This is a genomic window from Paenibacillus sp. FSL L8-0435 (assembly GCF_037965655.1).
Classification (GTDB): Bacteria; Bacillota; Bacilli; order Paenibacillales; family Paenibacillaceae; genus Paenibacillus.
Genome location: NZ_CP150185.1, coordinates 2,018,502 through 2,076,172 on the forward strand (window position 1 = coordinate 2,018,502; position 57,671 = coordinate 2,076,172).

49 protein-coding genes and 1 tRNA gene (2 of these 50 cut by a window edge) are annotated in these 57,671 nt (G+C 47.6%); 38 read left to right on the plus strand and 12 right to left on the minus strand.

The genetic code is table 11. The annotated features are described in order from the left end of the window. From NST33_RS09290 to NST33_RS09320, 7 genes are all read left to right on the plus strand, one after another. Positions 1-836, plus strand: partial view of a sugar ABC transporter permease gene (locus NST33_RS09290; protein ID WP_076209116.1) — the 3' portion only. The gene continues 55 nt to the left of window position 1, outside the view; the window shows 836 of its 891 coding nt (coding positions 56-891); its start codon lies off the left edge, out of view; its stop codon occupies positions 834-836. 52 nt (positions 837-888) lie between these two features. After that, positions 889-1,758, plus strand: a complete 870-nt coding sequence (locus tag NST33_RS09295; protein ID WP_339308654.1) for a carbohydrate ABC transporter permease — start codon at positions 889-891, stop codon at positions 1,756-1,758. Positions 1,759-1,862: 104 nt separating this feature from the next. Beyond that, positions 1,863-3,614, plus strand: coding sequence for a sensor histidine kinase (locus tag NST33_RS09300; RefSeq protein WP_339307683.1), 1,752 nt, complete (start codon positions 1,863-1,865; stop codon positions 3,612-3,614). Between the two features lie 11 nt (positions 3,615-3,625). Further along, positions 3,626-5,230, plus strand: coding sequence for a helix-turn-helix domain-containing protein (locus NST33_RS09305; protein WP_339307685.1), 1,605 nt, complete (start codon positions 3,626-3,628; stop codon positions 5,228-5,230). Positions 5,231-5,363: 133 nt separating this feature from the next. Further along, positions 5,364-6,761, plus strand: coding sequence for a sugar ABC transporter substrate-binding protein (locus NST33_RS09310; RefSeq protein WP_339307687.1), 1,398 nt, complete (start codon positions 5,364-5,366; stop codon positions 6,759-6,761). Between the two features lie 68 nt (positions 6,762-6,829). Beyond that, positions 6,830-7,165: a cupin domain-containing protein gene (locus NST33_RS09315; protein ID WP_339183643.1), complete on the plus strand. Its 336-nt coding sequence runs from the start codon at positions 6,830-6,832 to the stop codon at positions 7,163-7,165. Next, positions 7,162-9,084 carry an alginate lyase family protein gene (locus NST33_RS09320; protein ID WP_339307689.1) on the plus strand — a complete coding sequence of 641 codons (1,923 nt, stop codon included), beginning with the start codon at positions 7,162-7,164 and terminating at the stop codon, positions 9,082-9,084. Before NST33_RS09315 ends, NST33_RS09320 begins: the two co-directional genes overlap by 4 nt. 66 nt (positions 9,085-9,150) lie before the next feature. On the opposite strand, the gene NST33_RS09325 is transcribed toward NST33_RS09320, so the two are convergent. The 5 genes from NST33_RS09325 to NST33_RS09345 are packed head-to-tail and all read right to left on the minus strand — an operon-like array spanning position 9,151 to position 15,513. Beyond that, complete coding sequence (locus NST33_RS09325) at positions 9,151-10,329, minus strand: YheC/YheD family protein (protein WP_339183647.1); 1,179 nt, start codon at positions 10,327-10,329, stop codon at positions 9,151-9,153. 35 nt (positions 10,330-10,364) lie between these two features. Further along, positions 10,365-11,471, minus strand: coding sequence for a YheC/YheD family protein (locus NST33_RS09330; RefSeq protein ID WP_221823121.1), 1,107 nt, complete (start codon positions 11,469-11,471; stop codon positions 10,365-10,367). After that, entirely contained in the window at positions 11,471-12,844 is a 1,374-nt protein-coding gene (locus NST33_RS09335) for a YheC/YheD family protein (RefSeq protein WP_310334037.1), read from the minus strand. The genes NST33_RS09330 and NST33_RS09335 overlap by 1 nt, the downstream gene beginning before the upstream one ends. 60 nt (positions 12,845-12,904) lie before the next feature. Further along, entirely contained in the window at positions 12,905-14,095 is a 1,191-nt protein-coding gene (locus NST33_RS09340) for a YheC/YheD family protein (protein ID WP_339307692.1), read from the minus strand. Between the two features lie 50 nt (positions 14,096-14,145). Beyond that, positions 14,146-15,513: a YheC/YheD family protein gene (locus NST33_RS09345; RefSeq protein WP_221823125.1), complete on the minus strand. Its 1,368-nt coding sequence runs from the start codon at positions 15,511-15,513 to the stop codon at positions 14,146-14,148. A gap of 237 nt (positions 15,514-15,750) precedes the next feature. Between NST33_RS09345 and NST33_RS09350 the strand changes: the two genes are divergently transcribed. The 3 genes from NST33_RS09350 (at position 15,751) to NST33_RS09360 (ending at position 18,077) form a co-directional block, all read left to right on the plus strand. Then, the gene (locus NST33_RS09350) at positions 15,751-16,098 is read left to right on the plus strand and encodes a YlbF family regulator (RefSeq protein WP_036609862.1); all 348 of its coding nucleotides are present in this window, start codon (positions 15,751-15,753) and stop codon (positions 16,096-16,098) included. Between the two features lie 114 nt (positions 16,099-16,212). Continuing rightward, positions 16,213-16,497, plus strand: a complete 285-nt coding sequence (locus NST33_RS09355) for a hypothetical protein (RefSeq protein WP_085981456.1) — start codon at positions 16,213-16,215, stop codon at positions 16,495-16,497. A 245-nt stretch (positions 16,498-16,742) separates the two neighbouring features. Next, complete coding sequence (locus NST33_RS09360; RefSeq protein WP_076209105.1) at positions 16,743-18,077, plus strand: DRTGG domain-containing protein; 1,335 nt, start codon at positions 16,743-16,745, stop codon at positions 18,075-18,077. 145 nt (positions 18,078-18,222) lie between these two features. Here the strand turns inward: NST33_RS09360 and NST33_RS09365 are convergent, their stop codons facing one another. The 3 genes from NST33_RS09365 to NST33_RS09375 all read right to left on the minus strand — a co-directional run bounded on the left by NST33_RS09365 (position 18,223) and on the right by NST33_RS09375 (position 19,486). Then, positions 18,223-18,564 carry a YtpI family protein gene (locus NST33_RS09365; RefSeq protein ID WP_339307695.1) on the minus strand — a complete coding sequence of 114 codons (342 nt, stop codon included), beginning with the start codon at positions 18,562-18,564 and terminating at the stop codon, positions 18,223-18,225. Positions 18,565-18,646: 82 nt separating this feature from the next. Beyond that, positions 18,647-19,135 carry a hypothetical protein gene (locus NST33_RS09370; protein WP_017689500.1) on the minus strand — a complete coding sequence of 163 codons (489 nt, stop codon included), beginning with the start codon at positions 19,133-19,135 and terminating at the stop codon, positions 18,647-18,649. Between the two features lie 21 nt (positions 19,136-19,156). Next, positions 19,157-19,486: a YtrH family sporulation protein gene (locus NST33_RS09375; RefSeq protein WP_026081169.1), complete on the minus strand. Its 330-nt coding sequence runs from the start codon at positions 19,484-19,486 to the stop codon at positions 19,157-19,159. Between the two features lie 270 nt (positions 19,487-19,756). Here NST33_RS09375 and NST33_RS09380 point away from each other — a divergent pair, with 270 nt between their 5' ends. The 9 genes from NST33_RS09380 to NST33_RS09420 all read left to right on the plus strand — a co-directional run bounded on the left by NST33_RS09380 (position 19,757) and on the right by NST33_RS09420 (position 30,073). Continuing rightward, the gene (locus tag NST33_RS09380; RefSeq protein WP_339307697.1) at positions 19,757-23,896 is read left to right on the plus strand and encodes a DNA polymerase III subunit alpha; all 4,140 of its coding nucleotides are present in this window, start codon (positions 19,757-19,759) and stop codon (positions 23,894-23,896) included. A gap of 304 nt (positions 23,897-24,200) precedes the next feature. Continuing rightward, positions 24,201-24,692 (plus strand): phosphatidylglycerophosphatase A, encoded by a 492-nt coding sequence (locus NST33_RS09385; RefSeq protein WP_076209104.1) that lies wholly within the window; start codon positions 24,201-24,203, stop codon positions 24,690-24,692. Between the two features lie 284 nt (positions 24,693-24,976). Next, complete coding sequence (locus tag NST33_RS09390; protein WP_017689496.1) at positions 24,977-25,165, plus strand: hypothetical protein; 189 nt, start codon at positions 24,977-24,979, stop codon at positions 25,163-25,165. A gap of 207 nt (positions 25,166-25,372) precedes the next feature. Then, positions 25,373-25,507, plus strand: coding sequence for a hypothetical protein (locus NST33_RS09395; RefSeq protein ID WP_260632893.1), 135 nt, complete (start codon positions 25,373-25,375; stop codon positions 25,505-25,507). A gap of 63 nt (positions 25,508-25,570) precedes the next feature. Continuing rightward, positions 25,571-26,464, plus strand: a complete 894-nt coding sequence (gene accD / locus NST33_RS09400) for an acetyl-CoA carboxylase, carboxyltransferase subunit beta (protein WP_221823132.1) — start codon at positions 25,571-25,573, stop codon at positions 26,462-26,464. After that, positions 26,465-27,496: an acetyl-CoA carboxylase carboxyltransferase subunit alpha gene (locus NST33_RS09405; RefSeq protein WP_339307701.1), complete on the plus strand. Its 1,032-nt coding sequence runs from the start codon at positions 26,465-26,467 to the stop codon at positions 27,494-27,496. A 105-nt stretch (positions 27,497-27,601) separates the two neighbouring features. Beyond that, positions 27,602-29,029 carry a pyruvate kinase gene (pyk, locus tag NST33_RS09410; protein ID WP_062833547.1) on the plus strand — a complete coding sequence of 476 codons (1,428 nt, stop codon included), beginning with the start codon at positions 27,602-27,604 and terminating at the stop codon, positions 29,027-29,029. A 101-nt stretch (positions 29,030-29,130) separates the two neighbouring features. Continuing rightward, positions 29,131-29,667 carry a thioesterase family protein gene (locus NST33_RS09415; protein WP_237176130.1) on the plus strand — a complete coding sequence of 179 codons (537 nt, stop codon included), beginning with the start codon at positions 29,131-29,133 and terminating at the stop codon, positions 29,665-29,667. Positions 29,668-29,674: 7 nt separating this feature from the next. Further along, positions 29,675-30,073: an FxsA family protein gene (locus NST33_RS09420; protein ID WP_076209101.1), complete on the plus strand. Its 399-nt coding sequence runs from the start codon at positions 29,675-29,677 to the stop codon at positions 30,071-30,073. A 98-nt stretch (positions 30,074-30,171) separates the two neighbouring features. On the opposite strand, the gene ytvI is transcribed toward NST33_RS09420, so the two are convergent. Further along, positions 30,172-31,290, minus strand: coding sequence for a sporulation integral membrane protein YtvI (ytvI, locus tag NST33_RS09425; protein ID WP_221823142.1), 1,119 nt, complete (start codon positions 31,288-31,290; stop codon positions 30,172-30,174). A gap of 531 nt (positions 31,291-31,821) precedes the next feature. Here ytvI and citZ point away from each other — a divergent pair. The 4 genes from citZ to NST33_RS09445 all read left to right on the plus strand — a co-directional run bounded on the left by citZ (position 31,822) and on the right by NST33_RS09445 (position 35,892). After that, on the plus strand, positions 31,822-32,934 hold the full coding sequence (gene citZ / locus NST33_RS09430; protein WP_017689488.1) for a citrate synthase: 1,113 nt from the start codon (positions 31,822-31,824) through the stop codon (positions 32,932-32,934). Positions 32,935-33,081: 147 nt separating this feature from the next. Further along, positions 33,082-34,374: an NADP-dependent isocitrate dehydrogenase gene (gene icd, locus NST33_RS09435; protein WP_036609828.1), complete on the plus strand. Its 1,293-nt coding sequence runs from the start codon at positions 33,082-33,084 to the stop codon at positions 34,372-34,374. Positions 34,375-34,389: 15 nt separating this feature from the next. Then, positions 34,390-35,331 (plus strand): malate dehydrogenase, encoded by a 942-nt coding sequence (gene mdh / locus NST33_RS09440; protein WP_076318370.1) that lies wholly within the window; start codon positions 34,390-34,392, stop codon positions 35,329-35,331. Between the two features lie 141 nt (positions 35,332-35,472). Further along, the gene (locus NST33_RS09445; RefSeq protein WP_036610969.1) at positions 35,473-35,892 is read left to right on the plus strand and encodes a hypothetical protein; all 420 of its coding nucleotides are present in this window, start codon (positions 35,473-35,475) and stop codon (positions 35,890-35,892) included. A gap of 262 nt (positions 35,893-36,154) precedes the next feature. On the opposite strand, the gene NST33_RS09450 is transcribed toward NST33_RS09445, so the two are convergent. Continuing rightward, positions 36,155-37,714 carry a histidine kinase N-terminal 7TM domain-containing protein gene (locus NST33_RS09450; RefSeq protein WP_339183669.1) on the minus strand — a complete coding sequence of 520 codons (1,560 nt, stop codon included), beginning with the start codon at positions 37,712-37,714 and terminating at the stop codon, positions 36,155-36,157. A gap of 389 nt (positions 37,715-38,103) precedes the next feature. Here NST33_RS09450 and NST33_RS09455 point away from each other — a divergent pair, with 389 nt between their 5' ends. The 12 genes from NST33_RS09455 (at position 38,104) to NST33_RS09510 (ending at position 51,285) form a co-directional block, all read left to right on the plus strand. Next, positions 38,104-38,973: an SDR family oxidoreductase gene (locus tag NST33_RS09455; RefSeq protein ID WP_339307705.1), complete on the plus strand. Its 870-nt coding sequence runs from the start codon at positions 38,104-38,106 to the stop codon at positions 38,971-38,973. A 293-nt stretch (positions 38,974-39,266) separates the two neighbouring features. Continuing rightward, complete coding sequence (locus tag NST33_RS09460; RefSeq protein ID WP_221823147.1) at positions 39,267-39,614, plus strand: cupin domain-containing protein; 348 nt, start codon at positions 39,267-39,269, stop codon at positions 39,612-39,614. A 43-nt stretch (positions 39,615-39,657) separates the two neighbouring features. Beyond that, positions 39,658-41,478, plus strand: a complete 1,821-nt coding sequence (locus NST33_RS09465) for an ATP-binding protein (RefSeq protein ID WP_237176125.1) — start codon at positions 39,658-39,660, stop codon at positions 41,476-41,478. Positions 41,479-41,594: 116 nt separating this feature from the next. Next, positions 41,595-42,323, plus strand: coding sequence for a response regulator transcription factor (locus NST33_RS09470; RefSeq protein ID WP_036609823.1), 729 nt, complete (start codon positions 41,595-41,597; stop codon positions 42,321-42,323). A 152-nt stretch (positions 42,324-42,475) separates the two neighbouring features. Next, on the plus strand, positions 42,476-43,654 hold the full coding sequence (locus NST33_RS09475) for a methyl-accepting chemotaxis protein (protein ID WP_339307708.1): 1,179 nt from the start codon (positions 42,476-42,478) through the stop codon (positions 43,652-43,654). A 233-nt stretch (positions 43,655-43,887) separates the two neighbouring features. After that, complete coding sequence (pstB, locus tag NST33_RS09480; RefSeq protein ID WP_221823161.1) at positions 43,888-44,643, plus strand: phosphate ABC transporter ATP-binding protein PstB; 756 nt, start codon at positions 43,888-43,890, stop codon at positions 44,641-44,643. Between the two features lie 63 nt (positions 44,644-44,706). Further along, on the plus strand, positions 44,707-45,366 hold the full coding sequence (gene phoU / locus NST33_RS09485; RefSeq protein WP_101313351.1) for a phosphate signaling complex protein PhoU: 660 nt from the start codon (positions 44,707-44,709) through the stop codon (positions 45,364-45,366). 236 nt (positions 45,367-45,602) lie between these two features. Next, positions 45,603-48,257: a DNA polymerase I gene (gene polA / locus NST33_RS09490; RefSeq protein WP_339307711.1), complete on the plus strand. Its 2,655-nt coding sequence runs from the start codon at positions 45,603-45,605 to the stop codon at positions 48,255-48,257. A 118-nt stretch (positions 48,258-48,375) separates the two neighbouring features. Continuing rightward, the gene (mutM, locus tag NST33_RS09495; protein WP_339307713.1) at positions 48,376-49,203 is read left to right on the plus strand and encodes a DNA-formamidopyrimidine glycosylase; all 828 of its coding nucleotides are present in this window, start codon (positions 48,376-48,378) and stop codon (positions 49,201-49,203) included. 100 nt (positions 49,204-49,303) lie between these two features. After that, positions 49,304-50,119 carry an MntP/YtaF family protein gene (locus NST33_RS09500; protein ID WP_339308656.1) on the plus strand — a complete coding sequence of 272 codons (816 nt, stop codon included), beginning with the start codon at positions 49,304-49,306 and terminating at the stop codon, positions 50,117-50,119. A 9-nt stretch (positions 50,120-50,128) separates the two neighbouring features. Beyond that, a complete protein-coding gene (gene coaE / locus NST33_RS09505; protein ID WP_339307715.1) occupies positions 50,129-50,725 on the plus strand; it encodes a dephospho-CoA kinase in 597 nt (198 codons plus the stop codon). Further along, positions 50,722-51,285, plus strand: a complete 564-nt coding sequence (locus NST33_RS09510) for a lytic transglycosylase domain-containing protein (protein ID WP_036609809.1) — start codon at positions 50,722-50,724, stop codon at positions 51,283-51,285. The genes coaE and NST33_RS09510 overlap by 4 nt, the downstream gene beginning before the upstream one ends. Positions 51,286-51,367: 82 nt before the next feature. On the opposite strand, the gene NST33_RS09515 is transcribed toward NST33_RS09510, so the two are convergent. Next, positions 51,368-51,589: an alpha/beta-type small acid-soluble spore protein gene (locus NST33_RS09515; protein ID WP_017689472.1), complete on the minus strand. Its 222-nt coding sequence runs from the start codon at positions 51,587-51,589 to the stop codon at positions 51,368-51,370. Positions 51,590-51,705: 116 nt separating this feature from the next. Here NST33_RS09515 and nrdR point away from each other — a divergent pair, with 116 nt between their 5' ends. Then, complete coding sequence (nrdR, locus tag NST33_RS09520) at positions 51,706-52,173, plus strand: transcriptional regulator NrdR (RefSeq protein WP_036609807.1); 468 nt, start codon at positions 51,706-51,708, stop codon at positions 52,171-52,173. Between the two features lie 184 nt (positions 52,174-52,357). Then, positions 52,358-52,430, plus strand: a tRNA-Ala gene (locus NST33_RS09525). Between the two features lie 235 nt (positions 52,431-52,665). Here NST33_RS09525 and NST33_RS09530 read toward each other — a convergent pair. Then, positions 52,666-56,286 (minus strand): S-layer homology domain-containing protein, encoded by a 3,621-nt coding sequence (locus NST33_RS09530; protein WP_339307717.1) that lies wholly within the window; start codon positions 56,284-56,286, stop codon positions 52,666-52,668. Positions 56,287-56,706: 420 nt separating this feature from the next. Here NST33_RS09530 and NST33_RS09535 point away from each other — a divergent pair, with 420 nt between their 5' ends. Beyond that, positions 56,707-57,671 carry the start of an immunoglobulin-like domain-containing protein gene (locus NST33_RS09535; RefSeq protein ID WP_339307719.1) on the plus strand. The gene runs 7,060 nt beyond the window's last position, so the window shows 965 of its 8,025 coding nt (coding positions 1-965); the start codon lies at positions 56,707-56,709; its stop codon lies beyond the right edge, outside the window.

Below are 57,671 nucleotides of genomic sequence, written 5' to 3' on the forward strand. Positions count from 1 at the left end.
CCCTTGTATTTGGGATCTATCCGCTGTTATGGGCGCTGCGTTACATGTTCTATGATTATCAAGGCATCGGGACGCCTGTCTTTATCGGGCTTGATAATTTTGGACGCATTTTGCGTGACGGGCAATTCTGGGATTCTGTAGGCAACACGGGTGTGTACGCCCTGGGCAAACTCGTTGTTACAATTCCACTGTCGTTAACTCTGGCGATTATTCTGAATCGCAAATGGAGAGGGCGATCCCTCTTTAGGGCGATCTATTATCTCCCCACTATTTTTAGTGCTTCGGTCATGGCGATTGTATTCTTTATTATTTTCAACTCTTATAACGGAATATTGAACCAATTGCTGCTCAAGTATCATGTGATCTCCGAATCCATTAGCTGGCTGGGGGCTGAACATGCCATGCTAACAACCATCATCATCGCCATCTGGGGGGCTGTGGGCAACTATATGTTGTTGTTCATTGCGGGTCTTCAGAGCATTCCCGAAGAGCTTTATGAGGCGGCATCGCTGGATGGAGCGAGTGAGTTTCAGAAACTGCGGAATGTAACAATTCCATTGCTGGGTCCAGTCTTGCAGATGATCATCATGCTGGCAATTACCACGGCGCTGAAAGGTTACGAGAGTATTATGGTGCTTACCGAAGGAGGGCCGTATGGCAAAACAGAGGTGATGTATCTGTATTTGTTTAAACTGTTGTTTCCCGTGTCGGCTGACACCCAATCACTCCAGCAGCTCGGTTATGGCAGTGCGGTTGGTTTCACAACGGCTCTCATCGTAGGGGCTGTGACGCTCATTTATTTCCGTATATCCAAAAAGCTCAATGATGTCTATTAAAATGAAAAACAGACTTTTTGAACACGTATAAATTAATCAGGAGGAAACGATGATGACTCAAAATGTGCTTGCGCCCTCAGGGTCTCCCCAACTCATTCGCTGGACCAAACGAACGGTACTTTGGCTGTTTTTGATCGCAATTGCTCTGCTGTCGTTGTTCCCCATCATACTTGTATTGCTCGGTTCCTTCAAAACAAACCAGGAATTGACCGGAGGGGCTACCATCTGGCCGAAGATTTGGCAGTTCTCCAACTATGCTCAGGCTTGGAAAACCGCCAATTTTTCGGGTTTTACGATGAACAGCGTGTTTGTTAGCATCAGTACAACAGTTGGCACGTTGCTGGTAGCTTCGATGTCAGCCTACGCTGTGGATCGAGTGAATTTCAAAGGGAAAAAGGGGTACACCTTGCTCATGGCATCCACTCTGTTTATTTCCATAGGCGCGGTTGTGCTGCGTCCGCAATTTGACCTCATGGTTAAGCTGGGGCTGAATACCACGTTGTGGGGCGTTATTATTATACTGATCAGCGCACACGCTGCCACATACTTTATTCTCATTGGTTTCTTCAAGAGCATCCCGCGCGAACTGGATGAAGCGGCGATGATTGATGGCTGTAATTTCTTCACCACATACTGGCGAATTATTCTTCCGCTCCTGCGGCCCGGACTCGCCGTTGCAGGTCTGGGTGTATTCCAGAGTTCTTGGAATGAATATATTCTTCCTTTTGTGTTCACCATGAGCAATCCGGATTTGCAGACTTTGCCGGTTGGGCTGGCTAGTCTGCGATATGGCATCGGAGCTGCGGCTGAGGTCCAACTGATGATGGCCGGAGCCTGTCTGTCCATTTTGCCGCTGCTCATCGTTTATATTTTTGCCAACAAATCATTCATGCAGGTGACCTTGGGAGCTGTGAAAGGATAGGCGTGAGCACAATCATGGAAACGGTTTTACGGGTTATTCCACTGTGCTATACTCATTTTAATTCACAGCGGACGGGCCAAGCCGTGTTCAAGGAGCGAGCGCCGATGATATTCGACTTTTATAAAATGTCCCTGAAAAAAAGAATACAGCTGCTGTACATTTTTCTCGTTGTCCTGTGCATCAGTGTGACCGGGATATGCTCTTATCTCTTTGCTGCACGAAGCATTGAGCAGAATGCACTTGAACTGAAACAAAGCATTCTGAACAAATCAGTGCAGGTTATGGATGAACATCTAAGGCATATTGTTGTATCCTCTTTTTCTTTTATGCTCAATGAAGCATTCACCCAGGTCATGAAGGACGTGGGGAAAAATAACACATCTCATTATTATCAGAATCTCTCGCTGCTGCAAACATCGTTTGCTCAATTGAAGCTCGTAGAGCCACTGATTGATACCGCATATCTGACAACACCCATCGGTGATTTTTTCTCGACCAAAGATTTTCCGAATCGCAATAACCCGTTCGACAGGGAATACGGACGCTACGTGAAGCTGCAAGGCTGGAATACGATGTGGTTTGGTTCACATCAGAGTGAACTGTTCCAATCCCAAGGAAATGTGTTATCTCTGTTGCTCAAACCCATTGTGATCGATAATCATACCTATTCGAATGTATATATGGTCGTCAATATGAAGGAAGAGGCGATGCGAGACATTCTGACGCAGGATCTCATGAATAACCAGATTCAACTGTTTTTGCTGCACAAAAACGGAAATGAAGTCATTCGACCCAGGTCCCGAAATTACGATTTCATTATGGAGCCGGACTTTACCCAACAGTTTAGCCGTGGCGATGCTGGAGATTTTACCTATAGGAACGATCAGGGGGAGGACATGCTTGTTAACTATTCGGCATTGTCGATGAACGAGGATTGGGTCATGGTAAGTGTACAGTCCAAGGCTGACTTGTTGTCCCCCCTCCAAAAGATACGCTGGCTGATCATCCTGATCATGTTGTTTTGCATTTTGCTCGCACTTGGGTTGTCCAGGCTACTGGCATCCGCTCTGCTGAAGCCACTGAACAAACTGCGACGCCTGATGGTTGAGGTGGAGTCCAATGATCTGGATGTACGGTTTCGCAGCAAGTATGACGATGAAGTCAGCGCTGTAGGGCATCGTTTCAATCGGATGTTGGACCAGATTCAGGTTCTGTTTGAAGAAGTACGGACAACAGAGCAAGACAAACGGCGGTTTGAAGTCAAGGCGCTTCAGGCGCAGGTTGATCCTCATTTCCTCTACAATACGCTGAATACAATGTTCTGGAAAAGTGAGAGCGGAGAGAAGAAGGATGTAAGTGAGATGATCGTCTCCTTATCCTTGTTATTCCGTCTGGGACTGAATGATGGGAAAGACATCACCAGTGTGGGGCAGGAGATCAAACATGTCGAACAATACATGCAGCTTCAGCAAAAATGTTATGAGGATCTGTTCGTTTATCGAATTGAGGTGGGGGACCCCTCTTGTTACGCTGTTGATATTTTAAAAATATTGCTTCAGCCCTTGGTCGAGAATTCCATCCTGCATGGATTCAATGACAAAGAAGATATGGGCGTTATCCTGATCCGCATTGATCGTCAGGGTAACACACTACGGCTGGAGGTGGCTGACAATGGATGTGGGATGGATGTAGCCAGCATCTCTGCTGAGGATGCTCCTGACGGGGGACGCAAAGGTTATGCCCTATCCAATCTCCATGGCAGACTAAGCCTGCACTACGGGGATGTGGCCTCGATTGTGTTTCATAGCAGTACAGATGTAGGGACAACAGTTGTTATCACGATTCCGATCACCTGAGGAGGGGCAGTATGGGCCAATTGACGATGTGTGTTATGGATGATATCCAGGCAGTTGTAAAAGGCATATCCTCAACTATTCCGTGGGAAGATCATCAGGTTCGGATTGTAGGCACGGCGGGCAATGGAGAGCTCGGTTGGTCCTTGTTGCTGGAGCAGCAACCCGACATCGTGATTAGTGATATCAGGATGCCCAAGCTGAGCGGACTGGACCTCATGAAGCGGGCATTGGATGCCGGACTGCGAGCCAAATTTATTTTCATCAGTGGTTATTCGGATTTCCAATATGCACAGGAAGCCATCAAGCTGGGGGCATCCGACTATTTGCTCAAACCGTTTACCCCTGAAGAAATACTCGGTGCGGTGTTGAAGGTAAGACAGGTGATTAAGGAAGAGCAGGCACAGTGCAAACAGTTGGAACAGTTGGAGCAGAAGGTGGAGAGCAGCAGCCAGTACGAGCGTCACAGCTATCTCCTGGGTTTGTTGCGTCATGAAATCGGGGGCTTCCTGAATGAAAGTCGCTGGAACGAGCTGCATATTGATCTCGATTCCTCCAATCTTCTCGTGATGGTCATTGAGGTGGATGGTTATACGCGATATGGATACACGATGCATCTGGATGCCGAAATCGTTCCTTTTGCGGTCCAAAATATTGTGGGAGAAACCTTGAACCGCTATACCAAGGGCGTTGTTTTACGGGAAAACCGATACCGGCTTGCCGCCATATTTAACACACCAAGTCAGATCGATGTCTCCGAGCTCCTGGAGCAATGCCGCCAAAATGTGGAGCGATTCAGCAAAAAAACAGTCTCGATTGGTGTGGGTACGATTGCCCACAGACCACAGGAAATCTGGACGTCCTACGCACATGCAGATCAGGCGATATCCTATCGTTTTTACAGTGAAGGAAATTGCATCCTCAAGTATGCTGAACTGGAGAATCAGGCCTGTGTGGCCCCGGTATATCCTTTGGAGAAGGAAAAAGAGCTTTTTTACGCACTGAAATGTGGTAATGAGAGCACTTGTCACCGGATCATTGATGAAATTCTCGAAGAATGGCAGGTTTCCGAAGGTTTTCCCGAGCCGCTCACGATGATTCGTTTGTTGTCTGGACTGGCCTTTGCCATCTACCGTGCCTTTTGTGATGAGATTACAGCAGAGGAACGCTTGCGTCTGGAGGCCGACCTGACAGTGCTTGAGGCGATGCGCTCCTTGACATTTGAGGGCTGGAGGGGATATATCAAGCATTTTAGCAGTATGGGATGCGAGATTATGGACAAAAAGCGACTCACCGATGTCAAACAGGCGATTAGCAAAGCACAGGAATATATCAGTCTGAATCTTGCAGAAAATCTGACGCTGCATGCCTGTGCCCAATCCGTGCATTTAAGTCCGAGTTATTTTGCCAATGCCTTCAAAAAGGAAACGGGCATAACGCCGATTCAATATATTACTAAGATGAGGATGGAAAAAGCAAAAGAGTTGCTGGTTGCAGGTGTACAGGTGCAAGAGATCTGCCAGAGGCTGGGTTATGAGGACAGGCCTTATTTCAGCGGTTTGTTCAAGAAATATTGCGGCATGACGCCAACCTGCTTCCGGCAAATGTATGAGAATTGAACCCGATACGGATCGTCATTTTTCCCACCATGCAAAGTCAGAATGTCCCTCACTTGCATGAAAGCTTAGCGATTATCATTACGTTAACGGATAACCAAACGGGTTGTCCAGACAAGCATAAGGGGGCATATCAATGGTTAAAAAGTGGATGGTGACTACGCTAAGTGCATTGCTGGCGCTAAGTTTGGCAGGTTGTTCTGCTGACAGTGGTACTTCGGCAAATAGCGAATCGGGGACCAGCGGGGAGAATGCCGGAGGGAAAACCAAAATCATATATTGGACACCGGACCGCCATGATGCTGATTTTATGAAATCCAAGATCGATGAGTTCAACCAGACGAACAAGGACAACATTGAAGTGGAGATGACCGTGATGGGGGACAACTACCCACAGGCGGTCGATATTGCTTTTGCCAGCAAGCAGGCACCCGATGTGCTGCAAGTTAATGATTTTCAGACGTATTATCAGAAGGGGTATCTCGCCCCGATCGATGGATACATGAGTGATGAGATGAAGGCCGTGTTTAAAGACAGCTTGATTGAAAATAAAAACACGATTGATGGAAAAATATATTCCCTCCCCAATACAGGGCAGGTCTGGCGGCTTGTGTATAACAAGGATATTTTCAAAAAAGCAGGGATCGAGAGTCCGCCAAAAACGTTGGCTGAGATGGTTGCGGATGCCAAAAAAATTACCGAAGTTGGTAAAAGTGAAGGCATCTATGGTTTTGCCAGCCCGTTCAAGAGCAGCAGCGGCTTCTGGAGAGCAGCCAATACGATCGCAGGTGCAAGCAGTAATGTTGGTATTGATGGTTACAACTACAAGACTGGCCAATTTGATTTTGGGATGTACAAGGATATCGCAATGGCACTCCGTCAGATGAATCAGGATGGCAGTATGCTGCCAGGGGTAGAAAGTCTGGACATCGATCCACTCAGAGCCCAGTTTGCACAAGGAAAAATTGGAATGTACATTAATCACTCCGGCGAACCAGGGGTATATAAAGATCAGTTTCCTACCAAAGAAAATTGGGCAGCGGCTCCTGTGCCAACAAATGATGGAACGATCAAGGGCGCTTCGCAAGTCATCGGGGGCTCCTACATCGGCATCAATGCAGATTCTGCCAATAAGGAAGCGGCATGGAAGTTTATGGAGTATGTGTACAGCACAGATCTTCAGAGTGAGTATTACGAAAAGGGATACGGAATCTCACTGATTCCTGCTGTACTAAGCTCTGACAAAAAACCAAGCATTCCGGGCATTGAAGGTTTCCTGCCCAAACGATATGATGCCATTTTCCCGGCAAATCCAAGTGTGGTGACCGAGAGTTCACTGGAAGGCACCAAATGGGGTGAGGCTTTTTCAATCTTTGTATTCACGGGTGGCGATCTCGATGCTGTGATCAAGGATCTGGATACAAGGTACAATGCAGCTCTGGAGAAAACCAAAGCGGCAGGGCTGACCAACATAACTGCTGATCCATCGTTCGATTCTTCCAAGCTTCAGGGTAAATTGTCCACAGAAGACTAATAAACGTTCATAGCGGCCGTGGTTTAACTACTTCGGTCGCTTATTCACAAGGAAAGGGGAAAAGCAAAATGATTATTAATCATGCGTCTACCGATGCATATATCATAAACGAAACGAGTTCCCGCAAGATCTTGGGCATGGGCGGTACATTAATGATGGTGGAGGTTACCTTTGCTAAAGGTGGTATTGGAGAAGTTCACTCTCATGATGCGCACGAGCAAGTCAGCTATATCGTCAAAGGCAGCTTTGAGGTACAGGTCGGTGAAGAAACTCGTATCTTAAAAGCAGGGGACAGCTTTTATGCCGGTTTTAACGTTCCGCATGGGGTCAAGGCCCTGGAGGACTCCGTCATTCTGGATGTGTTTACCCCATTCCGTCAGGATTTCCTCGAGGCGTCCCAATGAGCGATTTTTACCTTTCGGCAACGGATCTGCAACGGGCTGCCCAATATTATGAAAAACATTTTCCGGAAGAAGCCCGAAATTCGCTCACGATTGCCAATCGTGCCATCCTGAATGAATTTATCGTTCCTTATACCAACGATCTGAATCGCTGGATTCCGATGGGGACACCTGTGGACTGGCTCGACAACCCGACCAATGATCTGGAGTTCACATGGGGCATCAATCGACACTGGCATATGCTCGATCTGGGCAAGGCGTATCTGATGAAGGGCAATCCGCTATATGTAACAGCATTTATTGACCACTTCCGTAGCTGGAGACAGCAAAACCCGGTTTCTGTAAATCTGGTTTATGACGAGGCTGTGTTCTTTCAAAGACCCGGTCCGTGGCGCCTGCTGGAGACGGGACTACGTGTGCAGTCCTGGATATCGGCATATAAATATATGGAAGCGAGTTCACTGATAGACGAAGGTTTTCAGGCGGAGTTCCGACAAGGTCTGGAAGAGCACGCCGAGTTTTTGACCCGTTACCTCGGCAGCACGGAAATCAATCATGCCATTATGCATATGCAAGGCTTGTTCATGATTGCTACGTTCTACCACCAGCACCCGCGAAGTCCACACTGGCGTCAAGTGGCGATGGAACGTCTTGAGCTGTGTTTGCTGCATCAGTTGGGTGAAGAGGGAATACAGGTTGAACTGACAACACATTACCACAATGCCAGCATCGAGATGTTTGGCACGCCTTATCGGTTGGGTGAGATTTCAGGACATCCTTTCTCGAAATGGTATGCCAGCTGTCTACGCCAAATGGCAGCATTTACTGAGGCGCTGATTCGACCAGATCACCAGTCTACCGGTATTGGTGATTCGGATTGGGTTGGCGATGGACGACAACGACTGACCCTGCTTGGAGCGATCCTGGACGATGATGATTTGATGGCTCGCGGAACGGATAGCTCGGAGTGTCTCTGGTTGCTGGGTGTGGAGAAATATGAGCGATGCCTCCGTCTACAGGCTTCTTCTTCTCCGGCTTTGTCGAGCCGGGCTTTTCCGCAGACAGGATATTATGTTATGAGGGACAAGTATCAATATCTTTTTTTTGATGCGGCTGCCATGGGCGGAGCACATGGACATGCAGATGCGCTGAATGTGGAGTGGATGTGGAAGAACCAGCTTTTCTTCACGGACACCGGACGTTACACGTATGAAGAAGGGGAATGGCGTCGGTATTTCAAAAGTACGCGGGCGCACAATACCGTCACGGTGGATGGTCTGAATCAGACACCTTATCTCTCCACACAGCAATGGGGTGAACCGGAGGCTCAGGCCACAACGTTACGTTGGGAGAGCAATGACAGCTATCACTTCATTGATGCTTCGCAGGATGGATATACACATTTGCCAGATCCAGTTACACATCGCCGGTGGATGCTGGCAGGGGTGGAGATTCCTATACTACTAATTGTGGATTGGCTGGAGGCAGAAGCAGAGCATACTCTGGAGCAACGTTTTCACCTGCATCCGCAAGCGGATATTGCGTTGAGGATGAATGAAGCTGGAGAAATGACGGCGGATATGAGCTATGAGGCATCTTCCATAACGCTGACGATGCAATGGGTTACGGCAGGCATCGGGAAGGGAGCCTTCGCGTTGACGGAGCAGCCCGGCTGGGTATCTGAGGTGTATGGTTCCAAGTCGGAAACATCGGTCATCCAGGGCAAGACTGATTTCTCGGGAAAAGTGGGTATTCTGACGTTGTGCCTGCCTGCGGATCATATTGACCAGGTTACATGTGTTACCACATGCCAACTAGAACCTGACCTGATGAGATTGGCATTATCTTATGTGCAAGGTGAGGAAAAAGGGTATATTGTGATTGACAACGATACGCTGCAATGGACGAAAGAACAGAAATAAAAAACAGTAAAGCAGGAGTCTATGCTCGCACTTGGCGAACATAGACTCCTGCTTTATCTAATCCATTCACTTGACTTTCCTTTTTCTTTTTACTCTGGTGGATTTTTGCGAAACGGGCCTGGGAGTGGCTGGTTTTCTGGACGTTCCGGGAGGTCTGTTGCGATATACATATAAGGCATACTCCAGCGGTTGAGTGATGGCTTTATAATAGATATCCCGCTCCCCGATGCGAGCGAATACTTCACGCGCAGGTTTGGGATTAACTTCAAGCAGGTAGATACGTCCGCTTCTGTCAATCGCCAAATCCAGTGCCAGCTCACACAGGTCGCCATACGTATCTTCCAGAAACGAAGCAACATCAATGCCGAATTTCTCTGCAGTTGTGTTAATTTCTGCCCGGAGGTCGTCATCTTCGATCCATTGCTTCATGAGTCGGTTCATCGCTATTGCCTGACCGCCGCCATGCAGATTGGAGGTCACGCTTTTTTCTGCACCCATGCGTCCAGCACATCCAGTAAGCTCCCATTGTCCTTCACCATTCTTCTGAACGAGCATGCGATAATCATGCACACGTCCATTCGGAAGCTGAAGTTGAATCCCCTTTTGTACAAGATACTTGTCTTTCATGTTCCAGTGCTGGAGCAACGCGCCAAGTCGTGAGAAATGAACTTTACGTGGAGTGATGATACGACGTTTCTGATCCCGCCCCTGAACAAGCACCGTATTAGCCTCGCTACTGCTGCGTTCAATGCGCAGAATACCACGTCCGCCTGTTCCATTAATGGGTTTGAGATAGACCAGGGAAGAAACTTTGAGCATCCGGTTTACATCGGACATATCCTGAAATAGAGCGGTTTCCGGCAGGTGTTCACGAAAGTTGGCTTTTTGTAAAAGGGTCTGGTGGATGGTCCATTTATTGCGCAGTGGCCTGTTCAGAAAGAGCAGATGCCCATATTTCTCACGAAAAGCAAGCAATTGCTGGAACCTTCGGTTACGTTGAATCCGGCAGCGATCAAAGATCAGGTCCGGGAATGATCGCCACTCCCTGGACCAGCCTTTTCCCTCATGAAAAACCATGGCTTCAATTTGTTTGCCCCCGGGGTGTACGTCGGCTGGTGTGAATACATAGATATCGAGTCCCCGCTTGCGCCCTTCAAGAATCATTCTGCGATAGACGCTTCGTTCTTCAAGAGCGCGATGTTCATTTAAGTACAACGTCATAATGCCCAGAACAGGTGAGGACACAAACAATCACCTTCTTTTTGCAGTATTCCTGTCTATCATCGTTTGGACTGACGGGCAAGATAAGCGCTGTAGTGAAATATACGTTCCAATGACCGCCGTCTGATCTGTGGTTCATCAAACTTCATGGGCTTTGCATTGGCTTCGAAGAACCAGAGTTCCCCCAGGTCATCAATGCCCAGATCCATGGACATTTCTCCGAGTGTGAAACCAGATCCCCGTTCTACCTGTCTTGCGATCATTAATGAAGTGGATTTCACACGTTTCATCAGGGTTGTTGACATTTCTTCGCCAAAAAGCTCGGTCAGCAGCTTCTCAGGGTCTTCTACGCTCCCGCCGCGCGGCACATGCGTTGTAATGCTGCGGGAGCCAGCAAGTCTCGCTCCTACACCGGTTACGCTCCATTGGCCCTTGGTGTTCTTTTGTACAAGAACACGCAAATCGAAGGGGCGTTTACGAGAGGATGCCAATTCAATGCCTTGTTGCATGATATAGGGCGTAAGTCCGGTTTCTTTGCGAATTCGTGCCCATAACTTGGCAAGTGTAGCTGCTTTATAGGTCGTGCTTTTACGTGTGGTTTGTATTTTGAGTCGGTAGGGAAGTCGTTCTTTTTCCTGAAATTTAAGCATCATGATTCCTTTGCCAGCTTTGCCGCTCTCGGGCTTAAGGTACAGGTAGGGATACGCCCGTAGAACGGCACCCAGAGAAGAAGCACTTCGCATCCGCCGAGTATAAGGGATCAGTTGCTGAGTCGATTTGGACTTCTTCAGCCATTCGAACAGATCCCATTTGTTGAAAAAGAATGGGTTATACAGTTCGATTCCGGATTGCATGCATTCGTCAATTTTACGCTGTACGGAAGGTTTTCCTTCGTCTTCCCGGTTGGGAATACGATTGTACAGAACATGGGGAAGGGGGAAAGGTTGTGAAACCCACTTTCCACTCCCCTTGTTGTACGTATATCCTTTCACGGTGGGACCACTCACGTTCAGATCCCGAACAGTTACAATGTACACCACGTATCCCATGCTTTCGCCTGTCTGTAAGATATCCTGAAAATTTTGATGATTTCCCCTGAACATGCGCTGTTTATCATGCATGGTCAAAACAGCAATGACAGGTTTGAAATCATCATGAAGGCTCATCAAATTTCTTCCTTCTTCCGGAACTTGCTCAAATACAGGCAGTGTTCCAAGATGTGCTCCACCGACGATTTGCCCTCCACCCGGAGTGAAGGGTGACGGAAAATGGAGCGCCCGGGTTTGGCGTTCGCTTCGAACATCCATACATGTTCCTCCTGATCAATGCCCAGATCAAAGCCAATCTCACCAATCAGATGCTGGTGCTGGGTTTCAATCGCCTGGGCCAGTGTAATAGCGACGGATTTGGCATGCTGAAGAACTTCTCCCGCACGATCGCCGAAGTTGCGACTGAGCGCCTGCTCAGGAGTCATTAGGGAGCCGCCATTTTTGATGTGTGTTGTGACGCTGCCACGTCCTGCCTTTTTGGCTCCAATTCCGACAACAACCCATTGATTGTTACCATTTTTATGCATGTGAAAACGAAAATCAATTGGACATTCATCAATCTCAATTAGACGTATTCCCTGCTGAACGACATATCCGCGTAGCTGTTTGCCATGTCTTCCCTGAAGCATGCGCATCAGACTGTTGAAGGACCCAAAACGCAGGAGTGCATTACCGCCTTTTTTGCGATAACGTGCGAAATATCCACGTTTGGGCGAGTAAGTCAGGCGGTAGATCCCGTTCCCCAGACTTCCGGCAGTAGGTTTATAGTAGACGAACTGATGGCGTTCCAACATTTCCTTCATCTGTTCAACGGACGGATTGGTAATTGATTCAGGGATATACCTTCCGGCTGTTGGTTCGTTCTCCAGCAATGTATAGATATCTGATTTGTTGAAGAAGCTCCAATTGAAGAACGGAATTTTCCGACGAATAAATCGTTCCCGCAGTTGGTTAATGGCTGGTGAGAAATCTGAACGACGGCTTGGTAACCGGTTGTAGACGACATCGGGCAGAGGTACCGTTTTGCGGGTAAAGCTTCCGTTATCATTCAGAAAAAAACCGGATACCGTCTCATTCTGCCAATTGATATCCCGGGGAGTAAAGGCATAAATATAGGATTTTCGGCTGCCTTCACGGAGTAACTGTTTGATGAAACCAGTACGGGAACCGAATGGATTCGTGCTCGTCGCAGGCCCATCAGAGAGTACGCCGATCAGTGGACCTAACTGGACCTCATCATTTTGCAAATTCCGGAGATAAATACTGCCCCGTTTCGGAACGTTCATCATATTACGGATACCTGAAGCGAGATACAGATGTTTACCTGCTTTTTTGATTGGTTTGATCGTTGCAGGTACCCGGTCACGCCCGAAGCGAAGGTGCACCGTTTTTTTGCCGGACAGGTTGAGGCTCTTCATTAAAGCGTTGGATACATAAACCACTTTATCCGGTTGCTTGGTGAAATGCAGATTGCAAAAGGTCAAACTCATGATTTATCCTCCTATCCTGAAAAGATCCTTGGGCTCCATGGCAAGCGGGCGCTGCGGGCCTCAGCCGCCGTGAATCGGGATGGGTTTCAGGCCAGCTTTGCTGGATGTATTCGGCAATTTCATTGGACGAATGACGTCCGTGAGAACATGTTGTTGCAACAGATAACGGGCATAGGCAAGCGGCCGGGTATAAGTCAGAGTATGCATGCGTCGGTCGCCCGCTTCTGCAAATGAGGTGCGGCCTGGTTTGGAGTTGACTTCAATTAGCCAGAGTTGGCCCTCTGCATCTGCTCCGAAATCAAGCCCCAATTCGGCTAACCTGCCGAAACGGCTTTCCAGCAGGGTGGGGATAAGAGTAGCAGTCTGCCGGATGCTCTTCAGCAGAGTTTCTGTGCGAATCGTTCCATATCGCTGGAGCAGATATGCGTGGGCAGGATATGCTTTACCCCCACCGTGAAGATTGGACGTGAGTGAACCTTCGGGTCCTTCCCGTACCATATATCCGGTAAGCGTCCAGCGACCTTGCCCATTCTTTTGCATTAGAGCCCGTATGTCGAATGCTCTTCCATGATGGCTAAGCTCCAGATATGGCTGCACGATCATCTTACGCTCAGCCTGATGTAATGCTAGCCAGGAAGATACAGCCTGGGTATGGTTGAATGTAAGAAAAAAGGGTTCATTGTCCTCGTTACGCCCCTCCACGATCCATGTTGATGGAGTCGTTCCCCGAGACAGGCGAAAGGTATTTTTGCCATGAGTCCCGGATACCGGTTTGAAGAACAGTCCTCTGGGCCAACGGTCCAGCCATGTTTCCCAAGGAATATGTGATCCGATCCGGGTTGTGGGAGCAAGTTGTGACCTCAATTCAGGATTTCGGGACAACACACGATGTACCTCCCATTTTCCTGGAAGGGAAGCAGACCAATAACGGTGTTGATCTGTGCCGTTGGTTGGTATCCATTCCTTAAGCTGTTGTCTGACGTACCTGGAGATCGGGCGAAGACAACGATCCATAATGAGATCGACTGCAGGAACAGGTACCGAATTCCACTTCCCTTGATGATAGACATATCCCCATTGAAGAGGGAGATGGACTGCATCATTTGATATCGGGATCACAATAATCTGAAGGGCGTATCGCATGCTCCCCACACTGAGACGACGACAGAAAAGTTCATCTGTAAAGGGAGGTGAGCCTTCGGTTGCACGTACCAGAATGGCCAGTGTCTTGGTCTGAGATGATGGAAACATTACGCTGCACCTCTCCTCTATCAGATTTGTTTCCAGTAGGGAATAACTTTTCAAAAACCCGCCAGGTACGTAGAATATTCAAGCATGGCTTTGACGGAAGGGCGGATCTTGCTCTCACTCAGTGGTGTATTATCATTCTTGGATGGTTTGGAGTTGACTTCGAGCAGCCATACGCGCCCAGTGGTGTCCAGAGCCAGATCAATACCAAGTTCACCAAAATGAGCAGGGATGGCACTCTCAATCCCCTTTGCGATATCCAGTGCTGCGGTGTGCAATCCTGCATAAGCGGAAGCTTTGGCTGATCCAGATAACTGTGTTTTGGCAACAGCATCCTTGACGGTGCTGAGACTTCCACCCCGTGCCAGATTGGATACGTAGTGACTCCCGCCTGCAATCCGGGCGACGATGGAGGTTACACTCCATTTACCTGTACGGTTCTTTTGCACGAGCGCACGGAAATCCACGGGTCTGCCACTGTTGTCAATGAGAGTCAGCCCTTGTTGGATCTGATAACGCGTTGTTTTCATTTTCCCAGACATACTGGCATACAGTTTATCCAGAGAAGTATACGTTTGTTTCCGGGTGCCCCCGACGCCAGTTGCCAGAGTCAGGAAGCTTCCGTCCGTCTGACGTGAGACCCGGATGATCCCTTTACCCAAAGAGCCGCGTACGGGCTTCAGAAATACAACCGGATGTCGATTGCACATCGTCTTGAGCAGGGCTGATGTCTTGAGTAAATGAGACTCGGGAAGAACTCGTTTAAGCGTTGAAATGGACTTGAGTGCGTCAAACACTTCGTTTTTGTCCAGAAACTTTTCATTGAAGGTTTGCGTGCCGTAGAGCGATTTTACTTCTTTCATAAAATGCTGTACGCTAGGTTTGTTCTCAAGCTTGCGGGACGTTAGCCGGTTATTGACGACGTCTGCTACAGGCAGAACAGTCTTTTTCCAGCCGTCATCATACACCCAGCCTTTCATATAACCCGTTACCGCTCCAATATCCTCCGGTGTGAAAAAGGATACATAGGCGCCTTGCTTACGGCAGGCGTTCACCAGTTCTTGACAGAACATCGTGATGGAGCCAAAGGGCCGATCGGGCTGATCGGGATAATCCTGGCTAACCAGTACACTGATGTAGGGTCCAAGACGAAGCGTACGGCTGGCTGAACGATAGGATACCCTCAGAACCGAACGTGGAACGAGACCGGTCTTGCTGGCAACTGTCTGATTGATGCGCAGCCCGTCATACCTTGGTACCGGAATAACAGTGACTTCGCGACGGAAAGATCCAAATTGCAGCTGAAGCGGCCTTCCTGAAGGGATTTTAAGTGCCTTAAGCACCCCTTCGCCCAGCATGATGACGTCGTCCTGCAGGATGCCCGAGCCGGTAACCTGAATCGTTACTTTTTTAGTGGACATCACGGATCTCCTTCCGGGCGGCAACTTGATGTCTGATCTCGAAGTTGAACGGCATCTGAACATGGCATGTGCTTCATCATATGAGGACATATAACCCTTGGTGATTGACCCATATGGATTAAATGCATTTGATTTCGAGGCAGGTTATGGATGGCCTGTTTCAGATCGTCCTTGTTTGACAGCGAAGAAAAGCGTGTATTAGCACGGATGAACAAACCAATCTGAGGAGGAATAATAGTGAACATTTATGACAAAGCCAATGATTTGGCCAAAGCACTGAGAGAAAGCAGCGAGGTGGAAGAGATTACTTCCGCGATGAAGCTGATTGAAGCTGATCCGGATGCAAAAGCAATGCTGGATAACTTCCGTGATCAACAAATGGAACTGCAACAACGTATGATGAGCGGGGATATGCCAGCTCCGGATGAGATGGAGAAAATGGAAAAATTGTTTGAGGTACTGAGCTTGAATCTGAATATCCGTCGCTTGTTTGACGCGGAGCGTCGCCTCAGTGTCATCATTGAAGACGTGAATAAAATTATTGCTGACAGTCTGGGTCATCTGTACGGTGGCGCTGAAGCGTAAAAAAGGTAGTTCAAAAAGGTTGTCTTGTTTTTTTACCTGAACCTTTCATATTGGCTCCTTATCGTTCATAGACTAGACATATAGAGTCGATCAAGAACGAAGGAGCTGTGAATGGTGAAAAGGTTGAAAAAAGCAAAACATGTAATCTATCTGCTTATTGCGTTGTCGATGCTGGTCATAGCACTGCCGCGGATTTCCTTTGCTGGAGGAATGGACTGGGTTAATATTTTTGGCATCGTATGGGTGCTGTTCTCCTTATTAATCGTTGGCGCACATCTGCATTTTATTCTTGGTGTGGATGAAGAGAAGAAGCGTGCGCTGGAAGCCGTTCGTCGGGCGAAGCTGCGGCAGTGGGAGATGAAACTGCTGGACAAGCAGGAGCGGAGCGAGTCTGTATAAAGGATAGAATTACAATCCGTATGCCAGGGCCAACAGCGTTGGTTCTGCCTCTGGAACAAGACCGGATTCCCTTGCACATAAGGGGCCGGTCTTTTTGTTATATACAAGGATCAGGGAATAATCAGAAGATTGAATTCAAGCAGCCCATTTCCCAATAAGAATGGGATAGGAAGTGGGGTTATTTTCCTGACGTCGTGTTATAATAGGTACAGTATAGTACAGATGCATCTTCGGGGGTGGTACAGTTGGACGGACAGGAAGAGAACGTAACGAAGCATGAACAGTTACTTCAACATATTGAACAACTGAAGGTTGGCAGCAAAATATCAGTACGTGGACTTGCGCGGGAGCTGGGTGTAAGTGAAGGGACAGCATATCGTGCGGTGAAAGAGGCGGAGAACTTCGGGCTGGTCGTGACCAAGGAACGAATTGGAACGGTGCGGATCGAGAAGAGACCTCGGGGCATGTCGGAACAGTTGACCTTTGCTGATGTTGTGACCATTGTGGAGGGCCATGTGCTGGGGGGGAACGAAGGTCTCACCAAACCGCTGCACAAGTATGTGATTGGTGCGATGAAAGAACAGGCAATGGCCCGTTATATTGACGCTGGGAGTCTGCTGATTGTAGGTAACCGTGAAGATGCTCACTCGCTTGCCCTCGAACAGGGAGCGGGCGTGTTGATTACGGGTGGTTTTGGGACAAGTCGTGAAGTAAGAATTATGGCTGACGAGCTTGGGCTACCCATTATCTCTTCCAGACATGATACATTCACAGTGGCTTCAATGATTAACCGTGCGATCTTCGATCGGCTGATTAAGAAAAAAATTATGCTTGTTGAGGATATCATTGGTCAGAAACCTCGCTTGCAGGTATTGAAGGTGACCAGTTCAGCCGCAGATTTTCATATGCTGGTGTCGGAGACGGGTGAACATCGCTTCCCGGTGGTGGATGAATGGAACCGGGTCATCGGGATTGTGAGTCTGAAGGATGTCAGTGAGCTGAAAGAAGATCAAAGTATTGAGAAATGTGTGATACGCCGCCCGATTACGGCTTCATTGCAGACATCTCTTGCTTCTGCTGCCCAGATTATGACCTGGGAAGGCATCGATTTTCTGCCAATCGTGGATCGGAACCGCAAACTGATTGCGTCCGTCACACGCAAGGAAGTGCTTCAGGCCATGCGGGATGCACAGAAGCAGCCACAACTGGGAGAGACGTTTGATCATCTGATCTGGAACGGGTTTGCTGAGGAGCGCGGTGAACAGAACGAATTGTTATTCCACGGATTCATCATTCCTCAGATGGCAACGGATCTGGGTACGATCTCCGAAGGTGTTCTGTTGAATGTGATGACACAGGCTGGCCGGCGGGCAGCGTGGGATGTTACAGGGAACGACCATGTGGTCGATAATGTAACGACGTATTTTGTTCGACCGGTACAGATTGAGGATCAGATCCTGGTTCGACCGTTAATTCTGGAAACCAGCCGTCGAACCTGCAAAATGGACATTGTGGTTACCCGTGAAGGCAGTGTGGTATGCAAAGCGGTAATGACATTGCAGTCGATTGACCATGCCTAGCAGGGTACGTTGCCTCGGGCATAGACAAAGAGAGTACTCCCTGACCAATAAGCTCTGCCGGGTTGCGCTGTCGCGCGGTTCTGGCTTCGCTTAACGAAGGGGAAGTACTCTCTTTTTGCAGACACAATGATAGCGCTGCAACGGATCATGCAGATTGTCCGGAGGTTTTACCTGATCCCTTATTGGACCGTTGTTGAAGCCGCGCATAATAACTGCGGTTACGTATTCCGGCAAATACATTATACGCACCCATAATCAGAAATAGCGCTTCCACAATCACGGATAAAGTGGAACCCGTGAAGACAAACATCAGAATCAGTGCAAGCACGACAAGCATGCCACCCATCCAGATATTTGTCCACGAACGGTACAGACCGGCGCTGGTAGCATCTGAACTTCTGTGTGAACGAATGCTGTTCAACGCTGCAAAAACCATGGCAACAGCAAAGATGGCGATTAGAGCATATTTGAGTACATCAATGAACACAAAGACGCAGCTCCTTTTCTGGAAAGCATTTACTGCCCTTATTGTACCATGCAGAGATGCAGACAAGGGCAGTTTTTTGCTGTTACGCAGGAACGTGCATGCGAATCTGTACCCAAACTTGCAGTACGCCTTCCATAACCAGCATCGTTTTGACCTGAACGGTGTACTCCTTTTCCCTGACCGAGTAGACTTTCTGATTCAGCATGATTCGCGTCATTTTGCTATACTCATCGATGTTGAATACATCTCTGCCCCGAAGTACCTCAAGTTCGTCTCCGAGTTTCTGTAACATCACTTTCAGAGAAGCTTCGTCTGGCCCCTTATCCGATTCTTCTGCACGGACCTTGATTTCCTTGATAACGGTTTGGCGTTTACTGTATTTTTTCAGCGTTTTGATATCCTCCTCATTCTGATGCAGCTGAAGCTGCAGCTCCTGATTGTTCAGCCATAACGCATTGTAACTCAGGTGAAATACACCGTTGTAGACGACACATCCAGCGATCATTCCCAGAACAAACACAGCGGTCATTCGCATCAGCGGGCGGTAACGGGAAAATGGCGGAATTCTCATGAACGCTGTTCCTGTCTCATATTAGCTCCGGCCTCCGCCGCACACCCATTTCACCAGCTCGGTTCCCATATGTGCGCCCATAAAAGCAGAGATCAAATACAGAATTTGTTTGACCGCCGGAGACAGGTTACCATCCAGGAAATTGCTCTCGATGACACGCATGGGATCTATTGTGCCGCCGACAGCGGCTGCGAGTGCCCATATCTTTATTTTCCCGGAAATATCGAGCATCGTCTGTGTCGGAGGCTGAAGTGAAATCACTGCTCCAATACCTCCGATCATCGCGCCGCCCAGCACGATTCCAAACGCAATAAAGAAATCAAGAATGGCTTTGGACAAAAATGTGCTCACTGGCAACACCCCTTTCAGACCTAGCAGCACACCTCCTGTCTTCGGTCTGTCACAGGGGGAGCGGCTTGTACTTCTATTGTATGGGCGTGCCCCCGAACGTTATGATAAAATAGAATAATAAAGTCTCCTTTTTATGAGGTTGTCACGAATTTTAATAGGAGATTCCATTTTTTTTTTTTATTTAATTCATATATATATGAGATAGATAGGGTAGCAGACGGATCAGAAGATCGATGCTGCGACTATCTGCGGCGAAAGGAAGAAAAAAACATGAGTTCTTTTGTGCATTTGCACGTTCACAGCGAATACAGTTTGCTGGACGGCGCTGCGCGTATTCCGGATCTCGTGAATAAGGCTGCAGATCTCGGAATGACGACACTTGCGCTGACCGACCATGGCGTGATGTATGGTGCAATTCCTTTTTATAAAGCATGTATGGAGAGAGGCATCAAGCCGATTATAGGGTGCGAGGCATACATGACAGCAGGGTCCCGCAAAGAGCGGGGAAGCCGCAAGGATCAACCGATTCATCATTTGATTTTGCTGGCCAAAAATATGACGGGTTACCGTAATCTGATGAAATTGTGCTCCATTGGACATCTCGAAGGTTTTCATTACAAACCCCGTGTAGATATGGAAAGTCTGGCTGCCCATCACAAGGGCATTATCTGTCTAAGCGCATGTCTGGGTGGTGAAGTACCACAGCATCTGCTGCATGGGCGAGAAGAAGAGGCAAGACGTGCCGCGTTACGCTACAAAAATATCTTTGGTGCCGATTTCTATCTGGAACTTCAGGATCACGGGCTTTCCGAGCAAAAAAGGGTAAATCCGCAATTGATCAAACTGGCTGCCGAGCTTGAGATTCCGCTTGTAGCGACCAATGATGCACATTATCTGTCGGAAGAGGATGCTGAGCTTCAGGATGTGCTGATCTGTATCGGAACGGGCAAGACCGTGGATGATGAGACTCGGCTTCGGATTGGAACCAATCAGCTCTATCTGAAAAGTGAAGAAGAGATGGCTCGTTTGTTTCCTCATGTACCCGAAGCTCTGGCGAACACCGTCCGCATTGCGGAGTCCTGTGAGTTGAAGCTGGAATTCGGCAAATCGATTTTGCCGGAATACAGACCACTTCCCGATGGACTCAGCCCTTCGGCGTATCTGCGTCAGCTGTGCGAAGAAGGAATGGAGGAGCGTTATGCGCAGTCCACACGTTGGACAGATGCGGAGCTTCGATCCGAACTCGAACAACGATTAGCGTATGAGCTGGGTATAATCGACAGCATGGGATTCTCGGATTATTTCCTGATTGTTTGGGATTTTATCGCCTATGCGCATAAACAAGGCATTGTTACTGGACCAGGCCGTGGCTCCTCGGCAGGTAGTCTTGTAGCGTACACTTTGCATATTACCGATGTTGATCCGATGAAATACAACCTGCTCTTCGAACGATTCCTGAATCCGGAGCGGATCTCCATGCCGGATATTGATATTGACTTCAGCGATGAACGGCGAGATGAAGTCATTGATTATGTCGCGCATAAATATGGCAAAGCCCATGTCGCCCAGATTATTACGTTTGGAACGATGGCTGCCCGTGCAGCCGTACGTGATGTTGGACGGGCACTGAATGTGCCTTATGGTGAAGTGGACAAGGCTGCAAAGCTGATTCCGGCGCAGCTTGGCATTAACATTGAGCGGGCCATGGAAGCTACACCTGAACTGAAGGCGCTGTATGAAACCAAGCCTAAGACACGTGAGCTGCTGGATATGGCGATGAAGGTAGAAGGTATGCCACGCCATGCTTCGACGCATGCAGCGGGAGTGGTTATATCCCGTGACCCGCTAACCGATGTGGTGCCACTTCAGGAGGGCAGTGAAGGGACAGCATTAACCCAGTATTCCATGGAAAACCTGGAGTCTATTGGTCTGCTTAAAATGGACTTTCTTGGTCTGCGTACCCTCTCGATCATTGAGCGTTGTGTGCGCTGGATTGGGGAACATGGAGAAATTCCGGACTTCCGTCTTATTCCCGATGATGATCCGTTAACGTACGAGATGCTTGGGCGAGGGGACACGATGGGCATATTCCAACTGGAGTCTGCCGGGGTACGCCGTGTGCTGAAAGAGATGAAGCCAAGTGGTTTTGAAGATGTAATCTCTGTACTTGCCTTGTACCGTCCGGGCCCGATGGAGTTCATATCCAAATACATTCAGGGCAAGCATGGACAGATTGAAGTGGATTACCCCCATGTGGATCTGGAGCCTATCCTGAAAGATACGTACGGCATCATCGTGTATCAGGAGCAGATCATGCAGATAGCCTCTCGGATGGCCGGTTTCTCGCTGGGTGAGGCAGATTTGCTTCGCAGAGCGGTCTCCAAGAAGAAACGGGAAGTGCTGGATCTGGAGCGTGGACACTTTGTACAAGGCAGCCTGAAACAAGGGTATAGCGAAGAAGAGGCAGACCTGGTCTATGATATGATCGTCAAGTTTGCCAACTATGGCTTCCCGCGGGCTCATGCCGCGGCATATGGTGTGCTTGCGTTCCAGACAGCGTATCTGAAGGCGCATTATCCGGTTCATTTTATGGCATCCATGTTAACAGCCGTAATGGGCAGTCATCGGAAAGTGGCAGAGTACGTGGTGGAATGTCGACGTATGGACATGGAGGTGCTTCCGCCGGATGTGAATGAGAGTGGTATTCTGTTCACACCTGTATTTGTGCCATCCGGCAGCGCAGGAGCTGGGAATCAGAGCAATGTATTGCGGCAGACTGCGGGAGCAGATGCAGAGAGTGACGCCGGAAGCCCTGCCGAAGAACATGCCACGAACGGTAACGAGAGTTCCTTCAGGGAAGATCGCGTTCATGAGCATGATGGGCATTCGGGACAAGCCGAATATGGTGAAGCACCTCTGCCGGATGATCCCGGTCCTGGACCCGAAGAGGACAGTGGTAAATATGAGTGGCAGGCAGCAACATCCATGCCTGAGACATCCGACAACCGGAAGGAACCTGGATTGGTGACGGCTTCTTCAATGGAAAATGGTAATGACGAGGGACAAGAGGCGTCTTCCTCGCGCGCGGAGCAAGGGGAACTCTCCTCAGCAGAGAAGAACGTTGCAGTGTCTAATGATAATCCGGATGAGGAAAAATTAACGGGCGCAATACGATTTGGTCTGGCCGCTGTGAAAAATGTCGGTACCCAGGCAATGGAAAGCATTATGATCGTAAGGCAGGAGAGACCGTTCGACAGTTTGCTCGATTTTTGTCGTCGTGTGGATCTGCGTGTATGCAACAAACGTGTGATTGAATCGCTGATCCAGGCCGGAGCTTTTGATACATTACCTGGGCACCGGGCTCAATTGCTCGCGATGCTGGATGAGACTGTTGAAGCGGCTCTGAAATGGCGCAAGGAACGCGAGGATCTGCAGATTCAATTGTTCGACTTTGTTGAGACGCCAAACTGGGAGATTGAGTATCCGGATATTCCTCCTTATTCCTCAGGGCAGCAACTGGAGCTGGAGCGTGAGTTGTTAGGTTTGTATCTCTCCGGGCATCCGCTGGATGACTATGAAGATGTGCTGGAATCGAGTGGGGCTGACCGGATCATGGAGCTGACCGAGGCGGCAGACGACACGATGACCGTCGCCGCGGGTATGGTTGTGTCCGTGAAGTCGATCACGACGAAACAGGGCAAGGCTATGGCGTTCATGGAGCTGGAAGACCAGATCGAACGCTGTGAAGTGGTTCTCTTTCCCGAGGTATGGCGGCGAAGCCAGCAACATGTCGGGAAAGGTGAACTGCTCATCGTGCGTGCCAAAGTGCAGCAGCAGGACGAAGGGTTTAAGCTGCTGGCTGAGGAAGTGGTGCCGTTGTCACCGGCGGCACTGGAGCAGCAGCTGCGCAGCCGCGCCCGGCGCGGCAAGCCCGGCAGCGGCAGCTCTTCGCGCCCGGCGCAGGCGGCTTCGTCGCGGCGGCCAGCGGGCGCAGGAGCCGAAGCGCAGCGCAGCAGCGCAGGCGGGGATGCTTCGGCTGCGCGTAGCAGCGGGAGCCACGGCTCGGCAGCGACGCGCAGCGATGCGGCGGGCATGGGCGCAGCCACGGCGGCGGCTTCCCGGCCTGGCGGTGCCGCAGAAGCGGCAGGCAGCCCGGCGCAGAGCCGCGAACCGCGGGCCGTGGAGCAGCGGGTGTTCGTGAAGATTGCCCCGCATGCGGAGAAGCCTGAGCTTCTGTCACGTCTGAAGCAGCTGCTTCAGGAGCATCCCGGACCTGTGGCGACAGTGCTCTTCTATGAGCAGCAGCAGAAGCTGCTTGCGCTGAGTGATGCCTACCGGATTAAGCCATCACCAACCTTGTTCTCCGAGATGGAGAAAATGCTGGGTGAAGGCACAGTCAAAATTAAATAAGAGGCTGTCCCATAAGTGATAGCACTTATCCATAGTATGAAACCTGTTTGGCTCAATGCTGAACAGGTTTTTTTGTGATTATTTTAGCGAGGTTCCCTGACGACAGGGTTTAAACAGATGAATGACAGACTTGTTATAGGCCAGCTACAGACCAGAGCGGAATGTACAAACCTGCAACATGTCCTGGGTGCGACTGGTCTTAACCATCCGCACATTTTATGAACATTTTAACAGGTTGCTGCATACACTTGAGAACACCGAAGGACCTCGCGGTCCTCGGGGGATTGATGCGGGAGGTCGAGATATGTCATATGAAATCGTAGAAGCCATGCTGGCCCGGCGGGGTGTACAGATTGATGCAATCGCAGCAATTGTATACCGTCTGCAAAAAGGGTACCACCCCGAACTGACCTTGGACGACTGTGTAACCAGCGTGAAATCCGTTCTGCAGAAACGAGAGGTGCAATATACGCTCTATACGGGTATTGCTCTCGACGAACTTGCGGAGAAAAAACTCTTGCCCCAACCGTTACAGGCTATTATGGAAGCGGATGAATCCCTGTATGGAGTGGACGAGACTCTGGCCCTCGGCATTACTCATGTGTATGGTATGATCGGTTTAACCAGCTTTGGTTACCTGGATAAAGAAAAAATAGGTGTAATTCATGATTTGAACGAACACACAACAGCCATTCATGTCTTTTTGGATGATCTGGTCGCAGGGGTGGCCGCTGCGGCTTCTGCCCGGATTGCACACAAAAATATTAAAGCCAAAAAATACCCCTCAGACCTTTAACCTCCTGTATTTCCATGCTTGCCTGTTATGGTTAATCTAATGGCTCATATGAAGGTCTACAAGGGCGGCTGACGCTGCCCTGATAAGCTTGTGGCTGTTTATGGAAGAGGTAGGAACAAGAAGATTTCGTCAACCATATGAGTTATTCGTGGGGGACTAATGTCCCTCATGATCCCAAATTCTCCCCAAAGGTCCCGAACCCTTTCTTGCAGAAAAAAAGTGAGGTATGTTATCATTAGTCCAATATACGGGCTCTGAACATTAGCTTAGGGGGCGGACAAGGCATGTGGACGGTGATTTACATTGCACCGACAGCAAAGGTTGCGGACAAGATCAAGACCAAGCTTTCGGAAGAAGGTTTTCTGGTACAGACCCGTCCCATCAGTTTATCCAAGCAGCAATTTGAGATTCGCGTCCCTTCTGGGGAATTGGAAGAGGTCCAGGAAGTGTTGAATTCCATTCTGCATTCCTGATATGTTCGACATCGACGTGCCTTGGCAGATGAAGAAGTACCATCGGTACATAAGGGACTAATCGCGTAAGCGGAGAGAGGAATCGACTTGCATGTATTGTATGCTGCTGTCCTTCCTTCTTTTTTTGTTAGGACAAGGACCGACCTGGTTGCTACCGGAGACCCTACCAAGATAGATTCAAACATCGGCGCAACAATCTTTCGGTTTTTGCAGGTAACATCAATCGTGCTGACAGAAGCCGCTGATCCTTGCCCTGTACCGGCGGATTTTTTTGTTGTGAATGCTGGACAAGGCCCAGGGCAGCGTGTGGGTCGTAAGCGGTTTACCGTAGCACGCGGATGAAGCTGCCACAAGCAGCGCTCTGCAGGTTGCGGCCATCAAATCAACGGCTGGAGAGGTGTAGTTGTGTTCAAAGATATATTCCAGAAGAAACGGAAGTACGCTACCATACCTTCCGAGCGTGCACTTCCCGGCGAAGGCCAGGAAGTCCTAGAACGCCCAAAACGTGAAATACCTGAAGGGCTTATGAACAAGTGCAGCAAATGCGGCACCATTCAATATAGCAAGGAATTGGAGAAAAATCTGAAAGTATGTCCTGCCTGCGGTTACCATATGCGTCTTAACGCTATGGAGCGCATTGCTATGGTACTTGATGATCAAGGATTTGTTGAATTTGATGCTGATATGATATCGGTTGATCCACTTGGCTTTCCTGGATATAGCAACAAATTGGAACAACAGCGTCTGAAATCGGGCCTGAAGGAAGCGGTAATTACAGGGGAAGGAACTATTGATGGCCTGCCTGTAGTTGTGGCTGTCATGAGCTTTGATTTCTTCACAGGAAGCATGGGTTCTGTTGTGGGGGAGAAAATTACCCGTGCCGTTGAGCATGCAACAGAGAAACGGTTACCATTGATTATTTTCTCTACATCAGGTGGTGCCCGGATGCAAGAGAGTATTCTCAGCCTCATGCAAATGGCCAAAACAAGCGCAGCTTTATCCCGTTTGGATGAACAGGGCGGGCTGTACATTTCGGTCATTACGGACCCAACGACAGGTGGAGTCTCGGCAAGTTTTGCGAGCCTGGGCGATATTAATATTGCCGAACCTGGCGCTGTATTTGGTTTTGCCGGCAGAATCGTTATCGAACAGACGATCCGTCAGAAGTTACCTGATGATTTCCAGACGGCTGAATTTAATATGCAACATGGTCAGTTGGACATGGTTGTGCACCGGAAAGAACTACGGACCACTCTTGGTAAGCTTCTGGATATGCATAGTGAAAAAGGAGGGGTCTAAATGGCGGGTGAGTTGCCATATGAAGCGCCTCTGGTTGAGATGCGCAAAAAGATTGATGAACTCGTACAGTTTGGACAGGAAAAAGGCATCGACTTCACGGACGAGATTGCCCGCCTGGAAGAACGTTACCATAGACTTGAAGAAGAGATCTACACTGGCATAACAGCAGCTCAGAAGATGCATCTGGCCCGTCATCAGCAGCGCCCAACGGCGCTGGATCTGATCCAGCTGATATTTACGGACTTCATTGAGCTGCACGGTGATCGCATGTTCGGAGACGATCTTGCGGTTGTTGGCGGACTTGCCAAGTTGAATGGAAAGACAGTAACGGTAATCGGACAACAGCGGGGGAAAGACACGAAGGATAATATCGCCCGCTTTTTCGGCAGCGCTCATCCAGAAGGTTTCCGAAAAGGACTTCGTCTGATGAAACAAGCGAACAAATTTGGTCGTCCTATTATTACGTTTATTGATACTAAAGGGGCATATCCGGGTAATACTGCAGAAGAGAGAGGTCAATCGGAAGCGATTGCTCGCAACCTCATGGAAATGGCGAAGCTATCGGTTCCTGTTATTGTTGTGGTCATCGGCGAAGGTGGAAGCGGCGGTGCCCTCGCTATGGCTGTGGGTAATCGTGTGTTGATGCTGGAACATGCGATCTATTCTGCAATCTCTCCAAACGGCGCTGCTTCGATTCTTTGGAAGGATGCATCCAAGGCAGATCAGGCGGCTGAAGCCATGAAAATAACAGCCAAAGACTTGCTGGAGATGGAAGTCATTGAAGAGATTGTCCCTGAGCCACGCGGCGGTGCTCATCGGGATTATGAAGCGTCTGCTGCTTTCATCAGTGAAGCTTTGGTCCGTCATCTCGACGAGATGAAGGGTTGGAGCGGGGATCAGCTGAAACAGGATCGTTATGAGAAATTCCGTAAAATTGGATCGGTCACGATTGAACCTCAAGCCTCCATTGAAGCCCCTCAAGAGCTTGTAGAAGTCGATGTTGCGAGTAATTTGTCGGGAAATGCTGAATAATGTGACGAATTTCCTATACAAATGAGCAAAAGTATAGTAAATTTAATAGTTGGAAAAAGAAAAATAGATAAAGAGTAATACCTTTAAAATCGGAGGAAACCCAAAATGCGTAAAACGAAAATTGTATGTACCATTGGTCCATCCAGTGAATCTCTGGAGAACACCAAAAAATTGATTATGGCCGGTATGAATGTGGCCCGTCTGAACTTCTCCCACGGTGATTTCGATGAGCACGGCGGACGGATCATTGCGATTCGCCAAGCATGCGAAGAGTTGAACAAAACAGTAGCGATCCTGCTGGACACCAAAGGACCGGAAATTCGGACAGGTAAACTCGAAGTTGAACCGATCGAATTGGTTCAAGACGAGTACATCACTTTGACAACAGAAGAAATTCTGGGCACCAAAGAACGTCTTTCCATTACGTATACAGATCTTCCGAATGATGTTGAACCGGGATCTACAATTCTGATCGACGACGGTCTGATCGGACTGACCGTGGTGGAAGTACAAGGCACCGAGATCAAATGCCGTATCGTTAACGGCGGATCGATCAAAAGCAAAAAAGGTGTTAACGTTCCGGGCGTTGCCATTTCTCTGCCGGGTATCACCGAAAAAGACGCTAACGATATCGTATTTGGTATCGAACAAGGTGTCGATTTCATCGCAGCTTCTTTTGTACGTAAAGCAAGTGACGTACTTGAGATTCGTGAACTGCTTGAAAAACACAATGCTGGACATATCCAAATCATCTCCAAAATCGAAAACCAACAAGGTGTTGATAACCTCGACGAAATCCTTGAAGTGTCTGACGGCCTGATGGTTGCTCGTGGAGACCTGGGTGTTGAGATTCCTGCGGAAGAAGTACCTTTGGTACAAAAACGCATGATCGAAAAATGTAACGTTGCAGGTAAACCGGTTATCACAGCTACACAAATGTTGGATTCCATGCAGCGTAACCCACGTCCAACACGTGCGGAAGCAAGTGACGTGGCAAATGCAATCTTCGATGGTACGGACGCAATCATGTTGTCTGGTGAGACAGCTGCGGGTAAATACCCAGTTGAATCTGTTCTGACCATGTCCCGTATTGCTGAAAAAGCAGAATCTGCTCTGCCTTACCAAGAGTTGTACCTGAAACAACGTGTTGCTCAACAAACAACAGTTACAGAAGCAATCAGCCAATCGGTTGCCCTCTCAGCTCAAGATTTGAACGCAAAAGCGATCATCACTTCAACTGAATCAGGACACACTGCACGCATGATTTCCAAGTATCGTCCAGAATCTCCAATCATCGCTGTGACTACGGAAGATAGAACTTCCCGTCGTTTGGCTCTGGCTTGGGGTGTAACTCCTGTCAAAGGAAGACTGGTTGATTCGACGGATGCTTTGTTCGAAAACGCAATTGAAGGCGGCGTAAAATCCGGACTTGTTAAAGAAGGAGACCTGGTTGTGATCACAGCAGGTGTACCTTTGGGTCGTTCCGGTTCTACCAACCTGATTAAAGTAAGCCAAATTCCAAACAACGCTTAATAGCGTCTTGGATGGAGAAGCAACAGGAAAGAAGCAATGGGGCTTTATTGTCCCGTTGCTTTTTTTCCATCTTCTTGACACTTTACAACGAAGTAACACGTATGAATGACAGAACGAAGGAGGCCGATAACGTGCGAGAACAGAGCAACGGCAGCTGGTATGCGGCACGTCTTCGTGTACGCTATCAAGAAAGTGACCAGATGGGCGTGGTCTACCACGCGAACTATTTGAATTGGTTTGAAATCGGTCGAACTGAGATGATTCGCCAAATGGGGTATACATATCGTAAAATGGAGGAACAGGGGTTACTGCTTCCCGTAACCGGACTGGATGTGAAGTATCACAAGCCTGCCCGATATGATGATGAGATTATCATTTTCACCCGTATTGCTGCATTTAGTGGTCTGCGACTGAATTATGAGTATGACGTAAGACGCATGTCTGAAGAACCTGATGAGCATATGGCGATTGGAGAACGGGTATGGTTAGCTGATGAATCACTTCCAGGTGAACGCCTAGTTACAGGCTCTACCCAGCATGTATGGGTGAATGGGGACTGGAAGCCGGTTCGGCTGGATAAGGCAGCCTCTGAGCTATACAGCGCGCTTGAAAAGGTGTGGCTTTTGGGAAAGGGGTAATACGTCAATGCGAAAATGGATGTGGGCTTTACTCTTAATCATTCCGGTGATTGAATTATTTGGTTTTATTCTGATGAGTGACTGGATCGGAGCCGGAAAGACATTGCTTCTCATGATTCTCACGTCCTTGATTGGTATAGCAATGTTGCAGTTTGAAGGGCGAAAAGTACTTGTGGACGCCAAATCCGAGATGGAGCGTGGCAAGGTACCTGGAAGAAAAATGGTCGATGGTCTTTTTATTTTTGTCGGTGGTTTCCTGCTCTTGATTCCAGGTTTTGTAACGGATCTGATCGGGTTTACACTAATATTTCCATTAACACGTCCGGTTTACCGTCTGTTCTTCCTGGGGTGGCTGGAGAAAAAAATGAAAAGTGGAAAAATTACGTTTTATCGTCGTCCGAAATGAAGCACCAGTTGTTATGCATAATGGAAAAGGCTCCGCTCAGCAGATAATTTCTGTTGAACGAAGCCTTTTCTATTTTTCCTGTGTCATAAGATGATGCCTCATCGGACACGTCCGTTGATGATATACGTTCTGAGGTCGCGTAATACGTTAGCCCGATTGAACGCATCGAGAATCACGAGACTGACAGGGCCAATGATCAAGCCCAGAACACCGAACAACTTCAAACCCACAAACATGCCAACCAGCGTGGCGAGTGGGTCGAGCCCAACACTGCTTGCAAGTACCTTTGGTTCAATAATCTGACGAGCGATCAGTAAGATCAGATAGATAATACTAATGCCAATACCCAGATACAGATCCCCATTCATAAAGAGGTATGCTGCCCAAGGCACCATGACAAGGCCAACACCCAGATAAGGAAGCAGATCGACCAAACCAATCATCAGAGCGATGGTGAAGGCTGAATTGACTTGCAATATAAGCAGCCCAATCATAACGAATAGTGCTGTAATCGAGATCATGATTAATTGTGCTCTTGCGTATCCGAACAGGGCCTTCTTAAGGTCAGTCCATATATCGGAGATCGGCTTGCGAATGGAAGAGGGCACCCATCCCGATACGGTGATGTTGTGCCTGGTCCAACTTTTGCTAATGAAGAATGTAGACAACAGAACAACGATTAATACCGCGCCCATGTTCGGCAGGGAAGTCAGCAGACTCAGAATCATGTTGAAAAATCCGGTGACCAGATCTGTGACGGCTGTACCCACCGTCTCAGTTGTTTTACTAATATTGCTGTTGATGGTTTCCTGGTAGTTGGGATTTTCCTTGTAAAATTCATTGATCTGCGCAGTCAAACTTTGAATGGTGTCATTCTGGGTCCAGCGCACAAACGTGTCCTTGATCTCATCAACATGAAGATCAAAGCTTGTCGTAAGTGAAATGACTTCTTTTACCATGCGGGTAATCGCCGCAGACAGTACTACCGCAATGGCTCCAAAATAAAGGATCAATGAAAGAGTCACAGCCAGCCAGCGGGGGAATCGTGCTCGATGCTGAAGCAGTTTCACTAAAGGATTCATGGCATAGGCGATAATCCAGGCAATCGCAAAAGGGTACAAAAGCGGGAACAGCAAGTATATGGCAACGGCGATCAGAACGGCCGCAATGATAACCCATAAGCCGCGGAGCAGGCGTTTCATTATGATTCTATCCAAGCATCAACTCTCCTTATTTCAATTAAGCCGACCTATGTATGATCCATAAAGCAGTATTAGAAATAGATGGCTATCTTAATTAATATAGAGCATTTACAAGGTTTTGAAACGCCGGGATGTTACCAGATCTTGTTCAAAAGCGGAGTTTTTGAACAAGATCTGCGGGGATTCTTTCTTTTGCCTAGAGTATGCCTTAGTATTACAGAATATAGCAATAGAAAGTTCTTCATACGACAGGATTGGTTAAAAAACATTAAATGTCAACCTTGTTTTTGTAAAGGCTTTCAAAAATGCTTTATCGGTCCGATAAAGAAGTTTGATGTGCGAATGAACTCTCATCATGTTCACATAAACGACAAAATCCAGTATGATGTTATAAGTAAATACCGATTGACAGATAGGAAAACCGCAGTTTGAAATATTTGTTAATTTTAAAATGAAAATGTTTACAAAAAGAGAATAGGTGCACTTTGGCACTTATATGCACTCTGGAATGGTTCCTGATTTCGCTTATTAAAGGAGAGATGTAATATGACAGCTACCAAAGGTCTGGAAGGCATCGTTGCAACAACCTCTTCGATCAGTTCTATTGTAGACGGTGTGCTCACATACCGTGGTTACGATATCGACGATTTGGCTGAACATGCCAGCTTTGAAGAAGTTGCCTATTTGTTGTGGTTTGGTAAATTGCCAACAACGGATGAACTGAAATCCCTTCGTAAAAGCCTGAGCGATTACGCGCCGATTCCGAGCGAGTTGATTGCACAAATCCAATTGTATCCGAAAAACGTCAGCACCATGGCAGCACTTCGTTCCGCTGTCTCTGCACTTGCACTGTACGACGAGCAAGCGGATGAGATGACAACGGAAGCGAATGAGAACAAAGCGGTTAAGTTGCAAGCACAGTTGCCAACGATTGTGGCAGCCATCGCCCGTATCCGTCAGGGTAAAGAACCTGTGGCTCCAAAAGAAGGCGCTTCCATCGCAGAGAACTTTTTATATATGATGACTGGTGAAGAACCATCCGAGACCGCAGTGAAAGCATTGGATCAAGCCCTTGTCCTGCATGCGGATCACGAGTTAAACGCTTCGACATTTGCAGCCCGTGTAACGGTTGCGACGCTGTCGGATATCTATTCCGGTGTAACTTCCGCCATTGGCGCACTGAAGGGACCACTGCATGGCGGTGCTAACGAAGCCGTTATGAAAATGTTGAATGAGATTGGTACGCCTGATCGACTTGAAGCGGCAATTCAGGAAAAACTGAATAATCGTGAAAAAATCATGGGCTTTGGACATCGGGTGTACAAAAACGGTGATCCACGTGCCAAACATCTACAGAAGATGTCCAAGGAACTTGGCGAGATGAACAATGATACGCGCCTGTATGATATGTCTGTGAAGATCGAGGAACTGGTAACAGGACAAAAAGGACTGAAGCCTAACGTAGACTTCTATTCTGCTTCTGTATATACCCAACTGGAGATCGAACAGGAATTGTTCACTCCAATCTTTGCGATCAGCCGGGTGTCTGGATGGACTGCGCATATTTTGGAACAGCTTGCGGACAATCGCATCATTCGTCCACGTGCGGAGTACACTGGCCCTACAGAACAGAAATACGTTTCTATTGAACTTCGCTAATAGCCGCAAAAACGGTATAATAATATGGACGAGGTGAAGGGTTGGAAAGCAGAGGCTTTACTGGCTTAGGCTCTCAGGACCCTTCTCTCAACAAGACTAGTGGTATGATGAATACTGCATATACGAAACCTAGGAGGAATTTTAACTATGAAATTAGAAAAATTTGCTCACCCAACTGAAGGCGAAAAAATCCAAATTGATAACGGTACACTTCAAGTACCTAGTAATCCAATCATTCCATTTATCGAAGGTGACGGTACAGGCCGTGATATCTGGAAAGCTTCCAAACGTGTATTGGATGCAGCTGTTGAAAAAGCTTATGATGGCAACAAAAAAATCGCATGGTATGAAGTGTTTGCTGGACAAAAAGCATTCGATACATACGGTGAGTGGTTGCCGAATGATACACTGGAAGCCATTCGTGAGTATATCGTAGCGATCAAAGGACCATTGACTACGCCAATCGGTGGCGGTATTCGTTCCCTGAACGTAGCCCTGCGTCAAGAGCTTGACCTGTACACATGCTTGCGTCCTGTTCGTTATTTCGACGGTGTACCTTCTCCGGTTAAACGTCCTGAGTTGGTAGACATGGTCATTTTCCGTGAGAACACAGAAGATATCTATGCAGGAATCGAGTATGCTGAAGGTTCTGAAGAAGTGAAAAAAGTGATCCAGTTCCTGCAACAGGAGATGGGTGCTAACAAAATCCGTTTCCCTGAGACTTCCGGTATTGGTATCAAACCAGTTTCTTCCGAAGGTTCGAAACGTCTGGTACGTGCAGCAGTGCAGTACGCAATTGACCATAACCGTAAGACGGTTACATTGGTACACAAAGGTAATATCATGAAATTCACAGAAGGTGCCTTCAAAAACTGGGGATATGAAGTGGCTGAAGAAGAGTTCGCTGACAAAGTATTCACATGGGCACAATACGACATCATCAAAGAAAACGAAGGTACAGATGCAGCGAATGCAGCACAAAAAGCTGCTGAAGATGCTGGTAAAATCATTGTAAAAGATGCGATTGCCGATATCGCTCTGCAACAAGTATTGACTCGTCCAGGCGAATTTGATGTTATCGCAACATTGAACCTGAACGGTGACTATCTGTCCGATGCACTTGCAGCGCAAGTTGGCGGAATTGGTATCGCTCCTGGAGCAAACATCAACTACGTAACAGGACATGCTATCTTCGAAGCAACTCACGGTACTGCACCTAAATACGCGGACAAAGATGTCGTGAACCCTGGTTCCGTTATTCTGTCCGGAGTAATGTTGCTTGAGCACTTGGGATGGCAAGAAGCAGCTAACCTGATCTACAAAGGTATGGAAACATCCATTAACAATAAAACAGTAACGTATGACTTTGCACGTCTGATGGACGGCGCTACTGAAGTGAAATGTTCTGAATTCGCGGATCAAATCATTAAAAACCTGTAAGGGGAGATGTGAATCTTGACTATTCAGCGCAAAAAAATCACAGTAGTCGGCGCCGGTTTTACCGGTGCTACGACCGCATTAATGCTTGCCCAAAAAGAACTCGGGGATGTTGTGCTGGTTGATATTCCTCAACTGGAGAACCCGACGAAGGGGAAAGCACTCGATATGATGGAAGCAAGTCCTGTTCAAGGATTTGACAGTCATATCGTCGGTACTTCCAACTACGAAGATACTGCAGGTTCTGAGATTGTAATCATCACCGCTGGCATCGCCCGTAAACCGGGTATGAGCCGCGACGATCTGGTCAATACGAATGCGGGTATCGTGAAGTCCGTTTGTGAAAATGTGAAAAAATATTGCCCTGATTCCATCGTCATTATTCTAAGCAACCCGGTGGATGCGATGACTTATGCAGCTTATCAGACCCTTGGTTTTCCTAAAAACCGTGTTATCGGTCAGTCAGGTGTTCTGGATACAGCACGTTATTGTACCTTCATTGCGCAAGAGCTGAATGTATCTGTTGAAGATGTTCGTGGTTTCGTTCTTGGCGGCCACGGAGACGACATGGTGCCCCTCGTTCGTTATTCGAGCGTAGGTGGTATTCCGATTGACACGCTGATTCCGGCAGACCGCATTGAGGCCATTGTTCAACGCACACGTGTTGGCGGAGGCGAGATTGTGAATTTGCTGGGTAACGGCAGTGCCTATTACGCACCAGCAGCTTCGCTTGTTCAGATGACCGAAGCCATTTTGAAGGACAAGAAACGTATCATTCCAGTGATCGCTTATCTTGAAGGTGAATATGGCTATAATGATCTGTTCCTCGGTGTACCAACCATTTTGGGTGGTAATGGCATTGAGAAAATATTCGAACTTGACCTGACAGCGGAAGAAAAAGCAGGATTGGACAAATCTGCTGACTCGGTTCGCAACGTCATTTCGGTAGTAAACCTGTAAGTTTGAAAACTTTTTGAACAGAAGCTAAAAGAAAACCTCCGGTAAACCCGGAGGTTTTCTTTTCTTTGGATAAGTTCCCCAGTATAATGGGATGTGATGTATAGCACACCGAAAATGTTGAGGAGGATGAAAATTTTGACAATGATTATGTATCTGCTCCATATTGTTGGAGCACTGGCGATGGGATTCTATTTGATTCTGCCATTTGTGGTCGGTAAAATCCGTACTTTGAATGCCGCAGCACAAGAGGGAGCCTTCGCATCACTTCGTTCTTTGAACAAAGTCGCGCAGTATGGACTTGTAATCCAACTTCTTACTGGTGGTTACCTGATGACCAAAGGTGAGTATTCTCATGTCTGGATGGCTGTTGTTGTTGTTCTGCTCTTGGCTATTGCGGCTATTGGAGGAATTATGGGTAAACCGCTGCGACTCGCTGCTGAAGGTGTGAAAAACAAGCGTGATGTGGGTCCTGAGCAAAGCAAGATCCGTATGTTCAGTACACTTCTGGCTGTATTCTTGCTAATCATGGTGTACCTGATGGTGAATAATCAGGTGATCTAAGTGCGTTGTGGACGGTTAATCCATCCTACGAAGATGTATTGTTAGTTGTTGGTTAAGCGTTTGCAGACGTAATTAGGACAAGCCAGATGATATGTAAGATGGTGTTCCGTTGAAACAAATAAAAAATAGACAGCCTCATTGGCTGTCTATTTTTTTATTACCGAGATGAGATCAGCGGTCCTCGGTGTATTTGAACTGGAACTAGAGGGATCACTACCCTTCATAACAGCATGCATACTCCATCAGACACTGTCTACATTGGTTAGGTTGTACTCACAGTATACGCACGCACTGCATTTCGACCGTTGCGCTTGGATTCGTACAAGGCAGTATCAGCGTCGCGTAACAAGGACTCCAGCGAATCTGACCCTCCATTGTACTGGGCAATACCAAAGCTTGAGGTCAGTGTAATAGGCACTCCCTTAACATCCAGGGGGTCATTCAATAAGGCAACTCTCAGTTGTTCGGCAAGTTTCTCGGCTTCTTGAAGCGAGGTATTCGGAAGGGCGATGACAAACTCTTCTCCTCCATAACGGGCAAACAACATCTCAGGACTTAAATATCGATTACAAACAGAGACCACATGAATGATGGCCTGATCGCCAACATCATGCCCGTAAGTATCGTTGATGCGTTTAAAGTAATCAATATCAAATAAAATAAATGAAACAGGTTGTAGATTAAGCTGAGCTTCACTCAAAATCTCCCGTCCTCTATGCAAAAATTGAGTGCGGTTATAGATTTTGGTCAAACCATCGAAATAAGCCAGTTGTTTCAGCTGTTCTTGCAAGAAGCGTTGTTCCGTTATATCGATTAACATAATTAGACTGCCCACAGTCTGTGCATCCTTGTTATACACGTAAGATGTCCTGACCTGATAACAGACGGTCTCTCCATTTAACTGCCAGTACAGATCGGTTTGCAATCCTTCTCTTCCGTATTCAACGGGAAACGTCTTTCCAGCAAGATTAAGCCAGATATCATCCAAGGGTTGGCCAATCATAGTTGTATCAAGCTCTGGTAACATGTCACGCAGAGATCGGTTGTAATCGACCAGTCGATTGAAACTATCCAGTACAATAACACCTTCACGCATGCTCTCGAAAATACTGTCTTTGGCGATGGGTACGATGGTCAGTAGACGTGAGGATAGAATCGCCCAGATATACATAGCAGACGTGATACACATGAGTACGGGTACGGGGTCCATCCCGCCGGGGGTCACACCAAGCAAATACAGAAAAGCTGCGACCATAGGAATAATCTGTGAAGTAATGAGAGTGAGTAATTGACGACGATACATCTTCTTGGTATGTCTCCATTGTCCGATCAGAATGAGGCAGGCACATAACAGACAGGAAAAGGTGAATGCACCGTGTACAACATACCATTGACCCACTGCGATATCCATCAGAGGAACGGGACTATCTTCTCTCAGCCATACTTTTTTATAAAATAGATGATGAAAGTCATTGGTTGCAACCATAGCTAGTGTAATGGAAGGGATTACAAACAATGAGGCAGTTACCTTTTTGGATAACGTTTTTCCTGTGTACTTTATCATCAACATGAGGCCAAGAGATGCGGAGAAGGGCATGCCTATATACTCTACGGTGGTCCAAAACTTCATCTGTTCCAGCGTGTTGCTGGCCAACTCAATTGCATAACCAAAAGTGTATATGGAGAGTGCTGCTGTGTAGAGAATGAATATTTTGGAACTGGGGATCTCGGATCTTCTGAAATAGGTATATAAACACAAAAAGACATTCAGCACGGCTGAAGTAGCTACGAGTGTTATATATGTATTAATATGCGATTCCATTGTCAGGTCTCCATGTTAGGTTAGAATGATTAAAACAATAAAAATGAGAGTTAAAGCACATCAGTATACTGTACATTGTACATCAGCCCAAGCAGCATAGGAATACACTTTGTATCATGAAACAGTCTAATTTCGAATAAATTTCGAATTTTGGCAAAACAGGCATTAAAGCAAATAGGTTGTTTGATATCCAAAGAGAGTGGTAAATAACGATTAGAGACAGCACGCTGAGGCTTGAGTTGCTGTTGATCACAGAAGAATAATCTGGACTGTTACTGCCATCCTACAGAATGAGACTTTTTTCAGAGAACGAAAGACAAGGAAGTGTGCAGTTATGTCCATGTCTTCTGTAATCCAAATATGTTCACATTTTGAGAGGAGAATGTTAGATGTCAACTACACCGCAAAATCAAAAAACAATGCCAGCACAGCATCAAGATCAACGCCCCGGAATCGAATCAGAGATGCATCCCAGACCGGAATTTGAGAAGCCTGAATACAAGGCAGCAGGTAAACTGACGGGTAAGGTGGCGCTTATTACAGGGGGTGACAGCGGAATTGGACGTGCTGTTGCTGTTACGTATGCCAAGGAAGGCGCGGATGTCGCCATTGTATACCTGAACGAGCACGAAGATGCCGAGGAAACGAAGCGTCAGGTTGAACAAGAAGGGCGCAAGTGCATCTTGATTGCAGGTGATATTGGTGATGATGCCTTTGCGAAGAAGTCGGTTCAGCAGACAGTGAATGAACTGGGCAAACTGGACATTGTCGTGAATAACGCAGCAGAGCAGCATCCACAGCAGAATCTGGAGGATATTACGCCAGAACAGCTGGAGCGTACATTCCGTACCAATATCTTCGGCATGTTCTATGTGACACAAGCAGCCCTTCCACATCTGAAGCAGGGCAGTACGATTATTAATACAACCTCCATCACAGCCTATCGCGGTAGCCCGACCCTGCTTGACTATTCATCTACCAAAGGAGCAATCACTTCGTTCACTCGTTCGCTGTCGATGAATGTGATTGAGAAGGGAATCCGTGTTAATGCCGTTGCACCAGGGCCGATCTGGACACCGCTTATTCCATCCACATTTGATGAGAAAAAAGTAAGTGAGTTCGGCGCAACGCAGCCAATGAAGCGGCCAGGACAACCGGATGAACTGGCTCCCGCCTATGTATATCTAGCTTCAGATGATTCTTCGTATGTGAGCGGACAGGTGATACATGTAAATGGCGGTGAAGTGGTGAACGGATAATACGTAATGAACGTTTAGACTCAGGATAGGATTGATTATATAGAGAGGCGTATCGCTTTCAGCATGGCTGAGCGGTGCGCCTTTTTGATATCAAGTGAATATGTATGTCAAAGATGCGGTTTAGCACCTGTTTACAAAAGTCGGCATCTCTGTTGATACAACTATGATATTTTATTATTAGCCTTGTCTGACTGCAGTTAAATAGCGTATTGCACAGTATTGACTAAAAGATTGGGAGTCCCCTAATCTGTGATATGATAGATTGAGCAATTATACTCGGAGGGACAAGTCATATGAAAATGAGCAAACAGAATGCAGCGCATTATATATGGGGTGCACAGTGCGATGGTTGGCATCTCGTTCAAAACGAAAAACTGAGCATCATTCATGAGCGAATGCCGACAGGAACGGCTGAAATACGACATTATCATTCGGTAAGCCGTCAGTTTTTTTTCATCCTCAGCGGTGAAGCGTGTATGGAACTTAATGGAGAGACGTTTGTGCTGGAAACCCATGAAGGAATAGAGATTGCACCCGGAATGCCGCATCAGATGATGAATCGGAGCAACGAGGAAGTGGAGTTTCTCGTAATTTCCAATCCAGGTACCCGTGGGGACCGAATTGAACTGGATTCAATGTAGAGCAATTCATAAGATATTAATCTGATCATAAAGGAAGAGATAGATGAGACCGTTCCGAATTCGCCTTGCCATCATTATGATGGTGCTAATCGGCGTATCCGTCATTGTGGCTGGATATACGATGGGCAGAGTGTTTAAGACTACGCATATAGCCGCATTGGAGCAAACCATGGTGCGCGAGATTAATTTGCTCAAAGCAACTTTTCCATTCCATGATGCAAGTGATCCAACCTCGGAAGCCACACGAAAGTATTATTCAGATCGGGCGTTGGAACTGGATCGTCTGACGGATTCCCGGGTAACCTTCATCAATAAAGACGGCATGGTCATTGGGGATTCCGAGAGTGATCCGGCATCCATGGATAATCACTTGAACCGTGAGGAGATTAAGGGTGCCGTTGGAGATGGATACGGGCAATCCATACGTTACAGTGAGACACTGGGACAAGACATGCTGTATGTAGCGCTACCTGTGAATTCGGATCAAAGTGACATGATTGAAATACCTAGCGGCAAATTTGATGGTTACATTCGTCTATCCATGAGTCTACAGGCTGTAGATCAAGGGCTTCAGCGTGGTTGGATGATTATGTTTGCTGCACTTGGACTATTGTTCTTAATTGTCGCGTTTGTCAGTTATCGGGTTGCACGCGGATTAACATCCCCCATTGAGCATATTACAAAAGTGGCCCATCGGATCACCAAGCTGGAATACGATGCCAGAGTTGATGTAACGCGTAGAGATGAGATCGGACAGCTGGGGCTTGCGATAAACGGAATGGCTGACAGCTTGCAGTCTCAACTGAAGACGATTCGTGACAATGAAGCGTTGTTACAGAGTGTCCTTGCGAACATGACTGGAGGTATTGTCATGATCGACGCAGGGCAATCTATTGCACTGGTCAATCGGGAAGCGGAGCGTATGCTTGGTATTCAGGCAGGAAAGGTTACGGGTAAACCTTATACTGAATTGAAAAGACACTACGAATTAACTCGTACCATTGAAGAGAGTGTTGCACTGAAAGAACGGATGCATGAAGAAGTGAGTGTGTTCAATCCGGAGGAAAAACTGATCCGTATTGATGGAGTACCGATGTCTGAAGATGATGGCGGTTATCGAGGCATGTTGTTCCTGTTGCAGGACGTGACGGCGATTCGCCGATTGGAGTCAATGCGGAGTGAGTTTGTTGCAAATGTCTCTCATGAGCTCAAGACACCAGTTGCTGCAGTCAAAGGGTTTGCCGAAACGCTGCTCAGCGGCGGGGTACAGGATAAGGAGACAGAGAGATCATTCCTGAAAATCATCTATGATGAAGGAGATCGACTTAACCGATTAATCGGGGATATTCTGGAGTTATCCAAAATTGAATCGAAACGCGCACCGTTGCAATGCTCACCTGTCCATGTACACTCTTTCTTCGAAATGGTGCTGGGCACCTTGTCCAAGGTGGCGGAGAAAAAGCAGATTCGTCTGGAAATGCATGTTCCGGAGGAACTGTACATTGAAGCAGATGAGGATAAGATGAAGCAGATATTCATCAATCTGTTATCGAACGGCATCAACTATACCCCCGATGGTGGACGAGTGAAGTTACAGGTGACGATGGATAACGATGATGAAGTCATCTTTGCGGTTTCAGATACAGGAATTGGCATACCGAAAAAAGATTTGCCGCGAATCTTCGAACGGTTCTATCGCGTTGATAAAGGCAGATCCCGTAATTCAGGAGGCACAGGCCTTGGACTTTCCATCGTTAAACATCTGGTGGAACTGCATCATGGCAAATTGTCTGTAGAGAGTGAACTGGGCATGGGGACAACGTTCCGTGTGATCCTTCCATTCATTCAAGACGAAGAGATGTAGGCGTCTGGTATCAAAATGTAAAAAGTGTGTATTGTTTTACACCGCGTTAACAAATTAGTGCTATGATAGAAAAAGTGTTGTGGCAACAGACAACCTATGAAGAGAGAAGGGGTATCATGGCACAGCGTTTGCTAGTTATTGAAGATGAACCTACATTATCAAGATTACTCACGTATAACCTGACACAGGAAGGTTACGACGTTACAGCAGAGGATCACGGATCTGCAGGATATGATCGGGCCTTGTCCCAGGAATTTGATCTCATTTTGCTGGATTTGATGCTTCCGGGCATGAATGGTCTGGACATTCTGAGCAAGTTAAGAATACAGGGTGTTAGTACACCTGTTATCATTCTGACGGCCAAGAACGGTGAAGCCGAGGTTGTGCAGGGACTGAAATCAGGTGCCGATGATTATATTACCAAACCATTTGGTGTATCTGAGTTATTAGCCCGAGTGGATGCGGTATTAAGACGTTATTCCAATGGCGAAGATTTACCACAGCTTGAGGACAAGGATGGCTCACGAATTATTCTGGGAGAGCTGGAGATTTATCCTCTGAAATATGAAGTGACATTGGGTGGACAATCCATCAGTCTGCGTCCGAAAGAGTTCGAAGTACTTCTATATTTGGCCAAAAAGCCGGGTGTGGTACTGACAAGGGATGATCTGATGAACGCTGTGTGGGGCTTCGATTATATCGGAGGTCAACGAACCGTGGATGTTCATGTCAGCTCATTACGTAAAAAGCTGGAGCTGGACCCGGAATCGGTTCACATTGATTCCATTCGTGGTGTAGGTTATAAATTGGTTGTCAAAAGAAAAACTCCCCATCATTCAAGTTAGCAATGATCGGGGAGTTTTATTTTACGTTCATTTAACATAAAGGAAGATTTTACTTTACGTAGAGGGAGTAGCATGGACTTATATTAGTGATACTTTGTACCTATACCTCCCACCTCAAGACGGAGCTAATACGTAAAGGAGATTGCGCATTTATGCCCATGTTGCTCGAAGTGAAACCCGACCAGCCTCATGTTGTTTTACATAATGAAGAATTAACGACACCCATAATGGAGCAAACTGAAGTAGCAATAGTTGCTGAAGAGTCTGTAATCCATTTGCATGACTATTATCGTCAGGTTCCTGTCGCGGGGGTCCATACGACCTGCGGAGAAGCAGCGACGATGATGAATCAGGATCAGGAGCACCCATGTATTGTATTGTGTGATGAGCAGATGAAACCTACTGGATTGTTAATGCGAGAGACGTTATATCGGATGTTAAATGGCCGTTTTGCCGCAGATCTATTCTACCGTAAGCCGGTCATACAAGTAGTGAATACATCTCCGGTTATAGCAGATATTCATATGGAAGCCGCAACGATTATTGATATCGCACTTGGACGGAATGAACAGCATTTCTACGATTGTCTGCTGGTTACGGAACAAGACAGACTGCTTGGTGTGCTGACGATGCGTGATGTGATGTCCCTCTCCCGCAGGCTGCAACAGGCTTCATCGGCAGAGCGTGTGCGTACGGTAACCGAGAGCAGACAGGAGATATCGAGAATCAACGATGCGGTCACCAAGCTGGTGCATGCAGCGAATCAGACTGTACATGAAGCACGTGAGATCATGGCATTGTCTAAGCATGGGGAAGAGAGTTTGAAGGACGTTGATGCTTCCTATAACCGGGTACATCAGCATATGGAGAGTCAAGGTCAACATGCAGATCACATGCTGAATTCGATCAAAACAGGCTCAGGCATGGCACAATCCATTCGCTCCCTGGCAGATCAAAGTGGCCTCCTCGCCCTGAATGCTTCCATTGAAGCAGCTCATGCTGGAGAATATGGAAGAGGTTTTCAGATTGTTGCAGGGGAGATTCGAGCGCTCGCGAAACAGACCCGTGAGGTTGCGGGCAACATGTCTTCATTGCTAGAGAATATTGGTGGATTGACCCTTCAGACTGTTGAACTGGTTAAGGAAAGCGGAGCGGAGATTGACGACAGTTCGGTGCATGTCACTGCAGGGGGAGCAACGTTCCGACAACTGAACAGTGCAGTGAGAGATTTGTCTCGTATAGCAGAAGAGATCGCCATGGAAGGTGGGAAAGCTGGAGAAGTTGCAGAGCACATTCGTACGAAGCTGGATGAGATGGTTTCGAATAGTTAGTAAACTATAAGGTAGTCATTAAGGCAGGCATCAGCAATCAGATTGATCCATTAAGCAGATCATGAAGGTTAAGGATGTCTTTTTTTACATTCCGTTAACATGAAAGTGATACTGTTTTTACAATGAAAGGGTAGGATATTAAAGATGGCCGAGCAGCGATGAAAGATTATCAGTATCGGTCTCAACGTAAAGGGAGTTTCCGTGTCCCTGCAGCGAAGGAGAAGTGAACATCCATGAAGGACCTCATTCACATTGAAAATCTTAATTTATATTATGATACGCATCACGCGCTTAAAAATATATCGATGGATCTGCCGGAAAAAACTGTTACTGCGTTCATCGGGCCGTCAGGTTGTGGTAAATCGACATTGCTTCGCACGTTAAACCGGATGAATGACATGATTCCGGGTGTTCGTGTGGAAGGACAGGTTATGCTGGATGGCTCTGACATTTACAGTAATGAGATTGAAGTGGAGACACTGCGCAAACGAGTTGGCATGGTGTTCCAACAACCGAATCCTTTTCCAAAATCCATATACGATAACGTGGCTTATGGACCGCGCTTGCACGGGGTAACCCAAAAGGCTGAACTGGATCAGTTGGTGGAACAGAGTCTTGTCCATGCTGCCCTATGGGATGAAGTGAAGGATGTATTGAAAAAGTCGGCACTTAGTCTGTCTGGCGGACAACAACAGCGTCTCTGTATTGCACGGGCGCTGGCTGTACAGCCAGACGTTCTGCTGATGGATGAAGCAACGTCTGCCCTCGACCCGATCTCCACATTGAAGATTGAGGAACTGGTGAAGGAATTGCATCACAAGTACACGATCGTTATGGTTACCCACAATATGCACCAGGCGGCACGGGTATCTGGACGCACGGTATTTTTCCTGAATGGTGAAGTGGTGGAGGCAGCTGATACGGAGACGTTATTCTCCACACCGCAAGATTCCCGGACCGAGGATTATATATCTGGAAGGTTCGGTTAAGCGAGCTGAATTGGAATGATCCCGGCATACCCGGAGATGATGGATAAGGAGGACATGAAATCTATGATTCGCAGAAAAGAATTTGATCAGGAGCTTGAAGAGCTGCGTACCTTGCTCAAACAAATGGGTGAACATGTAGGAGCAGCATTGGATGGTGCTATTGAGAGTTTACAAACGATGAACGCGGAGAAAGCTCAGGTCATCATCAAGAATGATGCGAATCTGAATGCCCTTGAAGACAAAATTATGGAACTTGGCTCCAAACTGATCATCACACAACAGCCGGTGGCAAAGGATCTCAGACGTATTATCGTGGCATTCAAAATCTCCAGTGATCTGGAGCGTATGGGAGATCTTGCGCTCGACGTGGCGAAGGTGACACTCCGGATGGATGGACAGAAGCTGATTAAACCGCTGGTGGATATCCCGCAAATGGCAGAAATCGTGAAATCCATGGTCGATGAATCCATCGAATCTTTCCTGAAAGAAAACACAGACCTGGCCTATAAAATGGCTCAAACGGACGATCAGGTAGACCAACTGTATAGCCACATGATCAGTGATCTCTACACGTTAATGACGGAGCATCCTAATCAGGCTTCACAGGCTATGCTGCTGATGATGGTTGGGCGTTATATTGAACGTATTGGTGATCATGCAACCAACATTGGTGAGAGCACGGTGTACCTGGTGACAGGTAAACGTCCGGATCTGAATCAATAGAAGAGCATTGCTTTGGAATTGGGGAATCAGTACTGATAAAGTAATGCAATCATATGAATGGAAAAGGACTTTCTCTCAGGTAGGCTGCGTACAGCTGTCTGCGGAGAAGGTTCTTTTTTTTGCAATTAAAAATGAAGTGAAAAGAGGCTATTCTTTTTGATGTGACAGGTGGGTATGGTATCATGAGAGTAGATGTAATTTGAAGAGGTTGACCATATAATACGCGAGGTGCTGGAATGGACAAGTTTATTCTCATAGATGGAAATAGCATTATTTACAGGGCGTTTTTTGCAATGCCGCCTCTGACCAACTCGAAAGGTCTGCATACCAATGCGGTATATGGCTTCACTACGATGCTGCTGAGATTGCTTGAAGAGCATAAACCTACACATGTCATGGTTGCATTTGATGCAGGCAAAATCACGTTTCGCCACGAAGGGTATCAGGAATACAAGGGTGGACGGGAGAAAACACCGCCAGAGTTGTCAGAGCAATTCCCTTTGCTCAAAGAGCTGCTGAAAGGACTTGGCATTGCTCAGTTTGAACTCGCTGGATTCGAAGCGGATGACATCATTGGAACGTTAACCAAACGGGCAGATGAAGCGGGCAGACAGGTGCTGGTTGTATCGGGTGACAAAGATATGCTGCAGCTTGCTTCCGAACATGTACATATCGGGCTGACGCGTAAAGGGGTAACCGATATTGAGCTGTACGATCCTGCTCAGATTAAAGAGCGTTATGGTCTGACGCCGCTGCAAATCATTGATCTCAAGGGTCTGATGGGCGATGCGTCCGATAATATTCCGGGTATTCCCGGGGTTGGAGAGAAGACAGCGTTGAAGCTACTGCACCAGTTCGGATCGGTAGAAGATGTGCTGAACGGCACAAGTGAACTGAAGGGCAAGATGAAAGAGAAGATTGAGGCACACGCCGAAGATGCCCGGATGAGCAAACAACTTGCGACGATTCACCGGGAAGTTCCGCTGGAGCAGACGTGGGAGGATATGCAATTCGCTGGATTAAAAGAAGAACATGCTGGCCCTGCACTAGCTAAGCTGGAATTCAAATCTTTGCTCGAACGCCTGTCGTTCAGTGGCAGTATTGGTTCTGAACAGGAAGCGGTTCCTGCTGCCGAAGTTGAATCCTCCATTGCAACAGAGGACAACATCAGTGAGCTGTTCAGTTCACTGGATTCCATTGATGTACTCCACGTGGAGACACATGGGGATAACCCGCACCAAGCGAAATTGATTGGACTAGCTCTAGGTTCCGCTGGAACCTATACGTTCATATCTCCCGAATTGCTTCATTCAGAGGCTGCGGCTCCAGTGCGGGCGTGGCTTGGTAATTCAGACCAGCCGAAGCGCGGTTATGATCTTCATCGTGTAGATTTGGCCCTGCATGCACATGGCATTGAATTCGCTGGTGCGTCATTTGATGTACAACTGGCTGCGTATTTGCTTGATCCAACGGAATCCAACCAGACGATTAGTGGACTCACGACCAAGTATGATCTGCCGTCCCTCGTAGAGGATGACACAGTCATGGGCAAAGGCGCCAAGTACAAGGTGCCGGAAGTGGAGATCTTGGGCGATTTCTTGTGCCGTAAGGCTGCTGCAGTAGCAGCCATTATCCCACTTCAGGAGCAAGTGTTGGACACGGATGAGATGAATTCGCTGTTCCATGAACTGGAGATGCCGTTGTCACGCATATTGGCGGACATGGAGAAACAGGGCATCAAGGCCAATACAGCCGATCTACAGGCTTTGGGCAGTGAGTTTGAAGAACAGATCAGCAGGTTGATGGCTGAAATTTACAAGCTGTCAGGAACGGAATTTAATCTGAATTCACCAAAGCAACTGGGTGAGATTTTATTTGATAGACTGGGCTTGCCCGTGGTGAAGAAAACAAAAACGGGTTATTCCACAGATGCGGAAGTATTGGAGAAATTGGCTCCTTATAATGATGTGGTCAAGCATATTCTGCAATATCGTCAGCTTGCCAAGCTGCAATCCACTTATGTGGAAGGATTGCTCAAAGAGATATCCAATCGGGATGGCAAGGTGCATACGTATTATCGTCAGACCATTGCTGCAACAGGACGACTTAGCAGTCAATTTCCGAACTTGCAGAACATTCCGATTCGGATGGAAGAAGGTCGCAAAATCCGGAAGGTATTTGTTCCTTCCGAGCCAGGATGGTCCATTTTGGCAGCAGACTATTCCCAGATTGAACTGCGTGTACTGGCACACATTTCGGACGATGAGCGCTTGAAGGAAGCATTTGTCAATGATATGGATATTCATACAAAGACCGCTTCGGATGTATTTGGCGTGAAGCCTGAGGATGTGGATGGGGATATGCGTCGTTCCGCCAAGGCAGTTAACTTTGGTATCGTGTATGGCATAAGTGATTATGGTTTATCACAGAACCTGCATATCACACGTAAAGAGGCCGCGCAGTTTATTGATCAGTATTTTGAAGTCTTCCAGGGTGTACGCCGATATATGGATGACATTGTGAAGGAAGCTCGCCAGGATGGTTACGTCAAAACGTTGTTGGAACGACGTCGCTACCTGCCAGAGATTAATGCCAGCAACTTTAATTTGCGTTCCTTCGCAGAGCGCACGGCGATGAATACACCGATTCAGGGAACAGCGGCAGATATCATCAAGCTGGCCATGGTACAGATGGATGAAGCGCTGCGGGAACGCAAGTTGAAGAGCCGTATGTTGCTTCAGGTGCACGATGAACTTGTATTCGAAGTGCCTGCGGATGAATTGGAACTGATGAAAGAGTTAGTCCCTTCTGTTATGGAAAAAGCATTGGAACTGTCGGTTCCGCTGAAAGCAGAAGTCAGCTTTGGTGATAACTGGTACGAAGCGAAATAAATCAAGCACTGCGCGGTTTTTCCGGTATTTTACAATAGACCCTTCCATGTTCGAGATATAAGAAAAGGGTCCCGCTGAGCGCCATCTTCCGTTATAATATAGGGGAGGTGAGAACATCATGCCGGAATTACCGGAAGTCGAAACAGTCAGAAGAACATTGAATCAACTTATTGTGGGCAAAACGATTGATCATGTTACCGTTAGCTTGCCGCGGATTATTCAGCGGCCGGACGACATAGATGCATTTGCAATGGAACTCGCGGGACATACCGTCATTGGGGTGGAGCGCCGCGGCAAGTTTTTGCGTATTTTGCTGGACGGGCTGGTGCTTGTCTCCCATCTGCGGATGGAAGGAAGGTACGGTGTGTATGAGCATCATGAAGATGTGGAGAAACACACACATGTGATCTTCCATTTTAACGATGGTACGGAATTGCGTTATAAGGACGTGCGTCAGTTTGGTACGATGCATCTGTTTAATGCAGGTGAGGAACTGGTGTCCAAACCTTTGCTGAAGCTGGGACTGGAGCCGCTTGATCCAGCCTTTACGGTAACTGCATTCCGCGAGGCGGTTGGCAAGCGTACAACCAAAATCAAGGCTGTACTTTTAAATCAGGCATATGTGGTCGGTATCGGGAATATTTATGTGGACGAGGCTCTATTTCGCGCAGGTATCCATCCCGAGACCATTGCCAAGACACTGACCGAAGCTCAGTTAACGGTGCTCCATGAAGCGATTGTGGCTACGTTGCAAGATGCAGTGAATGCAGGTGGATCTTCCATCAAGTCCTATGTGAATGGACAGGGTGAGATGGGGATGTTCCAGCATCAACTGAAAATCTATGGACGCAAATCAGAACCTTGTACAACTTGTGGTACGTTAATTGAAAAAACGGTGGTTGGTGGCCGTGGAACGCATTTTTGTCCGAACTGTCAGCTGCTGTAACATGAACTGAATGAACGAAATGATGAAATCATAGCACCCTTGGATTCCTCCCTCCATATACTGATATGGCAGAAATAAGCGGGCGTATACCCATACTGGCATCTTCAGTTGGCACGAGTACCGCACAGAGGAGGAGTCCGGGGTGCTGCATCATTTTATTTCATTGCTGGCGCTTGCTTTGGCGCTTAGTTTAGATGGTTTTGGAGTCGGGATTACATATGGGTTACGGAGGACTAAGATTCCCCTGTTATCTATCGCTGTTATTTCGATCTGTTCGGGATTGGTTATTGCCTTGTCGATGCAAGTAGGTGTGTTGTTGTCCCATGTGGTGTCACCGGATATCGCTTCGATTGTGGGAGCCGTTATATTGATAGGTATTGGTGCATGGTCACTATTGCAACTTATTCGAAAGCAAGGCAAAGAACAGCAGGAAACAGACACTGGAACGAGTGGGGAAACAGAAGCAACGGTAACTGGGGTGGGAGAAGCACAAGAGAGACTGTCGGATTCAAAGGGCAGGAATCAGGTGCTCGCACTGGATCTGGAGCAGTCGGCTTCAAGTGGATCACTGGAACGAATGGTATTTACACTGGAGCTGCGCAAGCTGGGCGTTGTCATTCAGATCCTTCGCAGTCCCTCCAAGGCGGATATGGATAACTCGGGGAGTATATCTGCCCAGGAAGCGATGTGGCTGGGTATTGCCCTGTCTCTGGATGCGTTTGGAGCAGGTTTGGGAGCGGCACTTCTGGGATTCCCTACACTATGGACAGCACTCATTATTGCACTGTTTAGTGGGGCGTTTCTGTCACTCGGCATGAAGGTTGGCCTACGATTCTCAGCTCTGCGCTGGATGCGAAAACTGTCTGTATTGCCAGCGCTAATGTTAATGATTATGGGAATAATGAAGCTGTTATGAGGTGAAACGATGAATATAGGCTTAACCGGCGGGATCGCGACAGGCAAAAGCAGTGTTTCCGCCTATCTCGCCAGTAAGGGAGCGTTGCTCATCGATGCAGACGTTATTGCCCGGGAAGTTATGATGCCCGGGCATCCCGTGTTGGCCGCCGCTGTTAAGCGGTTTGGACAAGCCATACTGAACGAAGATGGAACACTGGATCGGAAAAAGCTTGGAAGTATTGTTTTTCAACAACCAGAGGAACGAAAGGCATTGGAGGCGATCACACATCCGGCGATCCGAAGAGAGATGCGTGAACGGGCTGCTGCATACGCGTTGCAGTATCCGGATAAACTTGTGGTATCTGATATTCCTTTGCTCTACGAATCAGGTCTGGAGGACGGTTTCGAGGAAGTCATGGTTGTATATGTCCCGAGATCGGTACAACGAGATCGCTTGATGAGTCGGGATGGAATGACTGCAGCACAGGCCGAGGCTCGAATGGATGTACAGATGGATATTGAGCGCAAAAAACAGCTGGCAGACATTGTCATCGATAACAGTGGCTTATGGTCTGCGACGGAGCAGCAAATTGACTCATATCTACGGCCTAAGGGTTTGTTATGAGAATATTGCGTAAGAAACGTGTACTGCTGTTGATGTTTGTGTCCTTTGTACTGGTGTTATTTCTGAATACAAACTGGATGGCATGGTTCTATCCCATACATTATAAGGAAGAGATCCGTGCCCAATCTCAGAGTTATGAGGTTGATCCGTTTCTGATTGCTTCCATTATCAAGGTGGAGACTAATTTTAAGACAAGCAAGGAATCCAAGCGAGGTGCCATTGGGCTCATGCAACTGATGCCGGACACGGCGAATTGGATACTGGAACAAGCCAAAATTCCCGACACTTCGCTGGAGGAATTGAAGCACGAGCCTGAACGAAATATTCAATTAGGCACATGGTATCTGCGGAATCTATCCGATCAATTCGATGGCAATGAAGCGGTCATGATCGCTGCCTATAATGCGGGTCCAGGCAAAGTGAACAGTTGGCTCAGAGATGGTGTGTGGGATGGCTCGTTCGATACGGTGAAAGATATTCCGTTTGGTGAGACGCGTCACTATGTACAAAGAGTCATTTACTATTATAATCAGTATGTAAAGATCTATAATACGTTCTAAGTATATAAGTAGAAGCACAGAGCAGGCCGGTTATTCACCGGCCGCTCCATGCTCCTCTGTGTAGCGTATTACGATGCAGATATTATTGGTATTGACCTGCCAATTGCTGTTCTGCAATTGTTACCAGACGCTTCGTGATGTATCCACCGATCGAACCGTTCTCGTAAGAAGTCATGTTACCTTGGTATCCGTCTTGTGGGATGCTGATTCCGAGTTCTTGAGCAACTTCATATTTCATTTGCTCGAGTGCTGCGGAAGCTTTAGTTACCACCAAGTTGTTGGAGTTACCATTGCTTTGTGCCATTGCTGTTCACCTCCTCGCGGGTTGGTAAAAGTATTATGTGTCGGCAATGCATTTTTCATTACAAAATCAAGACAGGGAATATGTGGTAAAAAGTAAAACGTGGGAAGTGATCTGAGTTGAAGTGTCCTTATTGCGGTTATATGGGTACCAAAGTGCTTGATTCGCGTCCGGCCAACGAAGCAAAATCGATTCGTCGTCGCCGTGAGTGTGAGCAGTGTGCCCGAAGATTTACAACGTTTGAGATGATTGAGGAGACTCCACTGATTGTCATTAAGAAAGATGGCAGCCGGGAAGAGTTCAGCCGGGACAAGATTCTCCGCGGGCTTATTCGTGCCTGTGAGAAACGTCCAGTCTCCGTAGAGACCCTGGAGATGATGGTATCTGAAGTAGAGAAATCTCTGCGCAATACAGCTGATGCTGAAGTGGAGAGTCGCCAGATTGGTGAGTTGTTGATGGAACAGTTGTTTCCAGTCGATGAAGTGGCGTATGTCCGTTTTGCGTCGGTATACCGCCAGTTCAAAGATATCAATATGTTCATGAAAGAACTGAAATCCCTGTTGTCCAAAGACGATCTGGAGGATTAGTGAAGTTGGTAAAGGGAGAAGAGCAGTCTGGAGTTCCAGTCCGTGTGTACCAGAGAAATCGGTTGTTCTTCTCCAATCACTTTGGATCTTAAAAAGTGATTGACAGCGAAAGCTGGATTTTATATGATATAGGAGTCGCCTGTGGAACGTAGCAGCGCTGGACAAGTTATCTACTTCATATCCTGGGGCCTTAGCTCAGCTGGGAGAGCGCATCGCTGGCAGCGATGAGGTCAGGGGTTCGATCCCCCTAGGCTCCATAATCAAGAATGCCATCACATTATTGTGATGGCATTTTTTTGTGGTGAAATAAATCAGAACATGCATTAATTAATTAGAATTTTTTGGACTTGGGGACGAATATTCTAGATGAAAAAATAGAGGGTTTAAAGTCCTGACTGTGGAGTTGTCAAAAAAAGTACAGTTTGAAAACAGGAGACCCTTCCGGCTGGATATTGTCCAACCGGAAGGGTCTGCATTTTTCTGTATACGCTTTCAGTTAGCCAGATATTCGACGAATCTTACAAAGATCGTGGCTACTTCGGCGCGGGTGGCGGTGGCTTTGGGAGCAAAAAAGTTGTCCGGCTTGCCTAATACAATGCCGATGCCCCGTAGCGTCTGAACGGCCTCCAACGCCCAGGAGCTGATCTCACTCTCATCCGTGAAGGACTTAGAGTGGCTTTCAGGTAGCTCATAGCCCTTGTACTTCATGTAGTTGTACAGGATCACCAGCATCTGCTCGCGCGTCATCGGTGAATTGGGGTCAAACAGGTCTGCGTTTGTACCGTTGACTATGCCTTTTTCGGCCGCCCACTCGGCTGCCGCCGTGTACCACTGTCCGTTCGTCACGTCGCTAAAGCGGGAACCCGTGTAGCTGGAGAGGTTTACGTCCTCAAGATTGGCCAGTACCTGCACGAACATTGCACGCGTCATTGCGCTTCCAGGTGAGAATGTTGTGGACGTCGTGCCGTTGAAAAGATTGTATGTGTAGGCGAAATTTATATCGTTGTAGAACCAGTCGTCCATATTGGCATCCCTGAAAGGATTGCCCGATAGCACGTGGAAGCCCAGTGGGGTGGCGTCATCAAACGCCAGCTCCGTAGCCTCACGGATGTTCAGCGACATGCCGTTGTCTAAGCCAACTCTTGCGCCGCTTGATCCTACCACAACCGTTCCGCCGCTCCGTATCTTCGATCCGTCGTGGATATGCACCTGGTTGCCGTTTGGCAGGTTCACATGCGCTTCTTTGCCGCCTACTGTAACCGTACCGTCGCTCGCGATCGTCGAGCCGCCCGAAATGGTCACTGTGCTGTTGCCGCCGGGTAGTGTCACTTCGGCGCTCTTGTCTGCTGGAATGGTTACCTTACCGTTTGAGTCTATCGTTGTGCCTTCGGGTACTTTAATCTTCGTCCCGCCTTTGGTCGTAAGCTCGCCGCCTCCGGGGAGGGTGGTGTTGCCGTTTTTGTCTGTGACCGCGGGCTTATCCTTCGGTGTATTCACTGTGTAGGCCAACTTCGATGTTCCAGCGTCTGTCCCGGTGCCCGTATTGTCGGTGTTGCCCGTATTACCGATGTTGCCGGTATTTCCGGTGTTGCCCGTATTGCCGCCAGAATCAGGCACAGTGGGAGTCGTCGTCTTCATCGGCATGGCCGTCACACTGATCTCCGCGCCGTCGCCCTTCGCGTTCATCGCGATGATGGTGAAGTTGTAGCCTTGGCCGTTTGTCAGGTTCTTAAAGGTATATTTGGTCTCCGTCGCATCCAGTGTGACCGGCGTCACGTTGCCATACCATACCTTGTAGCCCAAGATCGCACTGCCACCGTCGTCAGCAGGGGCGGTCCAGCTTAATGTGACCTGTCCGTCACCGGCTGTCGCCTTGAAGCCGTTCGGAGCACCGGGGACGACCGGTTTTCTCTGCGCGAACATCCAATCAAAGACATCTGTGTAGTCATTGTTCCAAACCGGCAAGTTAGAGGACTGCGCCGTGGGAGCTATGCTCCAATTCCCCATAGTTATCTGGTTGTAAAGAACCGCCGCTTCAACTTCGTGCGCTATGTAATCAGCCAGAACAGGTGTGTTGGCTGGATTCGGCCTCAGATTTGGCTGATCAAATTGATTGTAGGGCCACGTAAGGACCTCATTACTCTCAAAGCGCGAAGCCCTCGCGTTGATCATTTTTGGCATATTGTTATTGATGAAGTTATTGAGGTTAGTCTGGTAGCCTGCAACGTTATGAGCATTTACAAACATCCAATAGGCCAGATTGTTGTGAGCGTCGTTGTCCTTAGCATTCGGTGAACCGCTTACCGGGGCCATAGGTGCGGCGGCGGCGAAGAAGCCAGGATGGCTGTTAACTAAGTTGTTTGTATACTGGCCGCCCCATGAGAAGCCCGCCGCGTAAACACGATTAGGGTCTACTTCGCCGCTGGCAATCAGGGCGTTTATGACCTTCTTAACATTCTCTGTTGAGGGAACAGATACGCCATTATAGGAAATATTCAGTACATGGCTGGCGTACTTGTCAGGATTTTTCTCCATTTTTTTCATTAGAGCGACCGAGCCGTTGGCGGATTTCATGGCCGCTTTTTGGTCTATCGCAGCGTTTGTGCCGCCGCGTGACATACCATGTGTATAAACATACAGCGGCAATCCTTTCATCACGTTACCGTCTTCACTCTTGTGAAGGTAGAGCGAGCGATTGACCGAATTGTCCGTGAATGTTGTAAACTTGTCAAGGATCGGATTCACAACTTTTTCCTGTTCAAAAACCACGTTGCGAAGTGGACTCCCTTCTGTCAGTACAATCTCTCCGTTTGGGACGATGTTGTAAACCTGCTTTGTTGAGTTACTGCTGCCATCCAGCGTTGTTTTGCCGCCGCTCGCTGAATAAAACTCAGACTCAACTACGATGTAACGGCCGCTTGCCAGTCCGTCCTGATAATCCGGTGAATTGCTTACCGGCCCCAGATAGCCGCGTACCTTCGGTTCGTCATTAGCGTATACCCTTGTGATCTTGCGCGTTCCTTCAAAGGTCACCGCTTCGCCGTTCAGGGTTGTGTTCCTGGCTGACAAGGTAAACAAGTCCGGATTAAGCTCGGAGCCTAACGCTGCCTTCCCCTGGCCTAAGTCGATGATGACAGCCGTTGTGTACTCGCCACTGGCGAAGTTGTCATTCCATACGATAAAGGGAAGTATCCCCGCGTCCGGATCGTTCTTGAATGTCACATGAATGGTATGGTTAGTCTCAATATTCGAAAAGGTATAAGTGCCAGCAGATAGAGTCACGGTCTCGCCGTCTACCGTTACGGTATCCACCATTTTGCCGGAATCGGGGGTAAACGTAAATTCTTTGTTAGCGTCCCGATCTACTCTCAGAACATCGCCGGGTGGGTTCGGCGTTATTCGGCCGCCCGGTCCCGCAGTGGCAGTGATTGAGAATCTAGTGTCCACTTCATTGGCTGAAGAGAGCTGCAGGCTGTCTGTAAAAGAAGCAGCGCTGGTGTAAGCCGCGTCTGGATCTCCGAAACTGGAAACGACTTCATAGCGGTCACCGCCTTTTTCCGTCGAGTTATTAATATAAACCTCAAAGGTAAGCTTGCCCTCCTCCAAGGTCAAGGTTCTTTTGGGTATTCTCATCTCCACGATATATCCTGTTTCCGTGATCTGGGTCCATGCAGCTCTGCCCGGAGCGGCCTGCCCTGAGAACACACCCGTCGCGCTGACGCGCCATTGGTTTGAGCCTCCAGTTCCGGTACCGACATAAAATTCCAGGCTGTCGTATTGGTGATCTCCGCCAGCTCCCAGATATAGATTACTGTCATTCACAACTACTCGGGCATATAGGTAGTCATGGTCCCAAAGGATTCTGGCTGTGCCCGTGGCATGGGGTCTGGGATCGGCGGGCACAGTGCTTTTGTTGATGTGATGCTCCATGGTCTGGCTCCAGAGTGGGTCGTTTGACCCGAGTTCGGGAGTTCCAAAAATGGCGGTGGGTGTTTCATTCGCTACTGTGTTCTCGATGTTGTCAGTGGCGGCGGCATAGCTGGTAGGCATTAGCGACGCCACCATTACCAAGCAACAGAGGAAGGCGAGCATTCTGCTAAATCGTTTTGGCATAAATGAAAATCCTCCTTATTTTTCGATGCGGTGCGCCCATGGCTTACCGCATCGTATTCGGACACGTTGTTCATATGACAAGCGCCCAACTATATATATTATGTTTATCAGGCGTTCAATCCTTTAATTTAAACATAGAGTATATTTAGAATGAAAACGATTACTTCGAAGTATAGGGATAGTGTTGAAGTTTGAGTGAATTGCAATAAAAAAATCCACCTTATGAACAAGATACTACATTGAATTGGAAGTGTTGAAGACGTAATATGAGAAGGAATGTAAGCGCATTCTTTTTTTAAAAAACGTATCTCTATTTCCTTCAGCGAGGTGGTCTGGTTTTATAGGTGAGAGATATGGGTTGTATGCTTCTGAAAATTAATCGAAGGGAAGAATGCTATGCGGAAGCAAATTACAATCCTAATGTTAGTTTTACTTATGACCTTCAGTAACTGGTTTAATCTTGTTCTGCCATTTAGCAATCAAGCTTCAGCGGACACAATAACACCAACGATGTTGGCGCATTATCCATTGCTTGAGGATGTACAGGATATATCAGGTAATGAAAAGCATGGAACGGCCGTAGGAAACATTACGTACACGGATGGTCTCACTTTACCTGGGGGAACAGATAGTAATACAAACTACGTTCAGCTTCCTAGTGGTTTGTTTGATAATCAAGAAAATACAACGATATCTGTATGGATCAAGAGCAACACTGGAAGTGGGAACTACTCAGCATTATTCTACGGTACTCCAGCAGCTGGCAATAACTGGCCAACGAATTACTGGATGTTTAATCCATCGAATCCAAGTGGCGATTTTAAGTCGGTATTTACGAATAACAATAATGTTGACCAGCCTTGGACGACTGAGGTAGGGGTATCAGGCACTTCAACGACACCGAACGAAGGTCAATGGGTTCACTATACGACGGTTATTACAGAACGCTCTATTACAGGTTATATTAACGGTGTTCATATAGGCACGACCGCGAAAGAGAAAACAACAGCAAGCTTTGGTACTGATTTGCAGGCTTACATCGGTCGCTCCAATTATTTAGGGGATGCTACTTTTGCGGGCAGCTTTCAAGATTTAAGAATTTACGGAGAGGCACTAAATAATGAAGATATCGCTGTAGTATATGAACAATCGTTTAATGAAAAGCAAGTACAACAAGGCAAAATAGAGCTAACGTTAGGAGACATATCGGCAGTTACAGAATCTCTTGAACTACCTACTGAAGGTAAGAATGGCGCAATGATCACATGGACTTCTAGTGATGAGAGTGCGATCAGTCCAACTGGGGAAGTGTTCTTACGAGAAATGAAGCAACAAGTCACGTTAACTGCAACCATTTCTTTGGGTAAAAGCCAGGTAACGAAGGA

What these genes read in the sequence shown, in the direction of transcription:
- NST33_RS09295 (WP_339308654.1), top strand. Translation starts at nt 889, where the DNA reads ATGACTCAAAATGTGCTTGCGCCCTCAGGGTCTCCCCAACTCATTCGC.
- NST33_RS09300 (WP_339307683.1), top strand. Translation starts at nt 1,863, where the DNA reads ATGATATTCGACTTTTATAAAATGTCCCTGAAAAAAAGAATACAGCTG.
- NST33_RS09305 (WP_339307685.1), top strand. Translation starts at nt 3,626, where the DNA reads ATGGGCCAATTGACGATGTGTGTTATGGATGATATCCAGGCAGTTGTA.
- NST33_RS09310 (WP_339307687.1), top strand. Translation starts at nt 5,364, where the DNA reads ATGGTTAAAAAGTGGATGGTGACTACGCTAAGTGCATTGCTGGCGCTA.
- NST33_RS09315 (WP_339183643.1), top strand. Translation starts at nt 6,830, where the DNA reads ATGATTATTAATCATGCGTCTACCGATGCATATATCATAAACGAAACG.
- NST33_RS09320 (WP_339307689.1), top strand. Translation starts at nt 7,162, where the DNA reads ATGAGCGATTTTTACCTTTCGGCAACGGATCTGCAACGGGCTGCCCAA.
- NST33_RS09330 (WP_221823121.1), bottom strand. Translation starts at nt 11,471, where the DNA reads ATGAGCCTTCATGATGATTTCAAACCTGTCATTGCTGTTTTGACCATG.
- NST33_RS09335 (WP_310334037.1), bottom strand. Translation starts at nt 12,844, where the DNA reads ATGAGTTTGACCTTTTGCAATCTGCATTTCACCAAGCAACCGGATAAA.
- NST33_RS09340 (WP_339307692.1), bottom strand. Translation starts at nt 14,095, where the DNA reads ATGTTTCCATCATCTCAGACCAAGACACTGGCCATTCTGGTACGTGCA.
- NST33_RS09345 (WP_221823125.1), bottom strand. Translation starts at nt 15,513, where the DNA reads ATGTCCACTAAAAAAGTAACGATTCAGGTTACCGGCTCGGGCATCCTG.
- NST33_RS09370 (WP_017689500.1), bottom strand. Translation starts at nt 19,135, where the DNA reads ATGAGAATTCCGCCATTTTCCCGTTACCGCCCGCTGATGCGAATGACC.
- NST33_RS09380 (WP_339307697.1), top strand. Translation starts at nt 19,757, where the DNA reads ATGAGTTCTTTTGTGCATTTGCACGTTCACAGCGAATACAGTTTGCTG.
- NST33_RS09385 (WP_076209104.1), top strand. Translation starts at nt 24,201, where the DNA reads ATGTCATATGAAATCGTAGAAGCCATGCTGGCCCGGCGGGGTGTACAG.
- NST33_RS09390 (WP_017689496.1), top strand. Translation starts at nt 24,977, where the DNA reads ATGTGGACGGTGATTTACATTGCACCGACAGCAAAGGTTGCGGACAAG.
- NST33_RS09405 (WP_339307701.1), top strand. Translation starts at nt 26,465, where the DNA reads ATGGCGGGTGAGTTGCCATATGAAGCGCCTCTGGTTGAGATGCGCAAA.
- pyk (WP_062833547.1), top strand. Translation starts at nt 27,602, where the DNA reads ATGCGTAAAACGAAAATTGTATGTACCATTGGTCCATCCAGTGAATCT.
- NST33_RS09415 (WP_237176130.1), top strand. Translation starts at nt 29,131, where the DNA reads ATGAATGACAGAACGAAGGAGGCCGATAACGTGCGAGAACAGAGCAAC.
- NST33_RS09420 (WP_076209101.1), top strand. Translation starts at nt 29,675, where the DNA reads ATGCGAAAATGGATGTGGGCTTTACTCTTAATCATTCCGGTGATTGAA.
- citZ (WP_017689488.1), top strand. Translation starts at nt 31,822, where the DNA reads ATGACAGCTACCAAAGGTCTGGAAGGCATCGTTGCAACAACCTCTTCG.
- icd (WP_036609828.1), top strand. Translation starts at nt 33,082, where the DNA reads ATGAAATTAGAAAAATTTGCTCACCCAACTGAAGGCGAAAAAATCCAA.
- NST33_RS09445 (WP_036610969.1), top strand. Translation starts at nt 35,473, where the DNA reads ATGATTATGTATCTGCTCCATATTGTTGGAGCACTGGCGATGGGATTC.
- NST33_RS09450 (WP_339183669.1), bottom strand. Translation starts at nt 37,714, where the DNA reads ATGGAATCGCATATTAATACATATATAACACTCGTAGCTACTTCAGCC.
- NST33_RS09455 (WP_339307705.1), top strand. Translation starts at nt 38,104, where the DNA reads ATGTCAACTACACCGCAAAATCAAAAAACAATGCCAGCACAGCATCAA.
- NST33_RS09460 (WP_221823147.1), top strand. Translation starts at nt 39,267, where the DNA reads ATGAAAATGAGCAAACAGAATGCAGCGCATTATATATGGGGTGCACAG.
- NST33_RS09465 (WP_237176125.1), top strand. Translation starts at nt 39,658, where the DNA reads ATGAGACCGTTCCGAATTCGCCTTGCCATCATTATGATGGTGCTAATC.
- NST33_RS09470 (WP_036609823.1), top strand. Translation starts at nt 41,595, where the DNA reads ATGGCACAGCGTTTGCTAGTTATTGAAGATGAACCTACATTATCAAGA.
- NST33_RS09475 (WP_339307708.1), top strand. Translation starts at nt 42,476, where the DNA reads ATGCCCATGTTGCTCGAAGTGAAACCCGACCAGCCTCATGTTGTTTTA.
- pstB (WP_221823161.1), top strand. Translation starts at nt 43,888, where the DNA reads ATGAAGGACCTCATTCACATTGAAAATCTTAATTTATATTATGATACG.
- phoU (WP_101313351.1), top strand. Translation starts at nt 44,707, where the DNA reads ATGATTCGCAGAAAAGAATTTGATCAGGAGCTTGAAGAGCTGCGTACC.
- polA (WP_339307711.1), top strand. Translation starts at nt 45,603, where the DNA reads ATGGACAAGTTTATTCTCATAGATGGAAATAGCATTATTTACAGGGCG.
- mutM (WP_339307713.1), top strand. Translation starts at nt 48,376, where the DNA reads ATGCCGGAATTACCGGAAGTCGAAACAGTCAGAAGAACATTGAATCAA.
- coaE (WP_339307715.1), top strand. Translation starts at nt 50,129, where the DNA reads ATGAATATAGGCTTAACCGGCGGGATCGCGACAGGCAAAAGCAGTGTT.
- NST33_RS09510 (WP_036609809.1), top strand. Translation starts at nt 50,722, where the DNA reads ATGAGAATATTGCGTAAGAAACGTGTACTGCTGTTGATGTTTGTGTCC.
- NST33_RS09515 (WP_017689472.1), bottom strand. Translation starts at nt 51,589, where the DNA reads ATGGCACAAAGCAATGGTAACTCCAACAACTTGGTGGTAACTAAAGCT.
- NST33_RS09530 (WP_339307717.1), bottom strand. Translation starts at nt 56,286, where the DNA reads ATGCCAAAACGATTTAGCAGAATGCTCGCCTTCCTCTGTTGCTTGGTA.